General features: G+C 59.5%; 58 protein-coding genes and 1 tRNA gene (2 of these 59 cut by a window edge). 34 read left to right on the plus strand and 25 right to left on the minus strand.

Features of this window, described 5'->3' with window-relative positions:
* The 7 genes from D1224_RS08800 to D1224_RS08830 all read left to right on the plus strand — a co-directional run.
* Positions 1-511: the 3' portion of an energy transducer TonB gene (locus tag D1224_RS08800; RefSeq protein WP_119379514.1), read on the plus strand. The gene continues 38 nt to the left of window position 1, outside the view; 511 of the gene's 549 nt are visible here — the last part of the coding sequence; its start codon lies beyond the left edge, outside the window; the stop codon is at positions 509-511.
* Positions 512-579: 68 nt separating this feature from the next.
* Positions 580-1,143: an energy transducer TonB gene (locus tag D1224_RS08805; protein WP_119379515.1), complete on the plus strand. Its 564-nt coding sequence runs from the start codon at positions 580-582 to the stop codon at positions 1,141-1,143.
* 36 nt (positions 1,144-1,179) lie between these two features.
* The gene (locus tag D1224_RS08810; RefSeq protein WP_119379516.1) at positions 1,180-1,617 is read left to right on the plus strand and encodes a hypothetical protein; all 438 of its coding nucleotides are present in this window, start codon (positions 1,180-1,182) and stop codon (positions 1,615-1,617) included.
* Positions 1,618-1,640: 23 nt separating this feature from the next.
* Complete coding sequence (locus tag D1224_RS08815; protein WP_233350463.1) at positions 1,641-2,060, plus strand: nuclear transport factor 2 family protein; 420 nt, start codon at positions 1,641-1,643, stop codon at positions 2,058-2,060.
* Positions 2,057-2,605, plus strand: coding sequence for a GNAT family N-acetyltransferase (locus D1224_RS08820; RefSeq protein ID WP_119379517.1), 549 nt, complete (start codon positions 2,057-2,059; stop codon positions 2,603-2,605). Before D1224_RS08815 ends, D1224_RS08820 begins: the two co-directional genes overlap by 4 nt.
* 33 nt (positions 2,606-2,638) lie before the next feature.
* Positions 2,639-3,601, plus strand: coding sequence for an acetyl-CoA carboxylase carboxyltransferase subunit alpha (locus D1224_RS08825; RefSeq protein ID WP_182482219.1), 963 nt, complete (start codon positions 2,639-2,641; stop codon positions 3,599-3,601).
* Between the two features lie 100 nt (positions 3,602-3,701).
* Complete coding sequence (locus D1224_RS08830; protein ID WP_119379947.1) at positions 3,702-4,022, plus strand: DMT family transporter; 321 nt, start codon at positions 3,702-3,704, stop codon at positions 4,020-4,022.
* 22 nt (positions 4,023-4,044) lie between these two features.
* On the opposite strand, the gene D1224_RS08835 is transcribed toward D1224_RS08830, so the two are convergent.
* The 3 genes from D1224_RS08835 to D1224_RS08845 form a co-directional block, all read right to left on the minus strand.
* Positions 4,045-5,139, minus strand: a complete 1,095-nt coding sequence (locus D1224_RS08835; protein ID WP_119379519.1) for an HPP family protein — start codon at positions 5,137-5,139, stop codon at positions 4,045-4,047.
* Positions 5,140-5,232: 93 nt separating this feature from the next.
* Positions 5,233-5,652, minus strand: coding sequence for a GFA family protein (locus D1224_RS08840; RefSeq protein WP_233350464.1), 420 nt, complete (start codon positions 5,650-5,652; stop codon positions 5,233-5,235).
* Between the two features lie 39 nt (positions 5,653-5,691).
* Positions 5,692-5,946 carry a hypothetical protein gene (locus D1224_RS08845; RefSeq protein WP_147372356.1) on the minus strand — a complete coding sequence of 85 codons (255 nt, stop codon included), beginning with the start codon at positions 5,944-5,946 and terminating at the stop codon, positions 5,692-5,694.
* 102 nt (positions 5,947-6,048) lie between these two features.
* Between D1224_RS08845 and D1224_RS08850 the strand changes: the two genes are divergently transcribed.
* Together D1224_RS08850 and D1224_RS08855 are read left to right on the plus strand one after the other, a co-directional pair.
* Positions 6,049-7,011 carry an ABC transporter ATP-binding protein gene (locus D1224_RS08850; RefSeq protein WP_119379522.1) on the plus strand — a complete coding sequence of 321 codons (963 nt, stop codon included), beginning with the start codon at positions 6,049-6,051 and terminating at the stop codon, positions 7,009-7,011.
* The gene (locus D1224_RS08855; protein WP_119379523.1) at positions 7,008-8,465 is read left to right on the plus strand and encodes an ABC transporter permease; all 1,458 of its coding nucleotides are present in this window, start codon (positions 7,008-7,010) and stop codon (positions 8,463-8,465) included. Before D1224_RS08850 ends, D1224_RS08855 begins: the two co-directional genes overlap by 4 nt.
* A gap of 199 nt (positions 8,466-8,664) precedes the next feature.
* Here the strand turns inward: D1224_RS08855 and rpsU are convergent, their stop codons facing one another.
* Complete coding sequence (gene rpsU, locus D1224_RS08860; RefSeq protein WP_051076837.1) at positions 8,665-8,922, minus strand: 30S ribosomal protein S21; 258 nt, start codon at positions 8,920-8,922, stop codon at positions 8,665-8,667.
* Between the two features lie 77 nt (positions 8,923-8,999).
* Here rpsU and D1224_RS08865 point away from each other — a divergent pair, with 77 nt between their 5' ends.
* The 3 genes from D1224_RS08865 to D1224_RS08875 all read left to right on the plus strand — a co-directional run bounded on the left by D1224_RS08865 (position 9,000) and on the right by D1224_RS08875 (position 11,216).
* Positions 9,000-9,635, plus strand: coding sequence for a COQ9 family protein (locus D1224_RS08865; protein WP_119379524.1), 636 nt, complete (start codon positions 9,000-9,002; stop codon positions 9,633-9,635).
* Positions 9,636-9,676: 41 nt separating this feature from the next.
* Positions 9,677-10,615 (plus strand): DUF481 domain-containing protein, encoded by a 939-nt coding sequence (locus tag D1224_RS08870; protein WP_119379525.1) that lies wholly within the window; start codon positions 9,677-9,679, stop codon positions 10,613-10,615.
* A 145-nt stretch (positions 10,616-10,760) separates the two neighbouring features.
* On the plus strand, positions 10,761-11,216 hold the full coding sequence (locus D1224_RS08875) for a helix-turn-helix domain-containing protein (RefSeq protein ID WP_119379526.1): 456 nt from the start codon (positions 10,761-10,763) through the stop codon (positions 11,214-11,216).
* Between the two features lie 32 nt (positions 11,217-11,248).
* Here D1224_RS08875 and D1224_RS08880 read toward each other — a convergent pair whose 3' ends face one another.
* Together D1224_RS08880 and purE are read right to left on the minus strand one after the other, a co-directional pair.
* Entirely contained in the window at positions 11,249-12,322 is a 1,074-nt protein-coding gene (locus D1224_RS08880) for a 5-(carboxyamino)imidazole ribonucleotide synthase (RefSeq protein ID WP_119379527.1), read from the minus strand.
* Positions 12,319-12,810 (minus strand): 5-(carboxyamino)imidazole ribonucleotide mutase, encoded by a 492-nt coding sequence (gene purE, locus D1224_RS08885; RefSeq protein ID WP_119379948.1) that lies wholly within the window; start codon positions 12,808-12,810, stop codon positions 12,319-12,321. Before purE ends, D1224_RS08880 begins: the two co-directional genes overlap by 4 nt.
* A gap of 109 nt (positions 12,811-12,919) precedes the next feature.
* Here purE and D1224_RS08890 point away from each other — a divergent pair, with 109 nt between their 5' ends.
* The 3 genes from D1224_RS08890 to D1224_RS08900 all read left to right on the plus strand — a co-directional run bounded on the left by D1224_RS08890 (position 12,920) and on the right by D1224_RS08900 (position 14,734).
* A complete protein-coding gene (locus tag D1224_RS08890) occupies positions 12,920-13,621 on the plus strand; it encodes a GGDEF domain-containing protein (protein ID WP_182482220.1) in 702 nt (233 codons plus the stop codon).
* Positions 13,622-13,736: 115 nt separating this feature from the next.
* Complete coding sequence (locus tag D1224_RS08895; RefSeq protein WP_119379528.1) at positions 13,737-13,904, plus strand: YdcH family protein; 168 nt, start codon at positions 13,737-13,739, stop codon at positions 13,902-13,904.
* Positions 13,905-13,963: 59 nt separating this feature from the next.
* Positions 13,964-14,734 (plus strand): SDR family NAD(P)-dependent oxidoreductase, encoded by a 771-nt coding sequence (locus D1224_RS08900; protein WP_119379529.1) that lies wholly within the window; start codon positions 13,964-13,966, stop codon positions 14,732-14,734.
* 85 nt (positions 14,735-14,819) lie between these two features.
* Here D1224_RS08900 and D1224_RS08905 read toward each other — a convergent pair whose 3' ends face one another.
* On the minus strand, positions 14,820-16,151 hold the full coding sequence (locus tag D1224_RS08905) for a cytochrome P450 (RefSeq protein ID WP_119379530.1): 1,332 nt from the start codon (positions 16,149-16,151) through the stop codon (positions 14,820-14,822).
* 101 nt (positions 16,152-16,252) lie between these two features.
* Positions 16,253-16,738, minus strand: coding sequence for a DUF2244 domain-containing protein (locus D1224_RS08910; RefSeq protein ID WP_182482221.1), 486 nt, complete (start codon positions 16,736-16,738; stop codon positions 16,253-16,255).
* A gap of 81 nt (positions 16,739-16,819) precedes the next feature.
* On the opposite strand from D1224_RS08910, the gene nth reads away from it, so the two are divergent.
* A complete protein-coding gene (gene nth, locus D1224_RS08915) occupies positions 16,820-17,539 on the plus strand; it encodes an endonuclease III (RefSeq protein WP_119379950.1) in 720 nt (239 codons plus the stop codon).
* A gap of 46 nt (positions 17,540-17,585) precedes the next feature.
* On the opposite strand, the gene D1224_RS08920 is transcribed toward nth, so the two are convergent.
* Both D1224_RS08920 and D1224_RS08925 read right to left on the minus strand, forming a co-directional pair.
* The gene (locus D1224_RS08920) at positions 17,586-18,158 is read right to left on the minus strand and encodes an ActR/PrrA/RegA family redox response regulator transcription factor (protein WP_119379532.1); all 573 of its coding nucleotides are present in this window, start codon (positions 18,156-18,158) and stop codon (positions 17,586-17,588) included.
* Between the two features lie 2 nt (positions 18,159-18,160).
* Positions 18,161-19,558: an ActS/PrrB/RegB family redox-sensitive histidine kinase gene (locus D1224_RS08925; RefSeq protein ID WP_119379533.1), complete on the minus strand. Its 1,398-nt coding sequence runs from the start codon at positions 19,556-19,558 to the stop codon at positions 18,161-18,163.
* A gap of 92 nt (positions 19,559-19,650) precedes the next feature.
* Here D1224_RS08925 and D1224_RS08930 point away from each other — a divergent pair, with 92 nt between their 5' ends.
* Together D1224_RS08930 and D1224_RS08935 are read left to right on the plus strand one after the other, a co-directional pair.
* Entirely contained in the window at positions 19,651-20,289 is a 639-nt protein-coding gene (locus D1224_RS08930) for an SCO family protein (RefSeq protein ID WP_119379951.1), read from the plus strand.
* Positions 20,290-20,355: 66 nt separating this feature from the next.
* Positions 20,356-21,588 carry a polyhydroxyalkanoate depolymerase gene (locus D1224_RS08935; RefSeq protein ID WP_119379534.1) on the plus strand — a complete coding sequence of 411 codons (1,233 nt, stop codon included), beginning with the start codon at positions 20,356-20,358 and terminating at the stop codon, positions 21,586-21,588.
* A gap of 30 nt (positions 21,589-21,618) precedes the next feature.
* On the opposite strand, the gene D1224_RS08940 is transcribed toward D1224_RS08935, so the two are convergent.
* The 7 genes from D1224_RS08940 to D1224_RS08970 all read right to left on the minus strand — a co-directional run bounded on the left by D1224_RS08940 (position 21,619) and on the right by D1224_RS08970 (position 30,017).
* Complete coding sequence (locus D1224_RS08940) at positions 21,619-22,071, minus strand: copper chaperone PCu(A)C (RefSeq protein WP_119379535.1); 453 nt, start codon at positions 22,069-22,071, stop codon at positions 21,619-21,621.
* A gap of 44 nt (positions 22,072-22,115) precedes the next feature.
* Positions 22,116-23,156 (minus strand): tryptophan--tRNA ligase, encoded by a 1,041-nt coding sequence (gene trpS, locus D1224_RS08945; RefSeq protein WP_119379536.1) that lies wholly within the window; start codon positions 23,154-23,156, stop codon positions 22,116-22,118.
* A gap of 23 nt (positions 23,157-23,179) precedes the next feature.
* Positions 23,180-24,733 carry a murein biosynthesis integral membrane protein MurJ gene (gene murJ / locus D1224_RS08950; protein WP_119379537.1) on the minus strand — a complete coding sequence of 518 codons (1,554 nt, stop codon included), beginning with the start codon at positions 24,731-24,733 and terminating at the stop codon, positions 23,180-23,182.
* A gap of 31 nt (positions 24,734-24,764) precedes the next feature.
* A complete protein-coding gene (locus D1224_RS08955) occupies positions 24,765-27,590 on the minus strand; it encodes a [protein-PII] uridylyltransferase (protein ID WP_119379538.1) in 2,826 nt (941 codons plus the stop codon).
* Between the two features lie 52 nt (positions 27,591-27,642).
* Positions 27,643-28,452 (minus strand): inositol monophosphatase family protein, encoded by an 810-nt coding sequence (locus tag D1224_RS08960; protein WP_119379539.1) that lies wholly within the window; start codon positions 28,450-28,452, stop codon positions 27,643-27,645.
* A gap of 32 nt (positions 28,453-28,484) precedes the next feature.
* Positions 28,485-28,877, minus strand: coding sequence for a helix-turn-helix domain-containing protein (locus tag D1224_RS08965; RefSeq protein ID WP_119379540.1), 393 nt, complete (start codon positions 28,875-28,877; stop codon positions 28,485-28,487).
* A 249-nt stretch (positions 28,878-29,126) separates the two neighbouring features.
* The gene (locus D1224_RS08970; RefSeq protein ID WP_119379541.1) at positions 29,127-30,017 is read right to left on the minus strand and encodes an N-formylglutamate amidohydrolase; all 891 of its coding nucleotides are present in this window, start codon (positions 30,015-30,017) and stop codon (positions 29,127-29,129) included.
* Positions 30,018-30,137: 120 nt separating this feature from the next.
* Between D1224_RS08970 and cpdR the strand changes: the two genes are divergently transcribed.
* From cpdR to D1224_RS08995, 5 genes are all read left to right on the plus strand, one after another.
* Entirely contained in the window at positions 30,138-30,497 is a 360-nt protein-coding gene (gene cpdR / locus D1224_RS08975) for a cell cycle two-component system response regulator CpdR (protein WP_119379542.1), read from the plus strand.
* Positions 30,498-30,564: 67 nt separating this feature from the next.
* Positions 30,565-30,639 (plus strand) — tRNA-Val (locus D1224_RS08980).
* A gap of 446 nt (positions 30,640-31,085) precedes the next feature.
* The gene (locus D1224_RS08985) at positions 31,086-31,523 is read left to right on the plus strand and encodes a TadE/TadG family type IV pilus assembly protein (protein WP_119379543.1); all 438 of its coding nucleotides are present in this window, start codon (positions 31,086-31,088) and stop codon (positions 31,521-31,523) included.
* A complete protein-coding gene (locus tag D1224_RS08990) occupies positions 31,523-33,229 on the plus strand; it encodes a TadG family pilus assembly protein (RefSeq protein WP_119379544.1) in 1,707 nt (568 codons plus the stop codon). The genes D1224_RS08985 and D1224_RS08990 overlap by 1 nt, the downstream gene beginning before the upstream one ends.
* A gap of 114 nt (positions 33,230-33,343) precedes the next feature.
* Positions 33,344-33,982, plus strand: coding sequence for a TetR/AcrR family transcriptional regulator (locus tag D1224_RS08995; protein WP_119379545.1), 639 nt, complete (start codon positions 33,344-33,346; stop codon positions 33,980-33,982).
* Here D1224_RS08995 and D1224_RS09000 read toward each other — a convergent pair.
* The 3 genes from D1224_RS09000 to D1224_RS09010 are packed head-to-tail and all read right to left on the minus strand — an operon-like array spanning position 33,971 to position 36,739.
* Positions 33,971-35,020 carry a threonine aldolase family protein gene (locus tag D1224_RS09000; protein WP_233350466.1) on the minus strand — a complete coding sequence of 350 codons (1,050 nt, stop codon included), beginning with the start codon at positions 35,018-35,020 and terminating at the stop codon, positions 33,971-33,973. The genes D1224_RS08995 and D1224_RS09000 overlap by 12 nt on opposite strands.
* The gene (locus D1224_RS09005) at positions 34,993-35,760 is read right to left on the minus strand and encodes an SDR family oxidoreductase (RefSeq protein WP_119379547.1); all 768 of its coding nucleotides are present in this window, start codon (positions 35,758-35,760) and stop codon (positions 34,993-34,995) included. Before D1224_RS09005 ends, D1224_RS09000 begins: the two co-directional genes overlap by 28 nt.
* Positions 35,747-36,739 carry a calcium/sodium antiporter gene (locus tag D1224_RS09010; protein ID WP_119379548.1) on the minus strand — a complete coding sequence of 331 codons (993 nt, stop codon included), beginning with the start codon at positions 36,737-36,739 and terminating at the stop codon, positions 35,747-35,749. Before D1224_RS09010 ends, D1224_RS09005 begins: the two co-directional genes overlap by 14 nt.
* A gap of 189 nt (positions 36,740-36,928) precedes the next feature.
* On the opposite strand from D1224_RS09010, the gene D1224_RS09015 reads away from it, so the two are divergent.
* Positions 36,929-37,387, plus strand: coding sequence for an NUDIX domain-containing protein (locus D1224_RS09015; protein WP_119379549.1), 459 nt, complete (start codon positions 36,929-36,931; stop codon positions 37,385-37,387).
* Here D1224_RS09015 and D1224_RS09020 read toward each other — a convergent pair.
* Entirely contained in the window at positions 37,378-38,010 is a 633-nt protein-coding gene (locus D1224_RS09020; protein ID WP_119379550.1) for a CDP-alcohol phosphatidyltransferase family protein, read from the minus strand. The two genes, D1224_RS09015 and D1224_RS09020, sit on opposite strands and share 10 nt — an antisense overlap.
* Before the next feature lie 6 nt (positions 38,011-38,016).
* Positions 38,017-39,906, minus strand: coding sequence for an excinuclease ABC subunit UvrC (uvrC, locus tag D1224_RS09025; protein WP_119379551.1), 1,890 nt, complete (start codon positions 39,904-39,906; stop codon positions 38,017-38,019).
* A gap of 199 nt (positions 39,907-40,105) precedes the next feature.
* On the opposite strand from uvrC, the gene D1224_RS09030 reads away from it, so the two are divergent.
* A complete protein-coding gene (locus D1224_RS09030; protein WP_119379952.1) occupies positions 40,106-41,317 on the plus strand; it encodes a pyridoxal phosphate-dependent aminotransferase in 1,212 nt (403 codons plus the stop codon).
* A 140-nt stretch (positions 41,318-41,457) separates the two neighbouring features.
* A complete protein-coding gene (locus D1224_RS09035) occupies positions 41,458-41,904 on the plus strand; it encodes a Dps family protein (RefSeq protein WP_119379552.1) in 447 nt (148 codons plus the stop codon).
* 217 nt (positions 41,905-42,121) lie between these two features.
* On the opposite strand, the gene D1224_RS09040 is transcribed toward D1224_RS09035, so the two are convergent.
* On the minus strand, positions 42,122-43,036 hold the full coding sequence (locus tag D1224_RS09040; RefSeq protein WP_119379553.1) for a LysR family transcriptional regulator: 915 nt from the start codon (positions 43,034-43,036) through the stop codon (positions 42,122-42,124).
* Positions 43,037-43,112: 76 nt separating this feature from the next.
* Complete coding sequence (locus D1224_RS09045; protein ID WP_407647457.1) at positions 43,113-43,733, minus strand: S24 family peptidase; 621 nt, start codon at positions 43,731-43,733, stop codon at positions 43,113-43,115.
* Positions 43,734-43,832: 99 nt separating this feature from the next.
* Here D1224_RS09045 and D1224_RS09050 point away from each other — a divergent pair, with 99 nt between their 5' ends.
* Together D1224_RS09050 and D1224_RS09055 are read left to right on the plus strand one after the other, a co-directional pair.
* Complete coding sequence (locus D1224_RS09050; protein WP_119379555.1) at positions 43,833-44,183, plus strand: DUF952 domain-containing protein; 351 nt, start codon at positions 43,833-43,835, stop codon at positions 44,181-44,183.
* Positions 44,184-45,275 carry a quinone-dependent dihydroorotate dehydrogenase gene (locus D1224_RS09055; protein WP_119379556.1) on the plus strand — a complete coding sequence of 364 codons (1,092 nt, stop codon included), beginning with the start codon at positions 44,184-44,186 and terminating at the stop codon, positions 45,273-45,275.
* Here D1224_RS09055 and D1224_RS09060 read toward each other — a convergent pair.
* Positions 45,235-46,563 carry an MATE family efflux transporter gene (locus D1224_RS09060; protein WP_119379557.1) on the minus strand — a complete coding sequence of 443 codons (1,329 nt, stop codon included), beginning with the start codon at positions 46,561-46,563 and terminating at the stop codon, positions 45,235-45,237. The two genes, D1224_RS09055 and D1224_RS09060, sit on opposite strands and share 41 nt — an antisense overlap.
* A gap of 64 nt (positions 46,564-46,627) precedes the next feature.
* On the opposite strand from D1224_RS09060, the gene D1224_RS09065 reads away from it, so the two are divergent.
* The 6 genes from D1224_RS09065 to D1224_RS09090 form a co-directional block, all read left to right on the plus strand.
* Positions 46,628-47,557: a histone deacetylase family protein gene (locus tag D1224_RS09065; protein WP_119379953.1), complete on the plus strand. Its 930-nt coding sequence runs from the start codon at positions 46,628-46,630 to the stop codon at positions 47,555-47,557.
* Positions 47,558-47,616: 59 nt separating this feature from the next.
* Entirely contained in the window at positions 47,617-49,005 is a 1,389-nt protein-coding gene (locus D1224_RS09070; protein WP_119379558.1) for a hypothetical protein, read from the plus strand.
* Positions 49,002-49,658, plus strand: a complete 657-nt coding sequence (locus D1224_RS09075) for a vWA domain-containing protein (protein WP_119379559.1) — start codon at positions 49,002-49,004, stop codon at positions 49,656-49,658. Before D1224_RS09070 ends, D1224_RS09075 begins: the two co-directional genes overlap by 4 nt.
* Positions 49,659-49,727: 69 nt before the next feature.
* Complete coding sequence (gene recQ, locus D1224_RS09080; protein ID WP_119379560.1) at positions 49,728-51,569, plus strand: DNA helicase RecQ; 1,842 nt, start codon at positions 49,728-49,730, stop codon at positions 51,567-51,569.
* Between the two features lie 83 nt (positions 51,570-51,652).
* Positions 51,653-53,206: a carbon-nitrogen hydrolase family protein gene (locus D1224_RS09085; protein WP_119379561.1), complete on the plus strand. Its 1,554-nt coding sequence runs from the start codon at positions 51,653-51,655 to the stop codon at positions 53,204-53,206.
* Positions 53,203-54,181, plus strand: the 5' portion of a protein-coding gene (locus D1224_RS09090; protein WP_119379562.1) for an MFS transporter. The gene runs 326 nt beyond the window's last position; only the first 979 of its 1,305 coding nucleotides appear in the window; its start codon is at positions 53,203-53,205; the stop codon falls past the right edge of the window. Before D1224_RS09085 ends, D1224_RS09090 begins: the two co-directional genes overlap by 4 nt.

A 54,181-nucleotide genomic window follows, 5' to 3' on the forward strand; every position in this document is an offset into this window, starting at 1 on the left:
TTCCGCCGCGCTCGCCGGCACGGCAGCCGCGCAAATGGACTATCATGGCTTCGACCCGGAAACAGTCGACGCCCTGAATGAGCGTATCCTCGAGCCGCTGAAGAGCGAGCAGCTGGAAATCCTCGCGCCGCACCGCGGCATCGAGGCCTGCGGCGGCACGTCCAGCGTTGATATGCTGGTACCCGACGGGTGGGACGTGCGCGCGGCAGCTGCCAATCCGGTTGGAGGGGACGTTGCGATGCCTTATCCGACGACAGCGTTCGCCCCCGAATTTCCACCGCTTTACTCTACGCTCGGTGTAGAGGGCGCTTGTGAGACGATCTTCAGTGTAAATGCAGACGGCAAGACGGAAGATATCCTTGCAAAGTGTACCTTGCCGAAATTCGCGCTCGCGGCGACGAATGCGTTGGAAGCGCTGGAGTTCGAGCCTGCAGATGGGAAGGACACAGCGGAGACTCCAGACATTCTGCTGCCGATGAACTTCTGCCTGGATGAGCCGTCGGACGGTTAAGCGCGTTACACAGGGGCCGGTGCTGCCGCCGGCTCCAGACTTTTTGTAGCTGAAGGAACATTGATCCGATGCGATTTTCCCACGTCCTGCCGGGCGCCCTGATGCTTGCCGGACTTTCTGCCTGCGCCGTTGATCCCTACGCGCCAGCGCCCATTGAGCGACGCGCCGGGCCTGTATCCGGGTCGCAGGCGATGGGTGTCCGGCCCGGACAGATCGCGGCCTGCGGGCATACGGGCGCGCCCGTTGCAGACCTGCGCTATCCGGATGGCTGGCAGGCGCGGCTTTCGCAGGTACCTGCTGCCGGGTCTGGCGGTGGCGGCGATGAGCTTCTGGGCGGCGTCGCTGAGCCGGATGCTGTGGCCGCGCCCGACGCCTCGCCGACTGTGCAGCCGCAACCGGTCTATCCATCAAGTGCGCTCGATGCGGGCCAGGAAGGGCGCTGCGAGATCCTGATGGATGTGAGCCCGGCAGGGGCGCCGCAGAATATTCTGACAGCGTGCTCTGCGCCCCAGTTCAATGCGCCGACGTATCAGGCTGCGACGGGTCTTCGGTTTGACCCGCCGCGCGAGAGCGGGCGCTCTGTGCGGCTGGTTAATGTCGTCTATCCGATCTCATATTGCATGGATCAATAGAGGCGGCGCTAATTACGGGCCGCCCGGGAGCAGAACATGAAATTTTCCGCGGTGGCCGCGCTGGCGATGTTTTTCCTTGCTGGCGGAATGGCCGATGCCCAGCAGCGCGAAGTCTGGCAAACCGAAATCGGAACTGTGGTCTATGACCATGAGACCGCGCGGGGTGAGGCGGTGCTGACATTCCCGATCGCAAACAGCGACCAGCGCGGGGTGGCCTTCATCCCGCAGCTGGCTGGCAACCGTACCAATCGCGGTATCTTTTATGGCCTCTGGATCGAGCCGGATGGTTCTGGCGCGCCAGCGTGTGATTTCGCGATCACCGATCCTGAGACCAATACACCCCGCCAGACCTGGGGGCGCATCCAGATCACCTTTGTCGATCCGGGTATTCCCTCAAGCTGGGTCTTGCGCCGGGGCTATTGTTTCGACGACTATTCGGAATTCCTGATCGGAAGACCGGTCGGGGGCCAGTAGACAGGACATAACAGGGGGCGTGCATGGTCGCGACAACGGGGTATTCAGAGAATCTGCAGCGCTGGATGGATTATTTTCATGGGGCTCATGATGCCGGGGCGCTGGACGCCATCCTGCACGATGACGTCGTGTTCCAGAGCCCGATCGTCCACACGCCCCAGCGCGGCAAGCCGATCACCATGATGTATCTCGGCGCCGCCGGTGAGACGCTTGGCAATGACAGCTTTCGCTATGTCCGCATCTTCGACTGCGGCGACAAGGCGGTGCTGGAATTCGAGACCGAAATGGACGGCGTGCAGGTCAACGGGATCGACATGATCGAGTGGGATGAGGCGGGACTTATCATCGACTTCAAGGTCATGGTGCGCCCATTGAAGGCGATTGAGACGGTTCATGCGTCGATGAAGGCCATGCTGGAAGCCATGAAAGCCAAACGCGCATGAGCGGACGGCCTGTGCCTGTCATCCTGACCGAGCGGCTGAAACTGCGCGCGCATGAGGTATCAGATTTCGACGCGCTGGCGGCCCATTGGAGCCACCCGGAGACGATCCGCTTCATTGGCGGGACCGCCCGCTCGCCGCATGATGTCTGGAACCGGAATGTCCTGCGCAATCGGGGCCTGTGGGAAGTGCTGGGCTATGGCTACTGGCTGGTCGAGGAGCGCAGGGGCGGCGGTTTCGTAGGTGAAGTTGGGTTCGCAGACTTTCACCGCGACACCGAGCCAAGCTTCTGGGGCGTGCCGGAATGTGGCTGGGTCATTGCACCAGACCGGTTCGGGAAGGGCTATGCGAGCGAGGCCGTCAAAGCCATCCATGACTGGCTGGATAATGAGACGGCGCACGACAAATGTTGCTGCATTATCGACGTTGAAAACGCCCCTTCGATCCGGATTGCGGAGAAAGTCGGCTATGCCCAGAAGGGGACAGTGCGCTTCAATGAGGAGGATGTGATGTATTTTGAGCGTGCCAAGGGCGGGCGGAGCGCCTAGGAATCGCCCGAAAGCAGCACTAGGTTCATCATTATGCCAACGACCTATCTCGATTTTGAAAAGCCGATCGCAGAGCTCGAGACAAAGATTGCCGAGCTGGAAGCGGTGTCCCAGCAGGGTGAAGGCCCGTCGATTTCCGATGAGTTGAAGAAGCTCAAGGACAAGGCCGCCAAGCAGCTGAAGGATACGTATTCCTCGCTGACGCCGTGGCGCAAGACGCAGGTTGCCCGCCACCCGGAGCGCCCGCATTTCAGCGACTATATTGAGCAGCTTTTCGAAGACTTTCAGGAACTAGCCGGCGACCGCGTGTTCGGCAATGACGAGGCGGTCATTGGCGGCCTGGCGACATTCCGCGGCCAGAGCGTCGTTGTGATGGGCCACGAAAAGGGCCGCAACACCGAGAGCCGTCTTCGCCACAATTTCGGTATGGCGCACCCTGAAGGCTACCGTAAGGCGGTGCGCCTGATGGATCTGGCTGACAAGTTCAAGCTGCCGGTCCTGTCCTTCGTCGATACGGCAGGTGCGTTTCCTGGCAAAGCAGGCGAAGAGCGCGGACAGGCCGAGGCGATTGCACGCTCGACCGAGCGCTGCCTGACGCTGACCGTGCCCATGGTGTCGCTCATTATCGGTGAGGGCGGGTCTGGCGGCGCGATTGCCATCGCAGCGGCAAATCGCGTCCTCATGATGGAGCACTCCATCTATTCGGTGATCTCGCCAGAGGGCTGCGCCTCGATCCTTTACCGCGACTCTGCGAAGGCGCGCGATGCGGCCGAAGCGATGAAGATCACGTCTGAAGACCTTCTGAAGCTGAAGGTCGTCGATGATGTCGTTAAGGAGCCGATGGGCGGCGCCCACCGCGACCCGCAGCGTGCGGTCAGTCAGGCTGGCAAGGCCATCGAAAAGGCACTCAGCGAACTGGCAGGTCTGTCGCCCGTCGAGCTGAAGCGCCAGCGCCGCGAGCGGTTCTATGCGATTGGACGCGAAGGCCTGAACTAGGCTCAACGCCTCTGAAATCTGGATAAAGGCAGGCCACGTCCTCGCCCCTATGGGAGAAAAGTCCGGGACGGCCCGGCGCTTTTCTGATGGGGGGCATGCCATGGCGTGGATCATTCTTTTCGTGGCCGGACTGCTTGAAGTTGTCTGGGCCTATTTCATGAAACAGTCGGCCGGATTCACCCGGCTCTGGCCGAGCGTGATTACGCTAACGGCGATGACTGGCAGCTTTGCGCTTCTGTCATGGTCCATGCGCGTCCTGCCGCTCGGCACGGCCTATACGGTGTGGACGGGGATCGGCGCGGTCGGGGCGTTTTTGCTGGGCATCATGTTCCTGGGCGAAAGCGTAAACCCGATGCGTATCGCGGCAGCCGTCCTCATCCTGTCTGGACTTGTGCTGATGCGCTTCTCAGCCGCGAGCTAAAACGGGTAAGCGAACGCCGCGTTTAGCGGGGTGCTCGCTCTTCAGCGCCGCTCAGCAAGAGTGCGATGATGTCAGAACGCGTAAGAATGCCGAGGGCTTTTGCATCCTCCGTGATTACGACGCTTTGCACGCCATTGCTGGTGAAGCGGTTCAACAGCGAACCGACGGGCGCAGTGGCGAGCGCCGTCGAAACTTCGCGTTTCATGAATTGCCCGGCGGTAAGCGGTGCGGCCGTAGTATCGGGCGCTAGCGCATTTATGATTTCATCCTGCTGGACGGCCCCTAAGAGCGCGCCCTCGCTCGTCAGGACCGGCAGGCTTTTGAGTGAATGTGCACGGAAAAGGTCTATGATCTCTGTCAGTAGGGTTTCTGGGCGGCACGAAATAAGAGGCTGGCTCATCACATCGGCACAGGAAATGCCATCGAAACGATGCTGGGCGGCCTCTTCTTCTGCGGCGGCAAGCAGTCGGCCGAGATCGGCGACGCCAAGATTTGGCGACTGGTTGAAGCGCTTCAGAAGTTTGGTGAGCTCTTCATTTGTAAGGCCTAGACGCTGGCGTTCGGGGCTTGGGGGCTTGGGCTGACGGAATGGATAGACGCGGCCCGTCAGGCGATTGAATGCGATGCCTGCCGCGACCAGCGTAATGGTCATCAGCGCAACAGGGCTGAAAGCGAAAACAAAGCCGGTTTCGAGAACTCCGTCTCGCTCAATTGCCGCAAGTAGCGCGACGGCCCCGCCCGGCGGGTGCAGCGATCTCGTCAGGAGCATGAGGAGGATTGCGAAGCCTACGGCGAGGGCGGGGGCTAGCCAAGGCGGTGCGACGAGAAGAACGGCAATTGCGACCAGGCCTGAAACCGTATTGCCGACGATAGCGGACCAGGGTTGCGCAAGAGGCGAATTTGGAACTGCGAAGACGAGCACGGCTGACGCCCCGAGCGGGGCGATGAGATAGAGCGGCAGGCCCCACAACAAGGGAAGAAGAAGCCCGAGAAGCGTGCAGCAGCCAATTCCCACGGCGGCGCCCAGAGAGGCCCTCGCTGCTTCCTTTCGATCGGCTGTAGGCAGTGCCGGCAGTAGATGTTTCAGCCGGAGCCACTGCGATCGTTTATTCGCCATGCGCTGCGCTCCAAGAGGTCTTGAAGTCAGCGCGCCCTTTCTGGCGACGGACTTCCCTGAATGGTTTGTTGAAGAGGCCGGACAGTCGAAGACTTACCAGCGTGCGTCCACGCCAATGGTGAGGCCTTCACGCCTGAAATCGAACGCACCTTCGCCCATCCAATTCTTGCCGTCGGGAAACTGGACAGGGACACCGTCCAGCTGGTCGGGGTCAAAGAGGCGCATATTGACGCCGACCATGTCATTGACCTGATGCTGGTTCCTGAACTCGTCTGTGCGGACCCAGTGCGTGGTTGCCCCGCAGGCCGTGCAGGAGTGGACGTCCACGGCAGCGAGTGCCTTGTCGCTGCGTGCATAGCCGATAGTCTCGCCTTTTGCGCTGACGGATTCTGGTTTGAAGTAACCCCAGGCAGCGCCGGTCTTGCGGCAAAGGCTGCAATTACAATCGAAAATAAAGTCCGGCTTGGCGGCGATGGTGATGTGAACTGCACCGCAGAGGCAGTTGGCTGTCATGATTTTCTATCCTGGCTGAAGGGCGCTGAGACCACGAGACTAGTCTTCTTCGCACATGTCGCAGCTTTCTACTGCCGGGTCATGTTGTAATCGTTCGAGGTCGATACGATCACCGCAATAGAGACAATGCCCGAATTGCCCGCGCTCAAGACGCTTCAACGCAGCTTCGACGCGCTGAAGTTCCTCGTCTCGGTCGATGCTGGTTGCGCCGATTATATGGGTCTCGCCCATATCGGTGTCAGCGCTGTGAGGCGTTGTTGCACGTCCCAATCCCTGACCCATACGAGGCTTCATGGGTTGAGCCTGCGCGCTGTTTTAAGTCTTGGCAAGGGCTAGCCAGGAAAGCACGGTTTGGTTTATCGATAGTCGAGAAGTTTTAGCCTTCCCGGAGGGATTATGGGGCCTGCGCCACTCGAACTGGACGCCGTGACGAAACGCTTTGGCAGTTTCACGGCGGTCCGCGATCTGACCATGAGTGTGCCCAAGGGCAGCATTGTCGGCTTTCTTGGTCCAAACGGGGCGGGCAAGTCGACCAGCCTGCGCATGGCGCTCGGCGTACTGAGCCCCGATGAGGGGAAGGTGAATCTGTTTGGCGCGTCGCCGAACATTGAAAGCCTGCGCCATGTCGGCTTCCTTCCAGAGGAGCGCGGCCTCTACAAAAAGATGACGGCGCGGGCGACCATTTCCTATTTCGCCCGATTGAAAGGCATGAGTGCGGGCGAGAGTCGCAAGCGTGCTGACGAGTTGCTGGAGCGTATGGGCCTTGGCGAGTTTGCGCGTGCGCGCGTGTCCAAGCTGTCAAAGGGCATGTCGCAGAAGGTCCAGATCCTGTCGTCGCTGGCCCATCAGCCTGACTTCCTTATCCTGGATGAGCCGTTTTCGGGCCTCGACCCGGTCAACCAGCAAGGGCTGGAAGACATGATTATCGAGGAGCACAAACGCGGCGCGACGATCCTGTTCTCTACGCATGTGATGGAGCATGCCGAGCGCCTCTGCGACTCCATTGTGATGATGGCACGCGGACGAAAGGTGTTCGATGGCACACTGGATGAGGCGTTTGGGGCGCTTGGCCGCGCCGTGCTGATCGGCGTGTCTGCCGGGTTCGACCTTGATGCGGCGCTGAAGCCAAAGGGTTTTGAGATTAATGAACGCAGCGGTGATGTCTGGCGTGTGAGGCTGCCGGCCGGTGTTGACGCACAGGACGCCCTTCGCGCGGCCATTGATGCGGGCGCACCGATTACGAGTTTCAGGCCGGAAGAAGCGCGGCTGCGCGATGTCTTTGTGTCGCTGGTGTCCGAAGCTGAAGCTGAAGACCTTCGCCAGTCGCTAGCCGCCGATACTGCGAGGAAAGTCGCATGATCCGTTCCATCTATCTCGTCGCCCGGCGCGACTATCTTGGTTATGTGCAGGCCTGGGGCTTCTGGCTCGGTCTTCTGCTGACGCCGCTATTGCTGGCTGTTGCAATCATGGCCCCCACCTGGGCTGAGAATTCGCAACCGACGCGCTATTATGCCGTCATCGAGAGCGGGGATACGTTCTCTACCGTTCTCGATGCCGAACTGAACGAAAACCGTGTCGAGATGGCGAGACTGTCGCTCGATCCAGCCAGCGTGATGGGGGGCGCGGAACCCAATGAGGCGCTGGTTACCTTCGATGAGACGCTCCAAAGCGGCGCATCTATTGAAGAGGCGCTGGACCGGGCGGGGGCACCCGCTTTCGAGTTGCCGCAAGCAGGGTTCGTGCAGGTCCCGGCGCCCGCCACCACGCAGGACGCGATTACGCCCTACCTGTTGGGCGACCAACTGGTCGATACACCCGAAGGGCCGCTGCCGCTCTTTGCCGCGATCTTCGTGCCTGATGGCGATGGCGAGATTGAATACTGGAGCGAGAACGTCACAGCTGACACGCTTCTGCGGCGGGCAAAAGCTGCGGAACGGACGCTGGCAGAGCGCCGCATCTTCGAGAGTGCGGGCGTTGACCCGGCGCTTCTGAGCCGGGCAAGTCAGGAAACGCGACCCGTAACCGAACGAAGGGCCCGCCCGGCTTCTTCGGAAGGCGGCTCGCAAGTGACCATGGCGGACCGTGCGCCTTTCTATGCGTCGGTGCTTATGGCCTTCATGCTGTGGTTCCTGATCTTCTCTGTTGTGAACTATCTTCTGATGGGCACGATCGAGGAGCGGTCGAACAAGATTTTCGACAGCCTGCTGACTTCGGTAAAGCTGCCTCACATGCTGGCGGGCAAGCTGCTCGCCGTTCTGGCAGTGGCATTGACGCTGATGGGGGTCTGGGCCCTTGGTACAACGATCCTAGCAACGGCGCTCGGGGACATGATCGACCCGGGTATTCGCGGGCCAATCTTCACGGTGCTTGGCTCTGTTGGGGATTTCCAGCTTCTGCTGCCGGCACTGCTCAGCTTCGTGCTCGGCTATCTGATGTATGGCGCCATCTTCCTCGCGCTCGGCTCGCTCTGCGACACGATCCAGGAAGCCCAGACGCTGATGACGCCGCTGATCGTGATGCTGATGGTGCCGATGTTCATGATAACGGTTGCGATCTCGGACCCTGAATCACCGTTGATTGCTGTGATGAGCTGGGTGCCGGTCTTTACGCCCTTCCTGCTCATCCTGCGCATTCCGACCGTGCTGCCGCTGTGGGAGATAGCTGGCCTGCTCGTTCTGATGATTGCCGCCTCGCTTCTGGTGCTGTGGCTGGCCTCGCGTGTCTATCGCGCGGGGGCGGTACATGGCGCGGGTGTCGGCGATGTCGGCAAATGGTTCGGCAAGCTGGTGCCGGGGAAGAAGTCGAAGGCTTAAGGCTCCTTGCCGCTTCATTCTTCGACAGGCTCAGAATGAGGTTCCGTTTGATGCTTCTTTTCAGATGACCTCACCCCGAGCCTGTCGAAGGGCGAGGTCCTTCGCGCTGCGTTCTGGCGGCCGCGCAGTTGTCAGACATGAAAAAGCCCCTCCGGCCAGGGCCGAAGGGGCTGATTTCACACCAGATGGCGGTCTGGTTCTAGGCCAGACCCTCGCGCTGGGCGCGCTTACGAGCAAGTTTGCGAGCGCGGCGCACAGCTTCTGCTTTCTGGCGGGCCTTCTTTTCGGAAGGCTTTTCGAAATGCGTGCGGGATTTCATTTCCCGGAAAAGGCCCTCACGCTGCATCTTCTTCTTCAGTGCGCGAAGGGCTTGTTCGACATTGTTGTCGCGGACGACGATCTGTACGATGTTCAAATCTCCATTTGTTTTCCCAGCCGGTAGAGCCAACTGAGACATAGTCTGGCGTGATCAGATACTTGTGAAGGCGCGCCTATAACACCAATTTTTGAGCTTGCCTACTCCCGGAGCCAGCAATGACAGCACAACGCCCGTCGATACGACTACAGGATAAATGGCTGGATGCGCTGCTGCCGCATGTCGCTGACATGGGCTGGACGGATCAAGCCGCTGAAGTGTCAATGCGCGAGGCGGGAATAGGTTCCGACGAAGCTGCACTTGCGGCACCGAATGGGATCAGCGATCTGATCGAGCGCTTCTTCGGCCGGGCCGAAGAGGGCATGCTGGCGGCGCTGGACGAACAAGACACTTCCGCGCTGCGGACACATGAGAAAGTGGCAGCGGGTATAAAGGCCTGGCTCGGCGCGCTGGAGCCGCACCGCGAGGCCGTGAAGCGGGCCTCTGCGCGCGGCTTTCTGCCCTGGAACACGTCAGATGCAGCCCAGCGGACGTGGAAGACCGCTGATGCAATCTGGACGGCGGCGGGCGATACGGCGACGGACTATAACCGCGAGACCAAGCGCGGCCTCCTGTCAGCGGTGCTGCCGCCAATCGTGCTTTACTGGCAGAATGAACCCGACGAGGCGGACCTCGACGCGTTTATCGCGAAGCGGCTGGAGAATGCGATGACCTTTGGCAAGTGGGGTTCAAAGATCGCAAAGCCGGGTCTTGAGCTGCTGGACAGGTTGCGCGGGCGGGGAGACGACGGGTAAGACGGCCCGAAACGTCCCAATCAGACCAATGGATCGAAGGCATGTTCGACCTTTTCCTCGCGCCCGAAATCGCAGGCGGCGCCGCCCCCGCAATTGTCAGCTCCGAAGCTGAAGAACTGCCGCGTGCTGTTCACCGCATGATATCGGCGGCGATGAATACGCAGGACCCGGTTCAGCTGGATGCGGTGACGCGTTCTGCGAAGATAGCTTATCCTCAACATGCCGAGGAGATTGATGCGATTGTGGAGGACCTGAAGCTGCCGGTTGAGCCGCTGCGGATCCAGCCGGTCGTGGTACCGGCCCCGCAGCCGGCAAGGTTCGAGCGGGTAGATTTCTGGGAAGATCGTAACGGTGAAATCTCACTGAGCGCAGCGGAGACCAAGGGTAATTCCGATACGCTGTTCCTCGGGCTGCAGGGAAAGCTCAACCTGAAGCGCCGCTCGCAGATCCACCGGCTGGAAACCTATGCGAACATGGCTGAGGCCAATGGGATCGACAGCCAGAACAATTGGGGCGCATCCTACCAGCTTGATACGCTCTGGACCGATGCGTATTTCGGCTACGTGCGCGGATCGTTCGCGCGTGATGACTTTGCCGGGTTCAAGACAGATGCATTTGCGGGCGTCGGGGCGGGCGCGTACCTGATACAGGGCGCGGCCATGACGCTGCGCAGTGAGTTCGGTCCGGGCTATCGATTCCTTGATATCGCCAAGAAGGATGGCACGGCCGGGTCCATTGGTGTTTATGGCGCGGCTGAGTTTGACTGGCTCATTGATGAAGACTGGACGCTGGAGCTTGATACGAAGGTCAACTTCTCGGGGCCGACCTCTACGGTACACCCAACGCTGCGCATGAATACGGATGTCTCAGACCATGTACAGGCGGGGCTTTCCTATGATGTGCGCTATGAGTCCAATCCACCCCTGAAAAGCGAAAGCCTCGACAGGATCCTGCGGTTCAATGTGAAGTACAAATACTAGGCCGCGGCAGCGCCTGTCTTCTGAATGGCGTCGCGCTGGCATGTCTCTGGCGGGTCGCTGGCGGCCCGGTGGCGTGGCCTGGCGGGACCTGATTTGGCTTTATTGCGGTTCAGCTTAATCACATGGAACCGTAGGGGAGAACATAATGCAGTTCAGAGCCGATGCCGAGAAAATAAAGCGCTGGCGCGAGGAGCGTCACTGGTCGCAGGAGCACCTGGCTGAACTTGCCGGGATTGGTCTTCGGACTGTCCAGCGCATCGAGAAAGGCGAGCAGGCCTCTGGTGAGTCGATCAAGGCGCTTGCGGCTGCTTTCAACGTTGATGCCATGACACTGACGGTGGATGCGAAGTCCGAAGCTGCGGAGGCGGCGGTGCGAACCCACGCAGAAGGACTGGCAGCGCTCAAGCTTTCCTTCTGGATCCACCTGGGAAGCTGGGGACTTGGCATGCTGATCTTCCTTGCCATCGGGGTCACCCAGCAAAACCTGTTTGTCATGGTCGTCCCGGCGATGTGGTGGACTGTCGGTCTGGCGGGACATGCCCTCGCCGTCCTGATCGTGGCGCTTGCCGGCCACTATGAGAGACAGCGGGGTCGGGTTTAGGGAAAGCCGTTCCGAACCGGCGCGAGGGGCTGCTAAACGCGCCCCGTCCGTCTGACAATATGGCCCATCTTGCGGCCGGGCTTGGGGTCTCGTTTGCCGTAGAGGGTCAGCACGGTGCCGTCCGGATAGGATTCAGGAGGGGCGAGGGCTTCTTCGCCGAGCAGGTTTTCCATTTCCGCATCGAAGTGACGGGTCACGGGGGCGAGGGGCCAGTCAGCAACGGCGCGAATGTGCTGTTCGAACTGGCCGATGGCGCAGGCTTCCGGGGTCCAGTGACCGGAATTGTGGACGCGCGGTGCCATTTCATTGGCGAGCAGGGTGCCGTCTTCCAGAACGAAAAGCTCCAGCGCGAGGACGCCGATGTGGCCCGTTTCTGTCGCAAGTGTTTCGGCCAGTTTACGGGCGCGGGCTACGACGTCATTCGGCAGGCCGCAAGGCACGGTCGACCGCTTTAGAATTCCATTCCCATGATCGTTCTTGCTGGGCTCGAATGCCGTCATCGACCCATCAGAGGCGCGCGCAATAACGACGGAGATTTCTCGCTCGAACGGGACAAGCGCTTCAAGAATGGCAGGCGCTTGCCCGATCTCTTTATAGGCTGCTTCAAGATCGTCGCCGGGTTTCGCGCGAACCTGACCTTTGCCGTCATAGCCATCGCGGCGTGTCTTCAGAAGGCCCTCCCCGCCGAGCGTTTCAAGTGCAGTTTCCAGCTGTTCGACACTATCGACCGGTTCAAAGGCGCCCGTTTCGATACCGATGGCGTTGAGGAACTGTTTTTCGGCCAGTCGATCTTGAGAGACTTCAAGCGATTTGACGCCGGGCCGAACAATCACGCCTTTGGAAACGAGGTTTGCGACCGAAGCGACAGGGATGTTCTCGAACTCGTAAGTGATGACATCGCAATTCTCGGCGAAGTCGCTGAGCGCAGTTTCATCGTCATACTCGGCGTCCCAGTGGCCGGCAGCGACGCGTGCGGCGGGCGGGCTGTCGCCCGGGCAGAAAATATTTACGTCAAAGCCAAGCTGGGCGGCGGCGCCCGCCAGCATGCGGCCGAGCTGGCCGCCGCCAAGGATGCCGATCACTGATCCAGCTGGAAGCGGGCTCATTCCTCTGGCGCCTCGCCGACACTGTCGGTCTGTGCCTTGCGATAGGCGTCGAGCCTGGCAGCAACGTCGCTATCATTCAGTGCAATGATGGACGCCGCGAGAAGAGCGGCATTGACGGCGCCCGCTTCGCCAATCGCCAGCGTACCCACAGGAACGCCTTTTGGCATCTGGACAATGGAGAGAAGGCTATCCATGCCTTTCAAGGCGCGTGATTTGACCGGGACACCCAGCACGGGAAGTGGCGTCATTGCAGCGGTCATGCCGGGCAGATGAGCCGCGCCGCCTGCGCCCGCAATGATGACCTGCAAGCCGCGGCCCCTGGCAGACTTTGCATATTCAGAAAGCCGGTCAGGCGTGCGGTGCGCAGAGACGATACGGGCCTCGTGGGCGACGCCCAATTGCTCGAGCGTTTGGCAGGCAAGCTTCATGACAGGCCAGTCTGACTGGCTGCCCATGATTACGCCGACGATCGCTTGGGATGCACTCATTGTCTGGCGCCCCTCTTTCAGGAAGCGGCAGAACATAGAGGTCGGCCCTCATGCGTCAAGACGTGCTGTTCTGCTGGCCGCAAGGCGCGTTACATCCTATAATTGGCGGATGGACAGATCAGGTGAGCAACTTGCCCAAGGCGGCAAGATCAGACGTGCGGCAACGCCAGCGGAAAAAATGCTGGAAGCGCTGGACCTGCCTTTGACTTCCGGCGACCTAAAAGTGGACGCAGGGCTGCGCGCGCTGGCTGAAGAGGTCTTGTACCTCCGGGGGCAGGAGGCGCGCCTCCACCGTGCCCTGTCATTCTCCGAGGCGCTTGCTGATCGCGACGCGCTCTGTCCGGTCTTCAATCGCCGCGCCTTCGTGCGTGAGATATCCCGGGAAATGGCGCTGTCACGCCGACACGGAAGCTCGCTTTGTCTTCTCTATATCGATCTTGACCGCTTCAAGCTGGTCAATGACCGCTTCGGCCATGCGACGGGCGACAAGGCGCTGAAGTCGGTCTGCAATCTCATAAACTCCAACATCCGCGAAACAGATATCGTCGGCAGGCTCGGCGGCGATGAGTTTGGCGTGATCCTGTCTCATGCGCTGCGTAGCGACGGAGAGGCAAAAACCGCTGAGCTTACCAAGCTGATCAGCGATATGGTCATCACTGCCCCGGACGGGAGAACAGGGGAGCCGGTGTCGCTTGGGGCGTCCTGCGGGATCGTCCAGTGGGATGGCCGGATGAGTGCTGACGCCCTTATCGCAGCAGCAGATGAGGCGATGTACCGCTCAAAAACCGAGCGCCGCCAGACGCCAAAATGAAATCCTCTTCATGCCGACGATTTTTCGTCGAATCCACGTGACCGCCCTTTTCTGATGTGATTTACTGTGACCTCAAAAGCACAGTTTTCTCATCAGCAAGAAAGGAGCATGATACATGTCACTACAAGGACGTATCTCCGAACTCTCTAGCCGCCATCAGCGTCTTGATGAGGAGATTGAGCAGGAGCAGAAGAGACCCGCCGCGGATGAAGCCCGGCTTCACGATCTCAAACGCCGGAAGCTCAAGATCAAGGAAGAGCTTCACCACCTTAAACCGAACTAATCTGGCAGTCTGGCGTTACCTGATCCGGTGGGGCGCTTCCTGCTGGATCAGGAGCCCAGATGGACCAGCCAGTTACCCTTATTCTCGGACTCGGCCAGATGACTGGCGAGGCTGTAGCCCGGCGCTTCGCTGAAGATGGCCACGCCGTTGTCGCTTGCGACCAGAGCCAGAAGCGGGTCGAGAAGTTCGCCGATAGCCTGCGCGACAGAGCGATTGTCCATCAGGAAGATCTCGATACGCAAATTGGGGTGAAGAATGCGCTGGCCGCCGCATTGGAAGCCTATGGTCAGGTCGATCACATCGTCGCTGTTCCGCCGATTCCGTCCAAGACAGCTTTCACTGAGCTGAATGTGGCGGATTTCGAAAAGGCGCACACCAAGGCGCTTCGTACCTCCATCCTCATACTGAAAATGTTTGAACGCCATGTCGCCAAACGCGTGGATGAGGCGGGTGAAACGCTTGGCCGCAAGAAGCAGCTTGGCTCTGTCACATTCGTGCTTTCGCTCTCTGCCCAGCAAGTGAGCGAGGGAGATTTTGCCGATGCGGTCATGCAGCATGCGATATTGGGTGTCGTGAGGGCGGGCGCCGTCGATCTGGCATCCAAAGGTATTCGGGTAAACGCGATCTGCGCTCTGCGGCCCCGTGCCGAGAGTGAAGACCCTTCACTGCGCAAACGTACCCCACTTGGCCGTGCCAGTCTTGCCGACGAGATTGCAGAGGCCGCGCTGTATCTCTCTTCGCCTAAATCGGCGATCATCACAGGCGAGACGCTGGTCATGGATGGCGGCCGCTCGCGCCTTAGTGGTGTTATCGACGACTTTGAAGACTAGACGCGCTTCCCAGCATACCACGAGAAAAAAAGCCCCGCAGGCCTTACGGTCTGCGGGGCTTTCAGTTCGGGGAGGGCGTAAAGGCTTACTTCTTCGGGTGCAGTATGACCGGCATCCAGGTGTAACCCTTTACGAAGGAATGCGCATTGCGCTCTGGTTCTTCCAGAACTTCGACATGCTCGAAGCGCTCCAGAAGCTCTTCCCAGAGAATGCGGAGTTGAAGCTCTGCCAGGCGGTTACCAACGCAACGGTGAATGCCGAAGCCGAAAGCGATGTGGTTACGGGCCTGCTTGCGGTCGATGACCAGACGATAAGGGTCTTCGTCCCAGAACCGCCCATCGCGGTTGGCCGAGACATACCACATGGCGACCTGCTCGCCTTTCTTGATGGTTTTGCCACGGATTTCGACATCCTCGAGTGCGGTGCGGCGCATATAGGCAAGCGGCGTCTGCCAGCGGATTACTTCTGAAACCATGTTCGGAATCAGCGATGGGTCAGCCTTCAGCTTCTCGAACTGGTCTGGCCACTTGTTGAGCGCGTGGACCGAGGCCGTCATCGAGTTGCGGGTGGTGTCATTGCCGCCAACGATGAGCAGGATCACGTTTCCGAGCAGCTCCATCGGCGTCATGTTCTTGGTCTTCTCACCATGAGCGAGAAGGCTCATCAGGTCATTCTTGACCGGCTTGGACTGACGGTCCTGATAGATGCCCATGAAGGTGGTCAGGCATTCCATGAGTTCCTGCTTCCACTGGTCGAGGCCGCCGGGGCAGATGTCTGGATTGTGCGGGTTCGTCGCAACGTCCGACCAGTGGGTCAGCTTGCGGCGATCTTCGAACGGAAAGTCGAACAGGGTGGCGAGCATCATGGTGGTGAGCTCGATCGAGACCGTGTCGACCCAGTCGAATGGTTCATTCACAGGCAGCGAATCCAGCAGGCCCTGAGTCCGCGAACGGATCAGCGGCTCGAATTCCTTGAGCATGTTCGGCGCGACGGCCGGCTGCACGGTCTTGCGCTGTTCGGAGTGGCGCGGCTCATCCATAGCGATGAACATCGGCAGTTCGAAATCATCGAACGGCGCGCCGAGCGTGATGCCGCCATACTCCCATGACGATGAGAAGCGCTTATGATCGATGTCGACGTCGCGGACATCGTCATACAGCGTCACGGACCAGTACGGACCGGCAAAGCTGTCCGGCGTGTAGTGGACCGGATCATTGTCGCGCATCCACTTGAAGAAATCCCAATGAGCATCGCGGCGCCAGAGCTCCGGGTCGAGGATGTCGAACGTCTTCATGTCGACATCTTCAGGCGACGGGATCGGAGCGTCACGGTCGAGATGGAATTCCATCAGCTTTTCGCGGCCCGTCGTCTTAGGACGCTCTACATTGTGGGGGATCTTCGTTGCTGTATCAGCCATGTCCTTGCCTCCTGATCTCCCGGTATTCCGGTGAGTTTTCTTGAACCTCGCCGAAGGTAACACAAAGAGAATGAAAAAACCATGACGCAGGCGTCATTTTTTTACGCGTAACGTTCGGCGCGGGCTTTTTCGATGGCGGATTTCAGGGCGCTGTGCAGGGATTTTCTTTCGCCCGGCGTCAGGAAACGGCCAATGACATAGGCCTGCTGGCCATGGGCAAGCTTCAGTTCGCTTGGCTTGCGTTCCGGGAAATCGAGAGAAAGGCGGGCAAAACCAGTTGGCAGCTCGACGCGGCGCGGATCTTTACCAGGGGCGGTGTGAGACAAGGCGATCCGCTCGGCCGTCACTTCGATGCGGGTTTCCTGGCGCAGCTTGTGGAAGCTGGCCCGGAAGGCGAGCCAGATGGCCAGCGCATCGAGGCCGAACCAGGCAATGACAGGCACCGCGCCCATGGCCAGGAACATCATGCCGCCGACAAAGCTCATAAGCCCGACAAGGCCCATGACGACCAGGAAGGCCCGAGGGCTGAGCGCCGTATGCGGCGTCAGTGTCGCGTCGAAATAGACAGTGGATTGGCTCTCATTCATGGCGCACCGGAAAATATAGTTGCGGCACATGTTGGCAAGTTGTCGCTTGATCGCAGCGCCGCGGCATTTACACCACCGCCTATGGCAAAGACCCCGACGAAAACACGCAGAAAGCGCCGCTCACCGACGCTAGGACCAGAGAAGACCGCGCAGCTTTATGCGGCGCTCGCTGAAGACAGGCCCGCGCCTGAAACAGAGCTCAACTATCACAATCCCTTCACGCTTGTTGTGGCCGTGGCCTTGTCAGCGCAGGCAACCGATGTCGGCGTGAACAAGGCGACGAAAAAGCTGTTCGAGGTCGCCGATACGCCTGAGGCGATGCTGGCGCTTGGCGAAGAGGGCGTCGCCGATCACATCAAGACGATCGGCCTCTGGCGCAACAAGGCGAAGAATGTGATCGCGCTTTGTGAGCTTCTGATCGAGGAGTTTGGCGGCGAGGTACCGCAGACGCGCGAGGAGCTGACGAGGCTGCCCGGCGTCGGGCGCAAGACGGCCAACGTGGTGCTGAATGAGGCTTTCGGACAGCCAACCATCGCAGTCGACACGCACATCTTCCGTGTGTCCAACCGCACCGGCCTCGCGCCGGGAAAGACTCCGGATGACGTCGAGGACCAGCTGGAGCGGGTGACTCCCGATGAGTTCAAGAAGGGCGCCCATCACTGGCTGATCCTGCACGGGCGTTACGTTTGCGTGGCGCGAAAGCCGAAATGCTGGCTGTGCACGATCAGCGACATCTGCAAGTTCAAGGACAAGACGCCTGATCCCGGGCGGAAGGAGTCCGATCTGGGGCCGAAGGGGTAAAGGCCCTAAGTTGGGAGATGAAGCCGCATACGTAAAACTAGCTGATTTAACGCGGGGCGCGTTTTGCCAGGATGCGCTGCAGGGTGCGGCGGTGCATGTTCAGGCGGCGGGCCGTTTCCGAGACATTGTGGTTACAGAGCTCATAGACGCGCTGGATATGCTCCCAGCGGACGCGGTCTGCCGACATCGGATTCTCAGGCGGCTCCGGCAGGCTGTCGCCCTTATTGACGAGCGCGCGAATGATGTCTTCGACTTCTGCGGGCTTGGCGAGATAGTCAGCGGCGCCGGCCTTGACCGCGGCAACAGCGGTCGCGATCGCGCCATAGCCGGTGAGGATCACCGCGCGGGCATCCGGACGGTATTGCTGCAGTGTTTCGACGACGTCGAGACCTGATCCGTCCTCAAGACGAAGATCCAGCACAGCGAAAGCGGGCGGGTTCATCCGGGCGATGTCCTTGGCTTCACTGGCACTTGAGACCGCCGACACGAGAAAGCCACGCTGCGTCAGTGCGCGCGCGAGCCGCTGTAGAAATGGGCCGTCATCATCAAGTATCAGGCAAGTGCGATCCTCAACATCCTTGAGGGCCTCATGAATTTTGACGGTAACGTTATAGTCCATGATCATGTCTCCACTGTGGGACCAATTATTTGCATTCGTTCGGATTCCAAGCTTTCCAGTGCGCCTCGCGGCCAGACAGCCTGTACAATTGCGCCTTTACGCGGGGGGGTGCGATTACGCGTCGCAATTCGCCCGCCTGTTCTTTCGATCAGTGTCTTTGCAATGAAGAAACCGAGCCCCATGTCGCCGCCATGCAGATGCGCTTCTCCGCGCTGTGAAACGTAGGGCTCTCCCAGCTTCGGCATTACATCGGGGGCGAAACCCGGCCCATCATCGCTCACCGTCACCATGAATTGCTTGTCAGTCCAGCTGGCGGCGGCCTTGACGTGGCTATCTGCAAAGCTGACCGCGTTTTCAACGAAAGCCCCAAGGGCATGCAGGACTTCAGGGCTTCGACGGATCGTGGGGATGCGCGGTTCGCCATTCTCTCCAGCTGACCAGGTCACATTAAGCGTGACACCGAGCCCCCTGAAAGGTGCGGCAGCTTCTTCGACCAGGCTGGAAAGTGGCATATTGGCGTGGACGATGTCCTCTGCCTCACGTGAACGGCTAAGCTGGCGCAGGATATCGCGGCAGCGGTCGGCCTGCTCTGCGATCAGGCGTACATCGTCGTGGTGAGGATCGTCAGGTTGCAGGTCGCCGGCAAGCTCTTTCGCGACAAGGTGAATTGTCGCGAGCGGGGTGCCGAGCTCATGGGCGGTCATCGCGGCCATTGCGCCAAGCGCTGAGAGTTTCTGTTCGCGTGCCATGACAACAGAAGCGGCATCCATTGCGCGCACAAGCCGAGCCTCGTCCTCACTGAGGCGGACGGAAGACACGGCAAAGAAAACGATAGCGAGCAGGAAGGCGGCGAAATGGCCCCATTCGAAAAGGGCGGGAAGGTTGAGACTGCTTCCCGGATACCAGGGCAGATCGAGCGCAAAGACTGGCATCATGGCCGCGAGCGCAATCGCCAACGCGGCGATGAGCGCTGAATAGCGCGGGCGAAGGCTGCTTGCGGCAACTGTAACGGGCGCAAGCAGGAAGAGAAGGAAGGGGTTTGACAGTCCGCCCGTCAAACCAAGCAGGAGCGCCAGCTGCACAGTATCGAAACAGAGCTGTAGCGCGGCTTCCCATCCCTTCAGTAGGACCTGGTCCCGCATGGCGAAGGATAGAAAAACGTTGAGCCACGCCGACGCTGCAATAACGGTCAGACAAGGGCCAAGCGACACGTCGAAGCCCAGAACAAAATTGACGAAGAGCACGGCAGCCGTCTGGCCCCCCACGGCGAGCCAGCGCAGAGTCGTCAGCGTGCGAAGGCGAGCCCGTCCACGCGCAGCATCCACGCCGGCAAGCCCGGTTGGCAGCAGGCTGTACAGGGCCTGCTCTATTCCTTCGCGAGACGCATGGGCGTCATCCATCCTTGCCCCTTTCGGCTGTGCCGCGAGATGCGACACTGTAGCGGCGCAACGCCGTCTTGATCGAAGCGCCTGTCCAAAGCATACGTAGCCGCATGCGCATCAGATCGACAATTCTCTTAGCATCTTTCCTTCTCGCGGCAGCGTGCAGCGGCGCGAACGAGGCGAGTGAGACTGCATCGCCTGGCGAGACGGCGAGGTCAGGCGGGCCGGTCGCGGGGTGTACCTCGCGCGCCTATGAAGAGATTGGCGGTCCTTTCGAACTGACTATGCACACCGGTGAGCGGGTGACCCAAGAAGATTTCATGGGCAAACCATCCCTTATCTATTTCGGCTTTACCTATTGTCCTGATGTCTGCCCTGGCACGCTGGTCGCGATCAATAACGCCTATAGCCGCCTGCCAGAAGAGATGGAGCGCCCGCAAACGCTGCTGATCAGCGTCGACCCCGAGCGCGATACGCCAGAGGCTCTCGCAGACTATGTCCAGAGCAATGCATTCCCGGACGGACTTGTGGGTCTGACAGGCACACCGGAAGAAATCGAAGCGGTTGCGAATGAGTTCAGCGCGGCTTTCTCTCGTGTCGAAACGCCGGAAAGCGTGGCCGAATACACCATGGACCACACATCGCTCATCTATGTGATGGGCCCGGACTGGAAGCTCAAAACTTTCTTCTCGGAGACGATTACCAATCCGGAAGAGATGGCCACGTGCCTTGAGACAATCTTCGGCTAGCACTGGCTGATTGCCAAAGCTCGCCGGCCCGCCTATGTTGCGCTGCAGCATACGGAAGGTAACGCTTTGCTCTACGCTCTTGTTGAAATGAACCGCGCGGCCATGGCGCCGCTGCGCTTGCAGGCCAAGGCAACCGCATCCTTCTGGAGTTCTTCGATGAACCCGGCGCGCGATACCGACGCAGGCCGTGCCATTGCGGCGGCGGCCAACGTGTTCGAGCGCGCGACCCGCTATTATGGCAAGCCGGAGTGGCAGATTGATTCAACCGAAATCGATGGCAGGTCCCATGCCGTCATGCCGGTCACGGCATGGTCATCGCCCTGGTGCCAGCTTGTTCATTTCGAGACGGCAGGAGCACCGGAAAACCGGCCGGACCTGATCATCGTTGCGCCACTTTCTGGGCATTATGCGACGCTGCTGCGCGGAACGGTCGAAGCCTTCCTGCCGACCCATAATGTCTACATCACCGACTGGACGGATGCCCGGATGGCGCCGATCTGGTTCGGCCGCTTCGATCTCGACGATTATATCGACCACATTCAGGACATGCTTGGTTTCCTGGGTGCGGGAGCGCATGTGCTGGCGGTCTGCCAGCCTGGCCCGCCTGTGCTGGCTGCGATCTCAATGATGGCAGAAGACGGCTCCGACGCATTGCCTGCGACCATGACCTTCATGGGCTCGCCAATCGATGCCCGCCGCTCACCGACCGTCCCGAATGTTCTGGCGGAAGAGCGCAGCCTCGACTGGTTCCGCTCCAAGATGATCCATACTGTGCCGCTGCCATGGGCAGGGGCGGGCCGCCGGGTCTATCCGGGTTTTATCCAGCTTAGCTCTTTCATGCATATGAACTGGGACCGGCACGTCGATGCGCAGCATCGTTTCTTCGAGCACCTTATCGAAGGTGATGAAGACGGCGCTGAAAAGCACCAGGCATTCTATGACGAATATCTGTCGGTGCTGGACCTGACCGAAGAGTTTTACATCCAGACGATTGAGCGGGTTTTCCAGAAAGCCCTGTTGGCCAAAGGTGAGTACCGCTACCGCGACCAGCGCCTCGTCAAGCCTGAGGCGATCTCATCTGTCGGCCTGATGACGGTCGAAGGTGAGCTGGACGATATTTCTGGCATCGGCCAGACACAGGCCGCGCACGACCTCTGTACCAGTATTCCTGGCGCACTGAAGGAAGACTATGTGCAGCCTGGTGTTGGCCATTACGGCGTGTTCAACGGCTCCAAATTTCGTCAGCAGATCGTGCCGCGGGTAATCAAGTTCCAGCAGCATGTGACCAAGGCGCGCTAGCTTTCACCTGCGCGCCCGGCCGGGTCGGGCCTACTCGCCCTGGGCGCGAAGCTCCGCTTCTGCTTCCAGTGTAATCGTTTCGCCAGTTTCGGTTTCAAAGCTGAAAGAGATGTTCGCTGTTTCACCGGCGGAGAGGTCTTCAACCAGGCCGAAGAACATGAGGTGGCTGCCGCCGCGCTCCAGCGTTAGCGTCTCACCGTCAGCGATTTCGAAGGTTTCGACAGGGCGCATCTGCATGGTGCCGTCATTCATCTCCATCGTGTGCATTTCGACAGTGCCGGCAATATCGGAGATGGCGCCCGTTAGCGTGACACTGCCGCCCTCCACGGCAATCTCGATCCCGCCCATGGTCACGTCCCGTCCGGCGATGGGCGCCATGATGAAAGCGTCCTCATAGGACAGAACGGGGCCATCAGTTTCAGCAGGACCGCCGCAAGCTGCGATGAAAGCAGGCGCGATGAGCAGGGCAGAGAGACGTTTCATTGAGATGTCTTTCACAAGAGGGAAAACTTGAGTGGGGTGAATGCCTAGGGCCGCCAGAAACCAATGATACGCCGAACCTCTTCCATCACTGGCTCAGCAATGGCGTCAGCCCGCTCGGCGCCGCTGCGAAGGGCGGCATCGATTTCGTCTGGATTGTCCATCAGCTCCCGCATCCGCGAGGTGATGGGCGCCAGATGATCAACGGCAAGATCGGCGAGCGCAGGCTTGAATGTGCCAAACCCCTTGCCGCCATACTCAGCCAGCACCTGTTCGTCGGTCATATTTGCGAGCGCGCCATAGATGCCGACGAGATTTGCAACTTCTGGCCGGCCCTCTAGGCCGTCGATATCGGTCGGCATGTCGCCGAGCGTATCGGTCTTCGATTTCTTGATCTTGCGAGAGATCGTGTCGGCGTCGTCGATCAGGTTGATGCGCGAATTCTCCGCAGGATCGGATTTCGACATCTTCTTGGTGCCGTCTTTCAGGCTCATGATGCGGGCGCCGGGCCCTTCGGTCAGGGCTTCGGGCAGTGGGAAGAAGTCCGGCGCGCCGTATTCACGGTTGAAGCGATCAGCAATATCGCGCGAAAGCTCCAGGTGCTGGCGCTGGTCTTCGCCGACAGGCACATGCGTTGCCTTGTAGGCCAGGATGTCGGCGGCTTGCAGCACAGGATAGTTGAACAGGCCGACCGACGAGCGCTCTGCGTCCTTGCCTGACTTTTCCTTGAACTGGATCATTTTCTCCAGCCAGCCCATGCGGGCGACGCTGTCGAAGATCCAGGTCAGCTCCGTGTGCACGCGCACCGATGACTGGGCAAAGAGGACTGACTTTTCCGGGTCGACGCCGCTTGCCATCATGGCGGCAGCGATCTGCCTGGTCTGATTAGCGAGCTGCGACTGGTCGAAAGGCATCGTGATCGCATGCAGGTCGACGACACAGAAGACGCAGTCCCAGCCATCATTCTGAAGTGTGGTGAATTTCTTCAGGGCACCGAGGTAATTTCCAAGGTGGAGATTGCCGGTGGGCTGAATGCCGGAAAAGACCCGTTTGGGCCCGGCATAGGTCGGGGTGTCTTGCTCGCTCATGGCGCCGCCAATAGCGCAAGGCTCTAGCGGCGCAAAGCCCCCTTCATGTCACTGAGACGAATAGCGCCAAAGATGAATGCAAAAACCAGATACGCCGCAGCGCCCACGAGGGCGATCACGATCGCGCCAACGAACTTGGAATCGAGCGCATATTCGGAAATCTGGCCGCTGATGCCGGCAAGGTACCAGAGCAGCGCGCCCAGTGCTGATGAGGCAAGCATGACTGAGACGAGACGTTTGAGAAGCTCTGGCCCTGGATTGTACCAGTCGCGGCGCTTGAGGGTCGCGAAGAGCAGGATGACGTTTATCCATGCGGCTGTACTGGTCGCGATAGCAAGACCGGGAAAGCCGTAAACGCCTTGCGACTTCAGGAAGAAGAAGAGGCCAGCGCCCAGCACCGTATTCACGACCACAGAGATCAGCGAGAAGTTCATCGGTGTACGCGTGTCTTCGCGCGCGAAGAAGCCCGGCGCGAGCACCTTGATCAGCACAAAGGCAGGGACGCCCCAACCAAAATGGAAGAGCGCCTGAGCCGTGAGCGCAGCGTCGTCGCTGGTAAAGTCGCCGCGCGTGAAAAAGCTGTCGACGAACAGGAACGGCGCAGCCATGAGCGCAGCGGCCGCCGGGACGGTCAACGCCATGGCAAGGCCGATTCCATTGTCCATGGTGCCGCGGCTGTCGGCTTCATCGCTAGCACGGGCTGCGCGCGCGAGACGTGGTAGAATGGCGAGGCCAACAGCGACACCGACAAGCCCGAGTGGCAACTGGTAAAGCCGGTCTGCCGAATAGAGCCAGGACTTTGCGCCTGCCTCAAAACTCGCAAGCGCCTGGCTGACGACGATATTGATCTGCATGCCGGAGGCAGCAATCGTGCCTGGTATGGCCAGCGCTGCGACCCGCTTCACCCGGGGCGTGATCTTCGGAAAACCGATGCGAAGGCGCACCTTCTGACGGGAGACACCATACCAGAGCAGCGCCACCTGAAGCGCGCCTGCCACAGTGACGGCGACGGCAAGTGATTTCGAGACGTCGTAATTGTCAGACCCAATAAAGGCTGCGCCGAGCATGCAGATGTTCAACAGCGTCGGCGCCCCGGCCGACATGCCGAACCGTCCAGCCGAATTTAAAACACCCGACAGAAGCGCCGCGAGCGCCATGAAAGCCAGGTAAGGCATGGTGATCTGCGTCAGCAGGATCGCCAGCGGAAAGTGGACCGGATCATTGCGGTAGCCGCCATGTAGCAGAAGCATGATCCAGGGCATGGCGATTTGCGCGATGATGACGAGGCCCACGGTGACAGCGAGAAGACCCCTCAACGTCTCTTCTGCAAGCTTGCGGGCCGCTTCTTCGCCCTCAGCTTCCATGGTGCGGGCGTAAGCCGGGACAAAGGCCTGCGCAAATGCTCCTTCGGCAAAGACGCGCCTGAACAGGTTAGGGAACATCAGAGCGGTGAAGAAGGCGTCAGCTACTGGGCCTGCGCCCAGCTTGGCGAGGATCACCAGATCGCGGGCGAAGCCAAGTATGCGGCTGCCGAACGTCCAGCTCGACTGGGTCAACGTGTTGCGAAGGACACTCATGCTGGGTGCGCTAAAGGGCCAAGGTTAACAATCAGAAGCTGTCGGCGGCATTTGCCTGCTTCAGGCTGCGCGCAGGCGTACGCGGGGCATCTGGCTCTTCGCGTTGCAGCACTTCCAGCAGTTTCTCCTTTAGCGCAGCGAGCTTGATGTCGGTATAGCTGTCGGGAAGCTGCACATAGAAGGCGTCGAACACACGCTCACCATAGCTGCCAACATGGGCAGAATGGATGGAGATGTTCTCGTCCGCCAGGAGGCGCGCAACATCGTGCAGGAGGCCTGGCCTGTCGCGGCCTGCCACGTCGATTACGGTGTAGCCGTCCGACAAGGTGTCATCGATCTTGACCTGCGGAATGACCTTGAATGCAGCTTCGCGCCGGAAAGACTTGGCCGGAATATCGGCGACGGGTTCATTCGTCGCGAAGGCACGGCGAACCTCGCTTTCAAGGCGCCGCAGCCGGCCTTCATCGCCAGCTGCAAAGATGCCGCCCTTGCCGTCCTGGAGAATGAAGACGTCGACGATAAAGCCGGATGGTGCCGTGAAAACCTGCGCGGAGACGACATTGGCGCTTTGCGACGCGATCGTCCCGGCAAGGCGGGAGAAGAGGCCGAGCCTGTCCTGTCCTGCGACCAGAAGTGATACACCGCCGCCATCTTCGCGGACATGCGCCGAGACGATGGGCGGGTCGCCGGCGCGGATCGTGCGCGCATGCTGTTCAAGCGCGTCAAGGTCAAAGCCCGTCCAGTAGGCCGGGTCCATGTCGGTCATCACTTCAGGGATTGCGCCGACACGTTCTGTAAGCTCTTCACGGTTGAGCGCGGCGCGGCCTTCAAGCTCGCGTGAAACGCTGATGGCATCCGTCCGTCCGCCTCGCAGCGCTGCTTCCGTATTCTGGTAAAGGTCTTCCAGAAGCTGGCCTTTCCAGGCATTCCAGATGCCCGGCCCGACAGCCCTGATGTCAGCAATGGTGAGGATATAGAGAAGGCGCAGGCGCTCGATCGAGCCGACCATGGACGCAAAGCGCACAATGGTCTGCGGGTCAGCAATGTCGCGCTTCTGGGCGGTCTCGCTCATTTCGAGATGGTGGCCAACCAGCCAGGCGACGAGATCGGTTTCCGCGTCCGAAAGGCCGAGGCGTTTACCCGCAGCTGTCGCTGTTTTCGTGCCCTCGATCTGCTGGTCGCCATGGCCTTTGCCAGTGTCGTGCAACAGCATGGCAAGATAGAGGGTGTGCTTGTTATCGATCTTCTGGAATAGGCGGTGTGGCAGTTCGAAGCCTTCTCCGCCTTCCCGGTCTATCTGTGCCATATAGTCGACGGCGCGGATCGTGTGCTCATCCACCGTGAAGTGGTGATACATGTTGAACTGTGTCTGGGCGACGATGCCGCCGAACTCGGGAATGAAGCGACCAAGCACATCAGCTTCGTTCATACGGTGAAGCGCAAGCCCCGGATTCTTGCCGTCGACGAGAAGGTCGATGAAGATCTTGCTCATTTCCGGTTTTGAGCGTGTGCGCGAATTGATGATCCGGGCATTCCTGGACGCAATCGTCATCGCATCCGGGTGTATGTCGTGTTCTGTCTCATCGGCCAGCTGGAACAGGCGGATTAGGTTTTCAGGTGCCTTCTTGAAGACTTCCTCACCTGTAACGCTCACGCGTTCGCCATCGAGGACGAAGCCTTCATGTGCCATGGGCTTGGGCGTGCCGGTGCGGATGAAACGGCGCCAGCCTTCAGGTTTCTTGATCTGGTCGGCTTCGAGTTTGGCGGCGATGATGCGGGTCAGATTGCCGACATCCTTTGCGACCAGGAAGTAGTGCTTCATGAAGCGCTCGACGCCGAGCTGACCGGATCGGTCGCGGTAGCCCATGCGAGAGGCAATCTCGGGCTGAAGGTCAAAGCTCAAGCGTTCTTCGGCGCGACCTGTCAGATAGTGAAGGTGGCAGCGGACCGTCCAGAAGAAGCGCGCTGCGCGGATAAAGACGCTGTATTCGTGCTTGGTGAAGGGACCCGACTTCATGACGTCCTCAAGCGAGACGCCGTCATACAAATGCTTTGTAATCCAGTAGAGGGTCTGCAGGTCGCGAAGCCCGCCTTTTCCCTCTTTCACATTTGGTTCGACGACGTATCGCGTATTGCCCTGTTTGGCGTGACGTCCATTTCGTTCGGCCAGCTTGTCGGCAATGAATTGGGCGTCATGACCTTCAACCGCTTCATTACGAAACTTCGCTTTTGTTTCTGCGGCAAGTGCCTCGTCGCCGAAAAGAAATCGCGCGTCCAGCAGCGACGTCTTGATGGTTACATCCTGCTTTGAAAGCCGGATACACTCTTCTGGCGTGCGGAAGGCGTGACCAACTTTTATACCGACATCCCAGAGGGCATAGAGCATATATTCGATGACGCTCTCTGCGTGGGCAGAGGCTTTGTAAGGCCGGATGAAGAGTAGATCGACATCGCTCGACGGCGCGAGAACATTGCGGCCATAACCGCCGGTCGCGAACACGGCGAGGCGTTCACCCTCTGTGGGGTTGCGGGCCCTGTGAACATGCACGGTAATGTAGTCGTAGAGCGCATGAAGCGTCTCATCCATGACGGCAGAAAGAAGTCGTGCCGTATCGAGGCCGCCTGCGCCCTGCTGCAGGCGTTCCTGCGCGATCATCCGGCCGCGGAAGAGGGCGCCATGCAGATGGTCCAGCACCTGTTTGCGTGCCTTTGCCTCATCGGAGAGATTGTCGAGGAAGTCCGAGGTGAGCTTCACGCGGAGCGCGCGCCCATCAATGATGTTGGATATGTTCCACTTGCTGGGCCAGCGACGTGTCGGCAGCTTGCGGTGGACGAGGGATTCACTCTGTTCGCTCATGCACACTACCTAGCGCAGAAGTCGGGCAAGTGGCCAGCTTTGCTGCAATCGGTTAGTCGCCCGCCGAGCGCCTCAGAGACAGGAAAGCCTGTTCGAACACGGCTTCTGACGCAGCGCAGACAATCTGGGGCCCCTGCTTGGCCTCGCGCCCACGCCAGTCCCGCGCAATGCCGCCTGCCCCTCGCACTACAGGGATAAGCGCTGCGACATCATGAGGCTGGAGGCCTGTCTCGCACACCAAATCGATGCTACCGGCTGCCAGACGCCCATAGGCGTAGGCGTCTAGACCATAGCGGCAGATGCGCGCGGTATGCCGAATATGCGTCCAAGCGCCCTGTTCGGCTGGGTTCATGATGAAGGGGTCGGTTGTGGCGATGATCGCCTGTCGCAGGTCGTTGCAGGATGAAACGCGCAACGGCGTACGGCCTTTTGACGTTTCCAGCCAGGCTTCGCCTGGAGCGCCGATATAGCGTTCGCCGAGTACCGGCTGGTCTATCAGGCCAATGACAGGGTTACCGTCAGGATCGGCGAGTGCAATCAGCGTTGTCCAGACCGGCAGGCCTGCCAAAAAGGCCCGCGTGCCGTCGATCGGGTCGAGCAGCCAGGTCCAGCCGGAGCTTCCTTCAAGCTTGCCAAATTCTTCCCCATCGATGCCATCATTCGGGCGCTCTATTGCGAGGATGGCGCGGATTGCCTCCTCGCCTGCGCGATCTGCAATGGTGACGGGGTCATACGCTGCGCCGCCCGCCTTGTTCTCGGCGTCGATGCCAGCGCGGAAATGCGGCGCAATCGCGTGCCAGGCCGCGTTCGCGAGCCGGCAGGCGAGGTCTACAAGGTCAGACTGCGATGCAGGGAGGGTCATGTCTCGCGCTTATGGCGCGCGAGACAGGAAGGTCAAGCTGCGCCTGTGCCGCTTTGGTCGGACTCAAGAGCCTTTGCGAGCTCTAGCAGGCGGCGGCGAGGGCGCTCACCGAGGCGGTAATAAGCGCGCACCAGTTCCAGGGTCTCTTTCTGGCTTAAGATGTCGCCGTCCATCGTATCGGCATCATTGGCCGCTAGCAGGTCGTCCTGTTCGATCCCGTCAAAGAAGTACTGCACCGATACGTTAAGCGCTTTGGAGAGGTCGAAGAGACGCGAGGATGTCATGCGGTTGGCGCCGCACTCATACTTCTGGATTTGCTGGAAGCGGACCCCCACTTGCGAAGCCAGTTCCTGCTGGGTGAGGCCGAGCAGTCTGCGGCGGCGGCGTAGTCTTTTGCCTACGTGAAGGTCGGTAGTGTCAGTCATGCCCGGCTCCCCTTGATCATCTTTAAGCCCGGGATCGTCCCGGTTTGAGCGTCGCAGAGATGGAGAGCAAACTTCATGCCGTCCGGTTGTTTCAGTCTGACTTCATGCAAAAACGCATTGATGCAGATTTTTGGTCTTGCATTTTGTGCGCCGCACAATAAGTTGGTCTCAGCACTGCGGTGCTAACGCCTTCTGGCGTTTCCTCCCTTTACCTTTTTCGGCCGCGCCAGCCTTGGCGCGGCCCTTTTTTTATGGGCGCAGACGCTCGCTCAATTCAGAGATATTTCCCATCAGCCCATCTAGCTGATGCGATAGCTCGGCCATTGCGTCAATCTTTGTGACGTGGGCTTCATCAAGGTAAAGACGCCGGTTTATCTCTATCTGCAAGGCGTGGACGTGCTGTTTGGGGCGGCCATACTTCCGCGTGGTGAAACCGCCAGCATAGGGCGCATTCCTCACGACGCTGTACCCCGCCTTGCGTAATGTTCGCTCCACAAGACTGGTCAGCTGGCCTGTGCAGCTCGATCCGAAACGATCACCAAGTACGAAATCTGGAAGATCTGGACGCCCCGGTTGCGAAGACGGCATGGAATGACAATCGATCAGGACGGCGCAGCCAAACTTCTGACGCAGCGCAGCAATCTCAACGGATAATGTCTCATGATACGGCGTATGGACGCGGTCCAGTCGAGCCTTGCCATCGGCCGGGTCCAGCTTTTTTGCATAAATGAGTTCGCCGCGTGCGCTAATCCGGGGGAAGCATCCCAGTCCCGCTTCGACCCTCACGGTCGGTACGGCCACTGGTCCGGGCGGGTCACCATGGAACATGGACGGGTCAATTTCGCGCGGGTCCCGATTCAGATCGACGAAGGAGCGTGCATAGGTCGCCTTGAGAAGGCGCGCGCCATGGGTTGGCGCGTTTGCGAACAGCTCATCTACATAAGCGTCCTCTGTCTGTTTGAGATCGATCAGTGGTACACGCAGGCTATTTCGAAAATAATCCGGATACTCACGGCCGCTATGTGGGGAGGCGAAGATCAACGGGCGCTCGTCAGCCTGTGGCGCGGTCAGGCTGAAGGCTGGCCATCTAAGTCCGTTGCCCGGTACAGGGTTCTGCTCTTCTGTCGCCGTGATCGTCATCGTGACATAGGTCGGTCATTGGCATTCCGGGTCAAGCATTACTCCCACGTTCACCGTCGATTTACCCGAACCATGCTTTGTGCAATCAAACGATAGTCAGAAAGCCGGAACGCAGTCCCCATGAGCAAGATACTTCTCGCCGAAGACGATGAAATGATGCGCACCTTCCTGGCTGCCTCGCTGAAACGTGCAGGACACGAAGTTCAGGATTTCGAGGATGGCGAGACGGCGCTCAATGCGCTTGAGCGCGAAGTGTTCGACCTGTTGCTGACTGACATCGTCATGCCTGGCATCGATGGCATTGAACTCGCCCGGCGCGGCGCAGAGCTCGATCCAGCGATGAAGATCGTCTTCATCACCGGATTTGCGGCTGTTGCGCTCGCTTCCGGCACGCCGACCCCTGCAGGGGCCAAGATCCTCTCGAAGCCCTTTCATCTGCGCGAACTGGTAGAGGAAGTCGACCGCGTCATTGCGGCCTGACATTTGCAGCTGAAACAGGCTTGACTTGGATCGCTTGACGTCCGATTAGGGCCGCTTCGAAACGGATGGGCGGTTAGCTCAGCGGTAGAGCACTACATTGACATTGTAGGGGTCACAAGTTCGATCCTTGTACCGCCCACCATTTCCAGATCTTTCGAATTTCCAATACCTGCGTGGCCAACCGTGAAGCCCAACCCCGGTTGGAATGCTTTCATCTGCCTATCGCTGTGGGGTCTCATAGCGAAGTTTCTAACTGCTCGCGGTGAAAATACTCGTAGGCCTGCAGTGCATTGGATTAGCGCCGGAAAATGTTCGATGTTGCTCGTGCGCACTGAACGAAATGAAATTTCTCTATAGCATAGACAATATCAAATAATGCGAAAAATTTTTCGTAGTGAAAGCTTGTGTGAACAGTAAAAATGTAATTCATACAGCGGACGGCAAGGTTAACGTATAGACGACAAAGTATAAGCCGCCAATTGTTCAAGACTGAGGAATGTTTCATTAATTACTGGTCTGCCCAATCCTCTCAAAGCGGGAAACAATGTCCACATCTCGGCCTGGGGTGTGATCCTGCAAGGAGGAAAAATGTTACGTGTTGGAGTGCAGAGCCGCCGGTTCTCTAGATGTAACGAGGGTTCGTCAGCCGTTGAGTTAGCGATAGTGGCGCCCGTCCTGCTTTTCCTGTTATTCGGCATTATCGCTTACGGGGTGTTCTTCGGGGCGGTCCACTCCGTTCAGCAATTGGCCGCTAATAGTGCGCGCGCGGCTATTGGCGGTCTCGACCTTGTTGAGCGTCGATCACTCGTCGAGCGACACGTCGCCGCGAGCATCAATGAAGGTGGCCTTTTATCGCGCGAGGCACTTACGGTCAGCGTCGAGCCGCTAAACGAAGACCCCAGCTACCTTCGTGTGGTGGTCGACTTCGATGCCAGCCAGCTACCGGTCTGGAATCTTTATACCGGTCTTCCTCTGCCGGAGAAGAACATACGCCGGGAGGCCGTTATCAGAGCGGGAGGTTACTGATGCCTCTCATCCCACGAAATACGTCGCGCAGGCGGTGGCTCGGCAGTGATCGCGCGGGAAACGTGGCTGTCATAACAGCCGCCTTCGCGCCGATCGCGGCGATGATGGCAGCCCTGGCCATCGATACCGGCGCCATTGCCACGCAAAAGCGGGCATTACAGGGGCACGCAGACATGGCTGCGCTCGTCGCCGCGTCAGACCTGCTCAACGCCGAGGGGGCAGCCCGAGCTTACTTATCGGATAACGGACGTGCGACTATCGAGATGCAATATGACGAGGGCGCTGAAGACGTGCGCTCGACGATAGGCGTGATGATGCAGGTTGAGACCGGCCGGTACACGGCTGACAAGAGCCTCCCCGTTTCGGAGCGGTTCATTGCGGGTCAGCAGCCGTTGAACGCGGCCCGTGTCTCGCTGTCAGAACCACAGCACAGATTGTTTGAGTTTCTTGGGCGATCGCCGAAGCCGTTGGATGTGTCTGGTGTCGCCGTCGTGTCCGCTGAAGCCGGCATATCGGTCGGATCGCGGCTCGCACGCCTTGAAGGTGGAGTCTTGAACGGTCTTCTTTCAGAGTTGCTCGGTGCAGAGATCGGCCTTTCGGCAATGTCCTACAACGCCTTGCTCGATGCAGATGTCGATATGATCGACTGTCTGGAGTGGCTCGCCGATGACCTGGAGCTGACAGCGATCACTTACGAAGATGTCGTATCTACAAATATTGGACTGGAGGACTTTCTGTCCGCCATGGCCGAGACGGTGAGTGACAACGCTCTCGCCAGTCAGGCGCTACGTTCTCTGGCTCAGGACGCAGGCAGAATTCCCAGCACTTTGCAGATTGGAGAGATAATCGAGCTCGGCCGAATTGCGCCACGTGCGATTGGCGATCCTCCTGCCGGGACGGGGGTTCAACTGCAGGCTCTGCCGCTCCTGATGGCCAGTACGATTACGGCGAATGGAAGCAACCAGATCGATTTGGAGCTTTCGGCTCGTGCTGGGCGTCTCGTGGAAGTCGACGCTTCGCTTGTGATCGGAGAGCGGCCAGAGGGCCGATCATGGTTCGCCTTGTCTGGGCTCCCCGGCGAGACGGTTTCGACCGCGCAGATGCGTCTTTCCATCATTGCGAAGATCGGCGGTGGCCGATCATTATCCAACGCGCTGATCAGCCTTCCCATTCACGTCGACATCGCTTCCGCTGATGCGCGGATAACAGATATTCTCTGCGAGCCAGGCGAACGCGAGCCGCAGCGAGTCAGTGTAGCTGTTCGCCCGTCCATCGCACGTCTTCGCGTTGCGGAGATTAGCGGTTCAGGGGCCTCGGCGCGTGTTCGTCCGGCTCACATTCTCAATGGCCGTTTCATTCAGATTGAGGCCTTTGCGGATGTTCAGGCCGCCAACCCAGATGATACGCAACTGCGTTACATGAATTATGAAATTGGCGGAGATCCGAAAACAGCTGGTACCGATAGAGCCTTGGAAGGGCTACTTTCGTCAGCGATTTCCGATCTGCACTACGACATTGATGTGGTCGGCTTACAGCTGCTTAGCGACGCTCACATCGCGACTATACTTTCGGGACTGTTTAGTGAGCTTTCCGCACCGGTCGACAGGCTCGTCTTCAGCCTCACCTCTGCGCTGGGTCTAGGTCTGGGGGAGGCGGACGTCTGGGTGCACACGGCCTCATGTAATGCCCCCGTACTGGTGCAATAGTTTTTTTGACGGCAACAAGAAACAAACTACCTTCTCAATGTATTGAAAAATATAGTTTTATATAGGGCGCTCTATAGGAATCTACGCGCCTTGAAGATTGTTTGAGGAGAGGTGATGGCGAGGCCAGCAGGGGTCCGAAATCAAGATTTTGAGCAGAAGAAGCAGGCGCTTACCGATAAACTTCTGGCTTTCGTGTTAAGTGATGGCGTCGAACGACCCTCTTTCAGACAATTGGCCATCGCAGCCGAGACCTCTGAACCAACCCTGCGGCATTACTTCACGGACCGGACGGGCCTGATAATCCATCTGATGGAGCAGATCACCGAACGTTCGGAGCCTTTGAGGGAAGCCCTCAGCCAGCCTCAGGACAGTCTCGATGATGCGGTTCTGGGCTATTTCAGGCAAATGGCGGTGCTTACCAAAACGGACGCGTATGTGAGGGTTCACGCTTTTGCAATTCGTGAGGCAATGGGTGACGAGGGCATCCAGAAGTTTTACCTCAAAAAATTCCTGTCTGCCGGAATTGACGCAGTCGCCGAGCGTATCGTGCGCTCGAAAAACGGTTTGGCAACATTTGACGAAGCGCGTCACGCCGCGACCCTCATAGTCTCAACCTCCCTTCTGCGGGTCGTGCACCAGGAAGTCCTCAAAGGCAAAGTTCACCAGCCGCTTGATGAAGAGGCCTATTTCGAAAGAGTGGGCAAATGGTTGCTCGACGGCCTGCGGCCGTCCAAGGGGCCATCAGGCAAGTAGGTCCGAGAGTCGCTCCACCGTCCCAGCGGGCGTGGACCAGCTCGTTACCAGCCGGTGAGAGCCGCCAATCCATGGATAGAAGGTTGCACCTGCATCTGTCAGTGCGCGAAGGTTAGATTCGCTTAGGCGCACGAATATCTCATTGCCCTCAACCGGGTGGACGAGCTCAGTTTGTCCGTCGCGGCAGAGTAGGTTTGAGATCTCTCGCGCGCGTTGATTGGCATTGGTTGCAAGTGCGAGCCAGCGATCATCTGCAAACATCGCGATCGCCTGAGCGGCGAGATAGCGCATCTTGGGTGGCATGTGCCCTGAGCGTTTGGCGCGGGCCTTTAACTCATTGAATTTCTGCCGGGCGCTGCCGAACAGTATGATGATCTCGCACCCCATCGCGCCTGTCTTGGTCAGGCCGAGTGTCAGGACATCGACCCTTGCCTTCCAGCTCATCTCTGCTGGCGATGCGCCTGTTGAGACCAGCGCATTGGCAAAGCGTGCGCCATCAAGGTGGACCATGAGGCCTGCATCTTTTGCGAGCGCGCTGAAATGCTTCACCCGCCCGGCTGGGTAGGCGGTGCCCGATTCGGTGAGGTTGGTAAGCGACAGGACATGGGCCGGTGTCTCGTGCACGAAATCCGGCTTGATCCCCGCGAGGGCCTCACGCAATGCCGTCTCGTCGATCTGAGCGCCTTCGCCGGGCAGGAGCTGCAGCTTGCCGCCACCCGTAAAGAATTCCGGCGCAGAGCGTTCGTCACGCGCGATATGTGCCTCGTCATGGCAGAGGACTGCGCCCATGGGCGGGCAGAAGCATGAAAGGGCGAGTGCGTTCGCAGCGGTACCGGACGCGCACAGCCAGAAGTCAAAGTCATCTGTCTCGAGCACACGTGTCAGCTCGTTTCGAAGGCGTGCTGTCACCTCATCGGCGCCATAACTGGGCTGCATGCCGTTATTCACACCAGCAAGCGCTTCGAGAACGGCGGGATGGGCCGGTGCGGATGTATCGGAAGAAAAGTTCATCAGACCTGCGTATCGGGTGTTTGCCACATGAGATGCTGGCCGCCATCGGCGGCAATCATCTGCCCGGTGACGCTGTCAGCTTCAATGAGATAACGCATCGCGCGCACGATCTCTTCGGGACAGGAGCCTTCCCGCGTCAGCGTGGCCTGTCGCTCGGCTTCGAACTCTTCCTCGCTCTGATGAACACTGGCGAGGGTCGGGCCGGGGCCGATGCCGTTCACCCGAATATTCGGGGCGAGCGCCTGGGCCAATGTTTTGGTTGCGGTGAGAAGCGCCGCCTTGGAAAGGGTGTAGGTGAAGAACTGTGGATTGAGCTTCCAGACCCGTTGGTCGATCACATTGATGACCAGGCCCTTCTCGTCAGCGGGTAGGGCCTTGGCAAAAGCCTGCGAAAGGGCGATCGGCGCGCGGAGATTGGCGTCGAAATGCAAATCCCACCCCTGTCGGTCATGATCGAGGGCTGTGTCTTCTTCGAAAGCAGAAGCAGAATTGATAAGCAGTCGAAGCGGCCCGCCGAGCAGTTCCTGCGCCGACGGGACAAGAGACTTAAGGTCTTTTTCTTCGGTCAGATCGCCCTGGACGATTACGCCCGTGCCGCCCGCCTTGCTTATGGCATCGGCTGTTTCCTGAGCGCCGTCAGCTGAGGAGCGGTAGTGCACGGCAACGCTCCAGCCATCTTCACCAAGCGCTTCAGCGAGGGCGCGTCCAATGCGTTTGCCAGCGCCTGTAATTAGGGCGCGTTTGGGGGTCAGCTTATGATCTGCCAATCCAGTTCTCCACTTCGCCTGTAATGTCCCAGCCATGAACAAGGCCGTAGATATACGCGGCATAGGCCAACAGCATCGCAAGAGCTGCAAGGCGCGTGACACGGCTACGTGACAGGACGAACAGGCCGAGAACTATGGCGGCAGATACAAGTGCCCAGTGGTCGAACTGAAGAAAGGTCGGTGCAAGTTCTGTTGGACCGAAAAAGGCGATTATCGCGCCGGAGCCAGCCAGGTTGAAGATGTTTGAGCCAATGACGTTGCCGATGACAACCTCGCCGCGGCGACGAAGGCCGGCGGCTATGCCGGCACCAAGCTCTGGCAGGGAGGTGCCTATTGCGAGCAGTGTCAGGCCAATAACTTCTTCTGGCACGGCATAGGTTCGTGCGATCCCGACACCGCCTTCGACGATGAGGTGCGCGCCGAGCGGCAAGCCAACCAAGCCGATGACGAGGTTGACCCACATGGCCGCGTTGCTGAGAGACTCGCCTTCATCCTCCAGGCCGACGTCGATGCCCTTCCGAATGCCTTGTGATGTCCATACGAGCATCAGGATCGAGTAGACGATCAGGCTGCCAAGCAGAATGAAGCCGAAGATCGGTGTCAGCGGCATGAAGGCTGTCCAGCCGATCCAGAGCGCGGTTACCGCGATCATGATCCAGTAGGACCGGCGAAGACCGAATTGTCGTGTTGCCAGCGGAATCAGGAATGCAGGGACGGCGAGCACCAGCCAGACATTGGCTATGTTCGAGCCTACGATATTGCCGATGGCGATGCCGGGCTGTCCCTGACTGGACGCGTCCACGGCGACAACCATTTCCGGGGCAGATGTGCCGAAGCCAACAATCAGAATGCCGGCTACGAGCGGTGACACACCTATCCGGCGTGCAAGTGCCACGGCGCCATTGACGAGAAAGTCGCCCGCTACGGCGAGAATGACGAGGCCGCCAACGAGGGCTGCGAGAAGCGTCAGATCAGGCAAGGGTACTTTTCAGGCGACCTAATCGAGACGGCGATAGTCGATCAGGTTCAGAATGCCGAAAATGGCGACAGTCGCGCCGATTGCGATGAGTGCAAACATGGTCTTTAGCTCCGAATTCGTCGTTCGCTGCGCTAACTAGACTGTGTTAGCCCATTTGGCGAGGGGCGTTTTCATAGATTGGGTAGAGTCATGACCCGCATAAGACAGCGAATCTTTCAGGCGTGGTTCCGGTTCACGCGACCGATGACGCTCGGTGTGCGAGCCCTGGTTGAGCGGTCTGATGGCAAGGTCCTGCTGGTTCGGCATACTTATACGAAGGGGCTCTACCTGCCGGGCGGCGGGGTGGAGAAGGGCGAGATTGCCAGTCTGTCATTGCTGCGTGAGCTCAAGGAGGAGGGTGGTATTGAGCTTGCAGGTACACCGCGCCTCGTCGGCATTTATTCGAATGAAGGGGTCTTCCCGAACGATCATGTCGTCTTCTATCACTTGCGCCCCAGCGACTGGGTCGGCGGCAAGGCGACAAGTGTCGGAGAGATTTCAGAGATCGTCTGGGCAGATCCGGCCACCATGCCGGATGACGCCACGCCCGCCACTAAGCGACGGGTCGCGGAGATCTTCTCCGGTGGCCCGAATGACGGTTACTGGTGAAGGTCCTCTTCGGAGGCGGTAAGCCCCTTCACATAGTCGAATGCTGTCATGACAGCGAGGACCGCAGCAACCCATACCATGATGAGGCCTGCGAGATGGGTGCCCCGCGAGAGAACCCAGTTCGGCGAATAGGTATCTGCCCCAGATGTGATGGCGCTTATCGCCATACCGAGCAGCACAAGCGCAATGCCGCCCAACACCAGCGCGGTCTTCATCTTTGCGCTGTTTGAAACTTTCATCGTGCCGGGGTTTCCCATCGCTTCGCGCATGGCGGTGATGAGGACGTCGCGGCTTACGATGGCAAGCGTCGGCACGGTGATGTACCAAGCCCAGTTTTCGATAAAGGACAGGGCGAGCAGGCTTGAGGCTGACAGCAGCTTGTCGCCAATCGGGTCAAGTCGCGCCCCAAACGCGGACTCCGCATTGAGCTTCCTTGCCAGCCAGCCATCGAGCCAGTCGGTAAGCGCCACGAATGAGAAGAGCGCAAACGGCAAGAAGGCCATGAGCGCTGCGCTATCGCCGCCGCGAACATTCCTGTTGAAATCCAGAATGGTGTAACCGACGACGATCGCCAGAATACAGCGCCCGATCGTCAGGGCATTCGGCAGCCATTTCAAAGTCATGCTGTCCTAACCGCCATTGAAATGGCCATAGATGCGTTCGGCGAGTGAGCGACTGATTCCCTCAACGCTTTCAAGATCGACCAGCTTGGCACGTGATACGCCTTTTGCCGACCCAAAGTGATGCAGAAGTGCTTTTTTGCGCGAGGGCCCGATGCCTTCAATCTCATCCAGCGGCGAAGATTTGATGTCAGCAGAACGCTTGGCACGGTGGGCGCCAATAGCCCAGCGGTGCGCCTCGTCGCGAAGGCGCTGCAGGTAGTAGAGCACGGGCGTGTCAGGCGGCAGCTGAAAAGGCGCCTTGCCGGGCCGGAAGAATTTCTCGCGCCCCGCATTGCGGTCGGGCCCTTTCGCAATGGACACAAGCGTCACATCGTCAGTGCTGAGGCCAAGTTCCGTCAGCGTTTCGGTCACGGCGCTTAGCTGGCCGAGGCCACCGTCGATGAGGACAAGGTCTGGATAGGTTTCCAGCTCCGAAATCATGACCTTCTGCTCGTCAGCTTCCTTGAGAAGCCGTTTGAAGCGGCGGCGCATCACTTCGCGCATCATGCCATAGTCATCGCCGGGCTCCAGCGCTGTGTCCTTGATATTGAACTTGCGGTACTGGCCTTTGATGAAGCCCTCGGGTCCGGCGACCACCATGCCACCAACAGCATTCGATCCCTGAATGTGGCTGTTATCGTAGACCTCGACCCGCCTGGGCTCACCCGATAGGTCGAACGTCTTCGCAAGATCTTTCAAAAGGCGTTGCTGGCTCGCGGTTTCGGCCAGTTTGCGCGACAGGGCTTCGGCGGCATTGCGGGTGGCTTGCGCGACGAGCTCGCGTTTGTCTCCGCGCTGGGGCGTCCGAATTTCCACCTTGCGGTTCGACTTCAGCTCAAGTGCTTCGGCGATCAGCTCGCCCTGGTCGGGTGCCTGATTGGTCAGGACCAGCTTTGGCGGTGGTCGCTTGTCATAGAACTGGACGAGGAAGGCGGAGAGAATTTCCGGCGCGGTCTCTTCCTTCTCGTGGCGGGGGAAGTGGATGGTCGCCCCCCAGTTCTGGCCGGCACGAATGAAGAAGACCTGCACGGCCGACTGGCCGCCCTCCATGGCGATGGCGAAGATGTCTGCCTCTTCAATGCCGTCAGGATTGATGTCTTGCTGCGCCCGGACGACGGCCAATGCGCGGATACGGTCGCGCAGGCTTGCGGCACGTTCGAATTCCATATTCTCGGCGGCGGCCTCCATGTCAGAGGCAAGATCGGCCTGAAGGTCTGTCGCCTTGCCTTTCAGGAAGTCGGCGGCCTGGTTGGCGAGTTTGGTGTAGTCTTCCTCGCTGACGAGATCGACGCAAGGAGCAGAGCAGCGCTTGATTTGGTGCAGCATGCACGGGCGGGTGCGCTGCGAAAATACGCTGTCCTCGCAGGTGCGCAGCAGGAAGGCTTTCTGCAGCGTATCAAGCGTGCGGGTGACGGCATTGGCGCTGGCAAACGGCCCGAAATAGTCGCCGCGGTCCTGCTTGGAGCCGCGATACTTCAGGATTTGCGGATAGTCGTGGTCGCGCCGGATCAAAATGTAGGGAAACGACTTGTCGTCGCGCAGCAGGATGTTGAAGCGTGGTTTCAGCGACTTGATGAGGCTAGCTTCCAGCAGCAAAGCCTCGGTTTCTGTCTCTGTGACGACAAATTCCATACGGGCGGTCAGCGCAATCATTGCCGCGATGCGCTGCGTGTGACCGCCTAGCCGGGAATAGTTCGACACGCGCGCCTTCAGGTTCCGCGCCTTGCCGACGTACAGCACCTCGTCTTTCGTCCCGAACATGCGGTAGACGCCAGGCTTTGACGGCAGGCGTTTGATATTGTCCTTGATGACATCGACGCCGCGCCGGGCCGGTCTGTTGGAAGAAGTGTCTGACATGCTGCGCCTAACCTAATGGCAGCCGCGCCCGCCGCCTAGTTGGGGGACTGTCAGGGATTGTGCGGACCTTGTCAGGGCCGGCGCGGTTTGCAATCAGCCCGTGCGGGCCCAATTCTTTGACCAGAGAGCCACGCGTCCGCTTGTGCCGGGCGTGCGGGCAACATATGCAGACCCACGCCTTCCAAAGGAGTTCGATCACATGGCAAACGAAATCGCCCTTAGCCGCGCTGTAGAGCGTGTCCAGCCTTCAGCCACGATCGCTGTCACGACCAAAGCGAACGAAATGAAGCGTCAGGGCATCGATGTTATTGGGCTCGGCGCCGGTGAGCCGGATTTCGACACGCCGGATCATGTAAAGGAAGCCGCGATCAAGGCGATCAACGACGGCAAGACCAAGTATACGCCTGCCGATGGCATTCCTGAGCTGAAAGAGGCGATCTGCGCCAAGTTCAAGCGTGACAACGACCTTGAATACACGCCGGCTCAGATCAACGTGTCACCAGGCGGCAAAGCTGTGCTCTACAACGCGTTCATGGCCACCCTGAACCCGGGCGACGAAGTGATCGTGCCGGCGCCTTACTGGGTGAGCTATCCTGAGATGGCGCGCCTTGCGGGCGGCGATCCGGTCTTCGTGCAGTGTGGTCCGAACTCCAACTACAAGCTTTCACCTGAAGCGCTCGAGCAGGCGATTACATCGAAAACGAAGTGGCTGGTTCTGAATTCGCCGTCGAACCCGACAGGTGCGGCCTACACAAAGGATGAGCTGCGCGCGCTCGCCGATGTGCTCCTGAAGCACCCCCAGGTCTGGGTGATGACGGACGACATGTATGAGCACCTCGTCTATGACGGCTTCGAATACTGGACCATCGCGCAAATCGAACCGAAGCTCTATGACCGCACGCTGACAGTAAATGGTGTGTCCAAGGCCTATGCCATGACCGGCTGGCGGATTGGCTATGCGGGCGGCCCTGAAAAGCTGATCGCGACGATGCGCAAGATCATGTCTCAGTCGACCTCAAACCCATGCTCGATCAGCCAGTGGGCGAGCGTCGCGGCCCTGAACGGCGATCACAGCTTCCTGGCCGAGCGCAATGAAGTTTTCAAATCTCGCCGTGACATGGTCGTGAACGCGCTGAACGATTGCGAAGGCCTGTCCTGCGCCACGCCAGAAGGCGCGTTCTATGTTTATCCGAGCTGCGCCGGCGTTATCGGCAAGTCCTCGCCAAAAGGCGCGCTGATTAGCTCCGACAAGGATTTTGCGACCGCGCTTCTGGAAGAAGAGCAGGTGGCCGTGGTCTTTGGCGAAGCATTCGGTCTGTCGCCTGCCTTCCGGATTTCCTATGCGACCTCGTCTGAGGCGCTGGAGGAAGCGATGAAGCGGATCAAACGCTTCTGCGCGGCGCTGAAATAAGCCTATCCTGTCACGCCCCAGCTATTGGCATTCTCTATGGCTGGGGCGTCTATATCCAATTTGTTTGCTCGCCCGACCATTCCCACTTCAGTGTCATCACTAATCACTAAAGATGTCATGACGCGTCGGGAGGTATAAGAATGAGCAATACGGATAGAAAAGCATCGGTCGAAGCACTTCGTAAGGTGTTGGGCGAAACCTATGCGCTGTACTTTAAAACGCATGGCTATCACTGGAACGTGACGGGGCCGCGCTTCAAATCGTTGCACGAGCTTTTCATGCAGCAATACACCGAGCTCTGGACCGCGCTTGACGAGCTTGCTGAGCGGCTAAGGTCACTTGGCCAGTTTGCGCCCGGCTCCACGGAGGAGATGCTGTCCACCGCAACCATCAAGCCGGACAATGGCGTTCCGGACTCCGAGGACATGATCAACAATCTCGTCCGCGGACACGAAACGCTAGCCGAAGTTGCACGCGCCGGTGTCGAAGCCGCTGAAGCCAGCGGAGATATCGTCACGGTGGATCTGCTGACGCAGAGGGCTGCGATTTCCGAAAAGGCCGCGTGGATGTTGCGCGCCAGCGTCTAGCGGACGCGAAATCCAGTCCAGAACAGAAAAAAAGCCCGGCTGCGAGTAATCGCGCCGGGCTCTAAGTATCGGTTCCTACTTGGAGGGAGGAAACGCACAATCGGAGGAGATTGGCTGAAGCCGGAACCAAGGCATGCGCGTCAGCTAGATGCTGCGAGTGCGAAAGAAAACACCCGTTTCAGTATTGAAGACATGCATTCCTGCATGTGTCCTTGGGTTAGCTTGCGCGAAGTTGCAGGTTCTCGCGTTTTATCGCGTCCACTTCGGCGGTGAGGAAATCCCTGAACACGGCGATTCGCTTTGATCGCTTGAGGTCGCTTGGATAGATAAAAAAGAGATCGAAGGTCGGCCCGGTATGGTCCGGCAGGACACGCACCAGCTTTGGCACCGCGCTCACCATGTAGTCTGGAAGGTCTGCGATCCCAATGCCTGCTTCCACAGCGCGAAGCATTGCCGGAACGTTTCGCACCTGCAGCGTCGCCTTGCGTGGTAACGTGTCGTCACGTCCAACTCGTTGGGCCCAGCTCATCGCGTCTAGCGGCGTATTCTCCGTGCCATAGCCGATGATCCGGTGATTATCGAGATCTTGCGGCGTGCGGGGTGTGCCATGAGCCTTCAAATATTCCGGTGAGGCGTAAAGGTTCGTCGCGACCGTGCCAAGCTTGCGCTGGATAAGGTCGGATTTGTCGGCCGCCCAGAGGCGGATCGCGCATTCGGCTTCCAGCTTCAGAAGGTCGTAGGTCTCCCCATCGTCGAGGCGAAGGTCGATCCGCATACCGGAATTGGCCGTGAGAAAATTTCCAAGCCGTGGGACCAGCCAGGTCGATCCGAAGGCGACAGGCGCCGTCACAACCAGGTCGCCTTGGGCAACATCCTGCTGATCGCGCAGTGCTGCATTCGCAGACTGTGCGGCGGACGCCATGTCCATGGTCGAGCGATGAAGCGTGTGGCCTGCGTCCGTCAGGACCAGTCCGCGCGCATGGCGCTGGAACAGCGAAACGCCGAGTTGTTCTTCGAGCGCGGAAATTTGCCGCGAGACAGCCGACTGCGAAATGCCGAGGCGTTCACCCGCGGCGGTCAAGCTGCCGGCCTCGGCCGCCGCGTGGAAGGATTTAAGCTTGTCCCAGTCCATAAGGCCTTTTGGATGACACGCTCACGGACATCAGGGCAAGCGTATTGTGTGCTGCATATGCGAACGTTGCGGCAGCTTACTGGCTGACCCAAAGGATGCGCGCAATCCAGTTGATCTGTGATGGCCTGAAAGTGCGAATGGGGTGGTCGGGATTGAGCGAGACGAGGTCGACCTGTGTCTCTGTCTGGCGGCCGAGCACCTTTGCCATTACCTCGCCGTCCTGCGTCTTCGCGACAACACGGTCGCCCTTTCGCACCTGTGCGCCGGGGGCCACAATGATGCGATCACCTTCACGATAGGCAGGCTCCATGCTGTCACCAGTGATTTCCAGCGCGTAAACGGGATCGCCGCCAAGGCCGGGAAAGCGTACTTCATCCCAGCCGCCGCCTGTTGGAAATCCGCTATCGTCGAAAAAACCGTCCGCGCCTGCCTGTGCGAGACCAATAAGAGGGGCCGTCGCGCCGCGGTGCCCCTCGATGAGCGCTGCAAAATCATCCATACCTGCGCCAACCGCTTCCAGTGCGCGCGCGATGCTTTCTGTCGAAGGCCAGCGCAGCCTCCCATCCCTGGCCTGGCGTTTGGAGGGGTTGAAGCTTGTCGGATCAAGGCCCGCCTGACGGGCAAGGCCAGAGGCGCTAAGACCGTTTTTCTCTGCCAGAAGATCTATGCCCTTCCAGACGTCCCCGTGGCGCATGATCCGTGGTCTCCGCTAGCTGGGCAATATTCCTAGCATGGGAATAAATACCTAGCAAGCCGGGTGCTTGCCGCGACTGCTTAAGCCTGTAAGACCGCTATCATGATGCTCGATACACCCGTCTATAAAATCCTGAGTGCCGCGGACGATGAACGTGCCCGTGAACTTGGCCATACCGATACTGATCTCGATGCCCGCGACGGCTATGTGCACCTGTCCTCAAAGGACCAGGTCGCTGAAACGCTGAGGCTACACTATGCCGGCCAGCATGGGGTCAGCCTCTATGAGTTCATCGCAGACCGCCTCGGCGGCGATGTGAAATGGGAAGCGTCCCGCGGCGGTGATCTCTTCCCGCACCTTTATGGCACGCTTCGCCTGTCAGATGCACAGCGCCGCTGGACGCTCGAGACAGATGACCAAGGCAATCCCGTCCTTCCAGAAGAGGTACGCTAGATGGCACTCTCGTCGATTGGCGCCCGCTTTTTCCGGGCCATGCCGCCTGAGGCAGCACACACGGCTACAATCCGGGCGCTGAAGACCGGTGTCGGCGTACCGCGCATCAAGCCGAAGCGCTGGAACACGCCGGTAACCCTGCCGAAATCAGGCCTTCGCCTCGGCAATCCGGTCGGGCTGGCGGCTGGCTTCGACAAAAATGCCGAAGTCTTCACGGCCATGTCCCGCTTCGGCTTTGGCTTTGTCGAATGCGGAACTGTGACCCCGCGCCCGCAGGAGGGCAATCCTAAGCCGCGCCTCTTCAGGCTCAGTGAGGACAAGGCAGTCATCAACCGGATGGGCTTCAACAATGAGGGTGTTGATGCGTTCATCGCGCGCTTGCGCCATGCAGACCGTGCGTGCTGCCCGGTCGGCGCGAATGTCGGGGCAAACAAGGATAGCGACGATCGCATCGCCGATTACGAAGCCGGCATCGCGGCCGTCTATCCGCTGGCGGGCTACATCACGATCAACATCTCGTCTCCGAATACGCCGGGCCTTCGCGGGCTGCAGGACAAGGGTGCGCTAGAAGCGTTGCTGACGCGCTGCGGCGAAGCGGTCGCCATGGCGCATGCTGAATTGGATGGCACCGGTGAACCGCCGCGCAAACCGGTCTTCCTGAAACTTGCGCCAGACCTCGATGAGCAGGCCATCAGTGATATCATTGCGGTCGTCCGTGGGCCGGGAAGCTGGCTGTCCGGGCTGATCATTTCCAACACGACGCTGGAACGCCCAGATACCCTGGGAAGCGAGCACAAGGCCGAAAGTGGCGGCCTGTCCGGCGCGCCGCTATTTGCGCCCTCGACGCAGGTACTGCGCGCCTTCGCGCGTGAGCTTCTCGGGGAGTTCGATCTTATCGGCGCTGGCGGCATCTCAAGCGGCGCGGAGGCCTATCAGAAAATCCGCGCAGGTGCGCATGCAGTGCAGCTCTATTCCGCGCTGGTCTACAAGGGGCCGTCACTGGTGGCGCAGATCAACAAGGACCTTGCCGCAAGGCTCTATGCTGACGGCTTTACGTCTGTTGAGCAGGCTGTCGGGGCTGACTTTCGCTGACCTTGGCAATCATTGACGGCAGGTAGACGCCAAGTGCGCCTGCCCGCCAGACATACATGGTCAGGAAGGCGATCCAGACGCCAGTATTGGCGAAGGCATCCTTCAGAAGCATGTCCGTGCCGACATAGAGAATAGCGGCCACCACACCTGCGTTTCGCAACGCTTTGCCCTGCGTCGCGCCAAGGAAAAAGCCATCGAGCTGCCAGCAGGCAAGGCCGATCAGCGGCACGGCGGCGCAATAGGGCAGGTAGGCCAGCGCCACGGCGCGCGCGTCTGCATCCGCCACGAAATTCTCGATGATCCAGCCGCCACCAATGAAATAGGCAAGCGCAATGAAGATTGCGCAGGCGAGCGCGATCTCGCTCGTTAGGCGCATCGCACGCATCAGCCGCGCGCGGCTTCTGGCGCCATAGGCTTCGCCAATCTCTTTCTCGGCGACGAAAGCGAAGCCATCGAGCACAAAAGCCGATACGGACACGAACTGGAGCAGGACTTCATTGCCAGCAAGCGTAGCGGTGCCGAGGCTCGCGCCTGAGTTCACGAACCAGGCAAAGCAGAAGAGTAGTGCCAGCGTCCGGATGAGAATGTCGCGGTTCGCGTTGATTAGAGCTGCCAGCCGCTCCCGGTCAAACAGCTCGCCGGAACGCGAGAAGCCCTTGCGCACGAGGACCAGCCCGAAAGCGAGCGCGACCCATTCGGCGATGGCTGTGCCTGCACCGATCCCGGCGGGTCCCCAGCCGAGCCCTGCTACGAACCAGATATCGAGCGCGGCATTTGTGCCATTCATCACGATCTGGAAGGCTAGCAACTGCCCGGTCTTTCCTGTGCCCAGCAGCCAGCCTGTAATCGCATAGCCCATAAGGACGGCAGGGGCGCCCCATACGCGCGCATCGAAATAATCCCGGGCCAGCGACTTCACCTCAGGGCTCGCCTCGAAGGGTTGAAAGACGGCGAGTTTCAGGAGTGGCGACAGGATGAGGATTGTGAGACCAAGCGCACCGCCGAGCAGGAGCGCACGCTGCAGCACCGTCTGTGCTTCCAGCCGGTCACCGCCGCCCGCTGCCTGCGCGGTCAGGCCTGTCGTCGACATGCGCAGGAAACCGAACGCCCAGTAGAGGAAGTTCATCACCACAGCGGCAACGCCAACGGCGCCGAGGTCGAACTTTGTGCCGTAGAGCCCCATCACAGCCGTGTCGACGATGCCGGTCGATGCGGTCGCCGCCTGTGCCAGCATCACCGGCACGGCAAGCGCAACGACCTTTGAGCGGGTGAGGAGGGCATCTGACATGGCAAGCGGCTTATGGCGCTGGCCTCTGCTTGACAATCAGCCGCCTGCCGACATCTCACCCATTATGGCGCTGCCGATCGTTCACCATCCTGATTATGACGCCGAGAGCGTACCGGACAGCCACCGCTTTCCGATGCGCAAATACTCGCTTCTTGCAGACCTTCTGCGTGAACGAGGCGAGACGTTTGCCGTACCCGCTCATGCGCCAGAAAGCTGGCTGCACCTCGCGCATGACCCGGCCTATGTGACTGCGGTGCTGACGTCTTCGGTAGACGCGAAAGCCGCCCGAAAGATTGGCTTTGAGATGACGCCAGCCATTGCGGCGAGAACGCGCGCTTCTGTTGGCGGCACCTGCCTCGCCGCGCGCCTTGCTGTCGAGCATGGGGCGGCGGTCAACCTCGCAGGCGGCAGCCACCATGCCAGCTATGAGGGCGGGGCAGGCTTCTGTGTCTTCAATGATGTGGCCGTTGCGGCGCGTGTCATGCTTGAAGACGGGCTATGCCGGAAGGTCGCGGTGATTGATTGCGATGTGCATCACGGTGATGGGACCGCCAGCATCTTTGCGGTGGACAATCATGTCTTCACGGCGTCCTTGCATTGCGAAGACAACTGGCCGCGTACCAAGCCCCCTTCAGACCTGGATGTCGGACTTCCTAAGGGCGCTACCGACAGTGATTACCTGCAGGCGCTGGACAGTTTCCTCAAAGGCGCTTTCGGTCGATCAGCGCCAGATCTGGTCTTTTACAATGCGGGCGTCGATCCGCATCAGAAGGACCGTCTGGGGCTTCTTTCGCTTAGCGATGAAGGCCTGCGCGAGAGAGACCGCAGAGTTGCAGAAGCCTGCGTTGGACAAGGCGTCCCCGTCGTCGGAGTGCTCGGTGGTGGCTACGAAAAGGACGCGAGCGCCGTCGCGCGAAGACACAGTTTCATGGTGGATGCATTGGCAGCCGCAACTGCGCCTCAGGGACGAACTGCCTTTTCTTCGCCTCATTAATCCTTAACGACTGTTAACAGGCAATACTGCCAAGCAATCAGACTGGAGAGCCTGCAAGGATGTTTGGGCTGGCATGGACTGACTGGCAACTCTGGCTGGTGGTGGCGGGTGTAATCCTGCTTCTTTATGTTGGGCGTCCCTATCTGCACGGACTGTTTCGCGGGATATTCTTCGGTCTCGCCTATGTGTTGCGCGACGTGGCGCGACGGCTTGAGAATGCCGGTAACAACATCTACCGGCAGTATATTGAGCTTGTCGCCTCGCACACAGCTGAGACGCTGGAGCAGCGGCTCGTCAGCCAGGAAATGAAGCTGGAAAAGCGCGCCCCGGAGATTGATCGGCGGATCAGCGGTATTGTCGACAAGCTGGACACAAACCAGTCCGACCTTTCGGAAACGCTCGAAGCCTTTCGTGCAGTGGACCTTGACGAGCGCACGCTTGACGCGGTGCGCAACCGTATCGAGGCAAACGGCACCGGGCAGAGCCGCGCCAAGCTTGCCAGCGCAGCTTCCGATGTCCGCCGCGCCGTAAAGGAGGAGCTGTCGCCACTCCGCCCGCAGATCAATGCATTGCGCTCAGAACTGAAGCCCATGGCGGAGAATATTACCCGTCTGCGTTCGATCTCGAACGAACTGAGCCGCTCTTCGAAACAGATCAACAAAGATCTCGCGACTTTCGAAGATTGCATCCACCCTGATTATGAGCGGCGCCGGGAGGCGGCCCAGCGCCAATCCATTCTGATCCCGTGGTTGCTTTCATTACTCGTCATGACAGTGGCACTGACCGGCGTTTTCCTGAACTTCTTCTTGATCCAGCGTCCGATGGCCGAGATAGTCGGCGATGACCTCCAGGTGATGGGCGTCGGCCTTCCAACAGCGGCGGCCCTTGTCGTCATCTTTCTCGAAGCGGTCGCTGGTATCGTTCTCATGGATGCCGCGGGCATCACCAAGATCACGCTTATCTCGAACCTGCCGCGCATCCATAAGCGCGTGCTGCTCTATGCAGCCTTCGCTTTCCTTGCCGCATTCTCCTTCTTTGAGGCCATTCTCGCCATTCAGCGGGAAGTCCTGATCGGTATTGACCAGGAAACGACGCGCCGCGCGCTGGGAGAGTTGCCCGCCGAGGCAGGTGGAGAAACGGGCGGCATTTCGCTTACCATGATTGGACAGATGGTACTTGCCATCCTGATCCCCTGGCTTCTGGCTGTCGCAGCAATCCCGCTCGAGACCGTTGTGCAAAATTTCATTCTCATCGTGCGCCTGGTCATGCACCAGATCACGATCTTCCTTGCATTCATTTTTGCGATCGTGGCGACCGTGTTGAAGGCGCTCGGCCTGTTCGTGCTACGAGTCTATGACTTGCTGATCTTCCTGCCGCTTACGATAGAAAGAATGTTCAGGCGGATCCGTGGCCCGTCCCGCAAGAAGCAAGCCTCTGGAGCAACATGATTACCACGATACTGAAGACGCTGAGCGCTGGATTGATCCTTGCTGGCGTGGCGGCCTGCGGCGCCGTTACGTCTAATTCAAAAGCCGTGTTCATGTTGGTGGACGCCTCCGGCACCTATGTGCGCGAAGTGCCGGACGCTGTCGTTACGGCCAAGCTATTGACCTCTAAACTCAACTCCAACGACATGTTCGCCTTTGGCGAGATCGGCTCGTGCAGCTTCTCTGATAACAGCCTCGTCGTTCGCCGCACCTTGCCGGGCACGCCCAGCGAGGCGGCCTACGCCAAGCAAGCCGTCTTTGAAAACCTGGAAGCCTATGCAGAGACCGTACAGGCGACGGGCTGGACCGACATCAGAGGCGGCCTGCGCTATGCGGCGGCTGAACTGGAGCAATCCGATCAGGCAAGCCGCTACATCGTTGTTGTCTCTGACCTCGTCGAGGATGTTTCCCCCGATTGCGATACCAGTGGTCTGGAGCTCGACCTCGAAGGCATTACAGTGATCGTCACGAACGTCACCCGCTCCGACCGCGACGCATCTGATCCGAATGCCTATTTCGAGCGCCTCGAAGCCTGGGAAGCGCTGGTTAAAAATGCTGGCGGTACATGGGTGCACGCCAATTCGCGCGACCGGTTGCTGGAATACATGTTCTAGGCGCGCAAAGCCCCGCTGGCTGACGCTTGCATATTGATGATTGGCCCCGACTCCCGTGAAGGATAGGCCATGGCCGTCGCAAACTCCGAAGTCGCATCAGAGACGCCGCTTTCCCTGTTGAAGCGGGTCTATGGCTATGACGCTTTCCGGGGGCTGCAGGCTGATGTCATAGCTGACGTGATGGCAGGCCGCGATACGCTCGCCGTGCTACCCACCGGCGGCGGCAAGTCCCTCTGCTACCAGATACCCGCCATCCTGCGTGATGGGGTCGGCCTCGTCGTCTCCCCGCTGATCGCGTTGATGGCAGACCAGGTCGATGCGCTGAAGGCGCTGGGCGTGCGGGCTGAACGCCTGGATTCGTCCATGGCGCTAGAGGATAAACAGGCAGCCCTCGAAGCGGCACGCCGCGGCGAGATGGATATGCTCTACGTCTCGCCGGAGGCGCTTGGTACCGGACTCGCCGGGGTCCTGGCGCGGCTTGGCGTTTCCGTAATCGCTATTGATGAAGCTCACTGCGTCAGCCAGTGGGGCCATGACTTCCGCCCGGACTACCGCGCACTTAGCCGCCTGAAGCAGCTCTTTCCCGGCGTCCCACGTATCGCTGTCACAGCGACGGCTGATGAGCGCACGCGCGATGACATCTTGCATGAGCTCGATCTCTCATCGTCGCAGGTCCATGTCGCAAGCTTCGACCGGCCAAATCTGACTCTTGGCGCAGAGCCGAAAGCCGGAAAACGCGCCGACCGCGTGGCGTCCCTCGTGAAAGCACATTCTGGCGAAAGCGGCATCGTCTATGCGGCAACGCGTGATGCAACCGAAACGTTGGCTGAAAGCTTGGAGCGGGCTGGCATCGCTGCGCTGGCCTATCATGCGGGGCTGGACCCGGAAGTTCGGGCTGAGCGCCAGCGCCGTTTCCTGCTGGAAGATGGCATTATGATGTGCGCCACCGTTGCCTTCGGCATGGGCGTCGACAAGCCTGATGTTCGCTTCGTTATCCATGCGGACCCGCCAAAAACTCTGGAAGCCTACTGGCAGGAGGTTGGCCGCGCGGGCCGCGATGGAAAGCCTGCCGAAGCCTTTGCCCTGTTTGGCCCAGCCGATATGCGCCGGTCGATCAGCTGGACGGTCGAAAGCGACGCGGCCGAAGAGGTTAAACGTGTCCAGCTGACCAAGACGCGTCAGCTGTTTGCATTCCTTAATGGAACGGAGTGCCGGCGCGGGGCCGTCAGGCGATACTTTGGCGAAGAAAATGTCGCGCCCTGCGGCGAATGCGATAACTGCCAACGCGAGCCGGGCGACGGGTTCAATGCGACACGCTTTGCCCAGATGGCTGTTTCCGCTGTGATCCGCTGCGGCCAGCGCATCGGACGCGGCCGCCTCATCATCCACTTGACCGGCTCGGCCCGCGACGGCTTCGATGAAGACCTTGCGCAATTGTCCACGTATGGAATTGGAACTGACTTGTCGAAACAGGGCTGGAATGCCGTTTTCGATGAGTTACTTTTCTCCGGCCTCCTGGCTGAAACCGGTGATGCAATGCGCCCTGTCCTTGCCGTGCCGGACCAGGAAGCCGTGCGCGCCCTGTTCAAGGGCGACCGGGAAGTGTGGCTGCGTACCGATCCCAGCCAGCGAAAGACAGCACGGAAACGATCAGGTCTCGCCGCAGCGGTCGTGCACGACCTCTCCGCACGTGATCAGTCTCTCTTCGAAGCGTTGCGTGATTGGCGGCTCGAAACGGCAAAAGCCAAGGGTGTGCCGCCTTATGTCATCTTCCATGACAGGACGCTGGCGGCGATCGCGGCGGAACGGCCTGCGTCGGGCGATGAACTTCGCAACATCAGCGGCGTTGGAGAAAAGAAGGCGGGGCGCTACGCCGACGATATCGCGAGGATCGTCGCTGAGGCGGCCTAGAACTGGCGTTAGCCGCCATACATCTCTTGCCGCTTCGCCTGCACTGCTTAGGTTTGGAGCATCCAATTCTATCAGGGGGACGAATGTCCAGCGAAAGAACCAAGGCGTCTGTAGTCGTCAGGAATGCAACGCTCGACGACGTGCCGGCCATCGCCGCGCTCGTGCTGAAAGTGTATGGACGGCCCGCTGATGGATACACGCCGGGCATGCTGCGCGGGCAGATCTCCTCCTTCCCTGAAGGTCAATTCCTCGTCGAATATGATGGCGAAGTCGTCGGCTATGCCGCAAGCTTCATCGTGTCTGCGGACCTGGCGCTCAAGCCGCATGACTGGATTGAGATTACCGGCAATGGATATGCCGCCCGCCACGACCCGGAAGGCGACTGGCTCTACGGTATGGAGGTCTGCGTCGACCCCGAAATCCGCCGCACCCGTATTGGCCAGCGCCTCTACAATGCGCGCCAGCAGCTTTGCGAGGACTGGGAACTGCAGGGTATCGTCTTCGGCGGGCGGATGCCCGGCTGGAAGCGGAAGCGCAAACAGTATCCGAACCCGGAAGACTATGTTGAAGCGGTCAAGGCGCAGAAGATTACCGATCCGGTGATCCGTTACCATCTGCGGGCGGGGTTCGAGCCGATTGGCGTTCTGCGTAATTACCTAGAAGAAGACACCGATAGTGGGGGTCACGCCACGCACATGGTCTGGCGCAACCCTTATGCCGTCGAAGTGAAGCCTGCCAACAAGATCTCGTACGCCGTAAAGGAGCGGGTTCGCGTTGCGACGGTGCAGGTGCAGATGCGGGCGGTCAAAAGCTTTGAAGAGTTCATGAGCAATGTAGAGTACTTCGTCGACGTCTGCTCTGACCGTCGGGCCGATTTTGTCGTGTTCCCGGAACTGTTTACGCTCCAGCTCCTGGCGTTCGAGAAACGCAAGCTGAGCCCGGCGGAATCGATCGAGGCGCTGACCCGTTACACGCCGCGTTTTATCGAGGAGATGCGAGAGCTCGCCATTTCCTACAATATCAACGTCATTGGCGGCTCGCACCCGACCCGTACTGATGACGGCGATATTCAGAACGTGGCCTATGTCTTCCTTCGCAATGGCTCTGTCCATGCGCAGGAGAAGATCCATCCGACGCCAGACGAGCGTCACTGGTGGAACATCAAGGGCGGCGACAGCGTGGATGTCATCCCGACCGATTGCGGACCGATCGGCGTGCTCATCTGTTACGATTCAGAGTTTCCGGAGCTTGCCCGTCGTCTGACGGACGAAGGCGCGCGCATCCTGTTCACACCGTTCTGTACCGATAGCCGCCAGGGGTATCTGCGCGTGCGCTATTGTTGCCATGCGCGCTGCATCGAGAACCAGCTCTACGTTGTGACCTCCGGCTGTACAGGCAATCTGCCGAACGTCGAGAACATGGACATCAACTACGCCCAATCGGCGATCCTCACGCCGTGCGACTATCCGTTCGCGCGCGAAGGTATCGCCGCTGAAATCGCGGAGAATGTCGAGGCGGTTGTCATGGCCGACCTCGACCTCAATGATCTGAATTTCGCGCGGTCTGAAGGGACTGTCCGGAACCTCCGCGACCGCCGGTTCGATCTCTACCGTGTCGCCTGGAAGGATGGCGGTTGAGACTTCCAGCGCTGAGCGAGAACAAGCCGCTCAGGCTGGGCAGCCTGATGATGCTCTATGCCGCCCAAGGGGCACCGGAAGGACTGCTTTACATCGCAATACCCGCATGGTTCGCCGCACAGGGCGTCGGGGCGGATAATATTGCAGGCTATATAGCTGTCATACTGCTGCCCTGGAGCTTTAAGCTCTTCAACGGCATTCTGATGGACCGCGTCACCTGGTCACCGATGGGGCGAAAGCGGCCATGGTTGATCCTCGCCCAGCTCATCCTGATCGGCAGTCTGGTCTGGTTTGCCGGTCTGGGAGAGCCAACTGAGGCGCTGTACTGGTTTGCGGCGGCGGGCTTCGCCGTTAACTTTGCCGGCGCCTTTCAGGATGTTGCTATCGACGGGATGGCCATCGACATACTGGGCGAAGAAGAACGCGCAACGGCCAACGGCCTGATGTGGGGTGGCAAGACGCTCGGCACGGCCGGGTTTGCGTTTCTGACCGGCCGTCTGATCAGCGATGAAGGCCACGCATTGGCGGCCATCGTCACGGCAATATTTGTCGCAATCGTCATGCTGCTTCCTCTACTCCTACGGGAACGCGCTGGCGAGAAATTGATGCCCTGGAGCGAGGGGCAGGCATCCACTCATACGCAATCTGTACAGGTTCAACGCTGGCGTCCGCTTGTGGCTGGCGTTTTTAACGCAATGAAGCGCCCGGCAAGTCTCGCCCTCGCGGCCGGCATCCTGGTTGCTTTTCTTGCCTACGGGCTGAAGACTGCATTCTCACCAACACTGGCCGTCGAAGAGCTTGAGTGGGGTCGCGGGCTCTTCACCGATAGAGACGCCACGGCCGATCTCCTGGGCGGCCTGTTCGGTGTATTCGTATCAGGCTGGCTAGCGGACAAGATAGGCCCACTGCGCGCTCTCGGTGGTGCTCTCATCGGTATGGCTTTTCTCAACGCAGTCGCGATTTTCTTGTGGCAGG

Source organism: Henriciella barbarensis (assembly GCF_003576345.1).
Lineage (GTDB): Bacteria > Pseudomonadota > Alphaproteobacteria > Caulobacterales > Hyphomonadaceae > Henriciella > Henriciella barbarensis.

Bases quoted from the DNA above. Each gene is read 5' to 3' on its own strand.
- D1224_RS08805 (WP_119379515.1), top strand. From the start codon at position 580: ATGCGATTTTCCCACGTCCTGCCGGGCGCCCTGATGCTTGCCGGACTT.
- D1224_RS08810 (WP_119379516.1), top strand. From the start codon at position 1,180: ATGAAATTTTCCGCGGTGGCCGCGCTGGCGATGTTTTTCCTTGCTGGC.
- D1224_RS08815 (WP_233350463.1), top strand. From the start codon at position 1,641: ATGGTCGCGACAACGGGGTATTCAGAGAATCTGCAGCGCTGGATGGAT.
- D1224_RS08820 (WP_119379517.1), top strand. From the start codon at position 2,057: ATGAGCGGACGGCCTGTGCCTGTCATCCTGACCGAGCGGCTGAAACTG.
- D1224_RS08825 (WP_182482219.1), top strand. From the start codon at position 2,639: ATGCCAACGACCTATCTCGATTTTGAAAAGCCGATCGCAGAGCTCGAG.
- D1224_RS08830 (WP_119379947.1), top strand. From the start codon at position 3,702: ATGGCGTGGATCATTCTTTTCGTGGCCGGACTGCTTGAAGTTGTCTGG.
- D1224_RS08835 (WP_119379519.1), bottom strand. From the start codon at position 5,139: ATGGCGAATAAACGATCGCAGTGGCTCCGGCTGAAACATCTACTGCCG.
- D1224_RS08840 (WP_233350464.1), bottom strand. From the start codon at position 5,652: ATGACAGCCAACTGCCTCTGCGGTGCAGTTCACATCACCATCGCCGCC.
- D1224_RS08845 (WP_147372356.1), bottom strand. From the start codon at position 5,946: ATGAAGCCTCGTATGGGTCAGGGATTGGGACGTGCAACAACGCCTCAC.
- D1224_RS08850 (WP_119379522.1), top strand. From the start codon at position 6,049: ATGGGGCCTGCGCCACTCGAACTGGACGCCGTGACGAAACGCTTTGGC.
- D1224_RS08855 (WP_119379523.1), top strand. From the start codon at position 7,008: ATGATCCGTTCCATCTATCTCGTCGCCCGGCGCGACTATCTTGGTTAT.
- rpsU (WP_051076837.1), bottom strand. From the start codon at position 8,922: ATGTCTCAGTTGGCTCTACCGGCTGGGAAAACAAATGGAGATTTGAAC.
- D1224_RS08865 (WP_119379524.1), top strand. From the start codon at position 9,000: ATGACAGCACAACGCCCGTCGATACGACTACAGGATAAATGGCTGGAT.
- D1224_RS08870 (WP_119379525.1), top strand. From the start codon at position 9,677: ATGTTCGACCTTTTCCTCGCGCCCGAAATCGCAGGCGGCGCCGCCCCC.
- D1224_RS08875 (WP_119379526.1), top strand. From the start codon at position 10,761: ATGCAGTTCAGAGCCGATGCCGAGAAAATAAAGCGCTGGCGCGAGGAG.
- D1224_RS08880 (WP_119379527.1), bottom strand. From the start codon at position 12,322: ATGAGCCCGCTTCCAGCTGGATCAGTGATCGGCATCCTTGGCGGCGGC.
- purE (WP_119379948.1), bottom strand. From the start codon at position 12,810: ATGAGTGCATCCCAAGCGATCGTCGGCGTAATCATGGGCAGCCAGTCA.
- D1224_RS08890 (WP_182482220.1), top strand. From the start codon at position 12,920: ATGGACAGATCAGGTGAGCAACTTGCCCAAGGCGGCAAGATCAGACGT.
- D1224_RS08895 (WP_119379528.1), top strand. From the start codon at position 13,737: ATGTCACTACAAGGACGTATCTCCGAACTCTCTAGCCGCCATCAGCGT.
- D1224_RS08900 (WP_119379529.1), top strand. From the start codon at position 13,964: ATGGACCAGCCAGTTACCCTTATTCTCGGACTCGGCCAGATGACTGGC.
- D1224_RS08905 (WP_119379530.1), bottom strand. From the start codon at position 16,151: ATGGCTGATACAGCAACGAAGATCCCCCACAATGTAGAGCGTCCTAAG.
- D1224_RS08910 (WP_182482221.1), bottom strand. From the start codon at position 16,738: ATGAATGAGAGCCAATCCACTGTCTATTTCGACGCGACACTGACGCCG.
- nth (WP_119379950.1), top strand. From the start codon at position 16,820: ATGGCAAAGACCCCGACGAAAACACGCAGAAAGCGCCGCTCACCGACG.
- D1224_RS08920 (WP_119379532.1), bottom strand. From the start codon at position 18,158: ATGGACTATAACGTTACCGTCAAAATTCATGAGGCCCTCAAGGATGTT.
- D1224_RS08925 (WP_119379533.1), bottom strand. From the start codon at position 19,558: ATGGATGACGCCCATGCGTCTCGCGAAGGAATAGAGCAGGCCCTGTAC.
- D1224_RS08930 (WP_119379951.1), top strand. From the start codon at position 19,651: ATGCGCATCAGATCGACAATTCTCTTAGCATCTTTCCTTCTCGCGGCA.
- D1224_RS08940 (WP_119379535.1), bottom strand. From the start codon at position 22,071: ATGAAACGTCTCTCTGCCCTGCTCATCGCGCCTGCTTTCATCGCAGCT.
- trpS (WP_119379536.1), bottom strand. From the start codon at position 23,156: ATGAGCGAGCAAGACACCCCGACCTATGCCGGGCCCAAACGGGTCTTT.
- murJ (WP_119379537.1), bottom strand. From the start codon at position 24,733: ATGAGTGTCCTTCGCAACACGTTGACCCAGTCGAGCTGGACGTTCGGC.
- D1224_RS08955 (WP_119379538.1), bottom strand. From the start codon at position 27,590: ATGAGCGAACAGAGTGAATCCCTCGTCCACCGCAAGCTGCCGACACGT.
- D1224_RS08960 (WP_119379539.1), bottom strand. From the start codon at position 28,452: ATGACCCTCCCTGCATCGCAGTCTGACCTTGTAGACCTCGCCTGCCGG.
- D1224_RS08965 (WP_119379540.1), bottom strand. From the start codon at position 28,877: ATGACTGACACTACCGACCTTCACGTAGGCAAAAGACTACGCCGCCGC.
- D1224_RS08970 (WP_119379541.1), bottom strand. From the start codon at position 30,017: ATGACGATCACGGCGACAGAAGAGCAGAACCCTGTACCGGGCAACGGA.
- cpdR (WP_119379542.1), top strand. From the start codon at position 30,138: ATGAGCAAGATACTTCTCGCCGAAGACGATGAAATGATGCGCACCTTC.
- D1224_RS08985 (WP_119379543.1), top strand. From the start codon at position 31,086: ATGTTACGTGTTGGAGTGCAGAGCCGCCGGTTCTCTAGATGTAACGAG.
- D1224_RS08990 (WP_119379544.1), top strand. From the start codon at position 31,523: ATGCCTCTCATCCCACGAAATACGTCGCGCAGGCGGTGGCTCGGCAGT.
- D1224_RS08995 (WP_119379545.1), top strand. From the start codon at position 33,344: ATGGCGAGGCCAGCAGGGGTCCGAAATCAAGATTTTGAGCAGAAGAAG.
- D1224_RS09015 (WP_119379549.1), top strand. From the start codon at position 36,929: ATGACCCGCATAAGACAGCGAATCTTTCAGGCGTGGTTCCGGTTCACG.
- D1224_RS09020 (WP_119379550.1), bottom strand. From the start codon at position 38,010: ATGACTTTGAAATGGCTGCCGAATGCCCTGACGATCGGGCGCTGTATT.
- uvrC (WP_119379551.1), bottom strand. From the start codon at position 39,906: ATGTCAGACACTTCTTCCAACAGACCGGCCCGGCGCGGCGTCGATGTC.
- D1224_RS09030 (WP_119379952.1), top strand. From the start codon at position 40,106: ATGGCAAACGAAATCGCCCTTAGCCGCGCTGTAGAGCGTGTCCAGCCT.
- D1224_RS09035 (WP_119379552.1), top strand. From the start codon at position 41,458: ATGAGCAATACGGATAGAAAAGCATCGGTCGAAGCACTTCGTAAGGTG.
- D1224_RS09040 (WP_119379553.1), bottom strand. From the start codon at position 43,036: ATGGACTGGGACAAGCTTAAATCCTTCCACGCGGCGGCCGAGGCCGGC.
- D1224_RS09050 (WP_119379555.1), top strand. From the start codon at position 43,833: ATGATGCTCGATACACCCGTCTATAAAATCCTGAGTGCCGCGGACGAT.
- D1224_RS09055 (WP_119379556.1), top strand. From the start codon at position 44,184: ATGGCACTCTCGTCGATTGGCGCCCGCTTTTTCCGGGCCATGCCGCCT.
- D1224_RS09060 (WP_119379557.1), bottom strand. From the start codon at position 46,563: ATGTCAGATGCCCTCCTCACCCGCTCAAAGGTCGTTGCGCTTGCCGTG.
- D1224_RS09065 (WP_119379953.1), top strand. From the start codon at position 46,628: ATGGCGCTGCCGATCGTTCACCATCCTGATTATGACGCCGAGAGCGTA.
- D1224_RS09070 (WP_119379558.1), top strand. From the start codon at position 47,617: ATGTTTGGGCTGGCATGGACTGACTGGCAACTCTGGCTGGTGGTGGCG.
- D1224_RS09075 (WP_119379559.1), top strand. From the start codon at position 49,002: ATGATTACCACGATACTGAAGACGCTGAGCGCTGGATTGATCCTTGCT.
- recQ (WP_119379560.1), top strand. From the start codon at position 49,728: ATGGCCGTCGCAAACTCCGAAGTCGCATCAGAGACGCCGCTTTCCCTG.
- D1224_RS09085 (WP_119379561.1), top strand. From the start codon at position 51,653: ATGTCCAGCGAAAGAACCAAGGCGTCTGTAGTCGTCAGGAATGCAACG.